This window comes from Candidatus Frankia nodulisporulans, from assembly GCF_902806475.1.
GTDB classification, from domain to species: Bacteria; Actinomycetota; Actinomycetes; order Frankiales; family Frankiaceae; genus Frankia; species Frankia umida.
In genome coordinates, this window is the sequence record NZ_CADCWS010000010.1 from 1 (window position 1) to 45,395 (window position 45,395).

Sequence of the window (45,395 nt, forward strand, 5' to 3'; positions counted from 1 at the left end):
AGAATTCCGGCCGCGGTGCCCATTTGGGAGGAGCTCGACGTGGCAGACGAATCACCACACAGCAAGAAGCTGCAGGAACTGATGTTCCGGGCCTGGGAGACATTCGGCGACGCCCGGCATCTGGACAGCGACGACCGCGTGTTCGTGCAGGCTCTGGCCCGGCAGACAGCCGACCGTATCTCGGTGCTCTACGGCGCCAGCTGGCGGGACGCCCTGGACTGGGTCGCCCAGCGTTACGTGCCGACCACGGACACGCCGGGCGGGACGGTCCCGGCGACCACTCCGGCGGCGACCACCACGAACGGCAGCGGGTCCGGGGGGCGTCGAGGTTCGGCGGCCGCCGAGGCGAACACCGGCGTCTGACCGACGCCCTCGCGGGCGGCGGAGGGGGCGGGTCGGATCGACCACGCCCCCTCCACGGCCAGGCGCCACCGTGCCTAGTGGGCGAAGTGGCGCACTCCGCTGAAGTAGAGCGTGACCCCGGCCGCCCGCGCGGCGGCGATGACCAGTTCGTCGCGTACCGATCCACCGGGTTCGACGACCGCCCGCACGCCGGCCTCGGCCAGTACCTCGAAACCGTCGGGGAACGGGAAGAATGCGTCGCTGGCCGCCACCGCGCCCTTGGCCCGGTCTCCGGCCCGGGTCACGGCCAGGCGGGCCGCGTCCACCCGGTTGACCTGCCCCATCCCCACGCCGACCGTGGCGCCGTCGCTGGCGAGCAGAATCGCGTTCGACTTCACCGAGCGGACCGCGCGCCACGCGAACCGCAGATCGGCGAGCAGCGCGTCGTCGGCGGGCGCGCCGGCCTCCAGCGTCCAACCGGACGGCTCGTCGCCCGGCTCCTCCACGGCATCCCGTGACTGCAGCAGCAGACCACCGCTGATCGGGCGCAGTTCGACGCCGCGCTGGTGCGGCGGAGCCGGACATTCCAGCACCCGGATCGACGGTTTGCGGGACAGGATCTCGACCGCGCCGGGCTCGTAGTCGGGCGCGACGACGACCTCGGTGAAGATCTCGGCGATCTGCTCGGCGAGCTCGACGGTCACCGGCCGGTTCGTGGCGATCACCCCGCCGAACGCGGACACCGGGTCGCAGGCGTGCGCCTTGCGGTGCGCCTCGGCGATCGTGGCACCCACGGCGATCCCACACGGGTTCGCGTGCTTGATCACGGCGACGGCCGGCTCGGTGAAGTCGTACACGGCCCGGCGTGCCGCGTCGGTGTCGGTGTAGTTGTTGTACGACATCTGCTTACCGTGCAGCTGGCGGGCCGCGGCCAGACCGCCGCCGACGCTGCCGGGATGCCCGGCCTCGACATACAGCGCCGCCCGCTGGTGCGGGTTCTCGCCGTAGCGGAGCACATCGCTGCGCTGCCACTGGGCCGAGAGCACATCGGGCCAGCCCGTCTCCCGCGCGACCTCGTCGGGCGCGACGACGCTGGCGAACCAGGACGACACCGCCACGTCGTAGGCGGCCGTGTGCGCGAACGCGCGGGCCGCCAGCCGACGGCGGGCCGTCAGGTCGTAGCCGCCGTCGCGGACGGCCTCGGCCAGCGCCGGGTAGTCGTCCGGGGAGACGACGACGGCGACCGACGCGTGGTTCTTCGCCGCCGCGCGGATCATCGCCGGGCCGCCGATGTCGATCTGCTCGACGGCCTCGTCCTCGGTGGCCCCGCTGGCGACCGTGGCCGCGAACGGATACAGGTTCACCACGACCAGATCGAACGGCTCGATGTCGAGTTCGGCCAGTGTCGCCGCGTGCTCGGCGTTACGCAGGTCCGCGAGCAGACCGGCGTGCACCCTGGGATGCAGCGTCTTCACCCGCCCGCCGAGCACCTCCGGAAAGCCGGTCACCGTGCTCACCGGTGTCACCGCCAGCCCGTGGCGGGCCAGCACCTGAGCGGTCGAACCGGTGGAGACCACCTCGACCCCGGCCGCCTGGAACGCCGCGGCGAGCACGTCCAACCCGGCCTTGTCGTACACGCTGACCAGCGCGCGACGCAGCGGCCGATGCCCGGTGGGAACCACCTCGGCCGACTCCGCCGCCCCCACCGCGCCGCCGTCGCCAGCCACGTTCTCACCCGATGACATCATGACTCCTCCTGAACGTGAACCCCGGCCACCGCAGCACCCGGCCGATCTCCCGAACGCACGATCGCACCGATCGTCGTGACAAACAGGCCGCGTTCGACCCCCTGAATCCGATCCCGCAGCGTCGCCTCGGTGTCCCCGGGCTCCACCGGCACGGTGCGCTGGGCGATGATCGGACCGGTGTCGACTCCTTCGTCGACCCAGTGCACCGTCACTCCGCTCACCGTCACCCCGGCCGCCAGCGCGTCCCGCACGGCGTGGGCGCCGGGGAAGGCCGGCAGCAGCGACGGATGGGTGTTGACCGTGGGAAACCGGGCGATGACCTCCCGGCTGAGAATCTTCATGTAGCCGGCGAGCACCAGCAGATCCGGGGCGAACCCGGCGATCCGCTCGGCGGTGGCCGCGTTGAACGCCGCCCGGTCGGCATGGTCCTCGAGCCGGACGGTGAACACCGGCACGCCGGACGCCTCGGCCCGTCGCTGCGCGCCGGTGTCGTGGCGGTCGGTCCCGACCGCCACGACGGACGCGTCGAACCCCGGCTCGGCGACCGCGTCGAGGATCGCCTGCAGCGTGGTTCCCGCGCCTGACGCGAGGACGACAAGGCGAGCAGCCACAACACACTCCGTAACACAGACAGGGCGGGCAGGGGCAGCGAACACACGGACGATCGCGGGACACCGCGTGGCCCGTGCTCGGCGGCCACGGCGCGGACGTACCCGGCCGCACGGCTCACCTCGCCACCACGACCGGTCTCCCCGGCCCCCACCACTACCGCCCGGGGCAAGCCGCGACCGCCCGACTGTACTGACTTCTCCCCCTCCCGCGCGCCGCATCGCATCACCTGCCCGTCAGGCGGCCGGCACCCAGCCCGAAAGCAGGCCCGGCAGCACCGCCTCGGTCGACGCCGCGGACGGCACCTCGCCGCGCACCGGGTCGCCCGGGATCGCTGCGGTCCGCAGCGGTTCGTCGCCATCGCCGAAAGCAGTTGTCTCCCGCGCCCTGGGCACGCCCTCGGCCTGAGCCTCGGCCTCGGCTTGGGCCTGGGCCTGGGCCGCCGGATCCGACCGGCCGAAATCCGGCCCGTCCAGCAGCTCGCCCGGCCGGCACTGATAGAGCTCGGCCAGCCGCCACAGCACGGCGGCTGACGGCGCCCGGCCGCCTCGACCGGGCCAGCTCTCCCAGTAGGACCACGCCTTGCCCGTCTTGACCGCGCCGGCCTCGGGCCAGCGTTCGTTCCAGTGGCGGGCAGCCTCCTCCTGCGTCCACCCGTGGGCGAGCCGGAAGGCCGCCAGCGGGCGCAGACCGTGCCGTGCCCGCAGGCGCAGCGCGATCCGGCGATAGGACCAGCCAAGCACCCGCAACTGGCGAGCCTCGGCACGAACATGGGCAATCGCGACCGGCACGACGACCTCCAAGACGCTGATCCACTGCCACCAGACGCTAGCCGAAGGCACCGACAGTTCCTGGCCGCGGCGCGGGCGTCAGTCCGGGCGGCGCGACGTCCACGGTGCCGGTCGGGAGCGGACCACCGGCGCCAGCCGACGACGCCAGAAGGACGGCTCGGCGTCGGTGGGCAGAAACGGCCGTTCGGCCCGCCGCACCGCGAGGTCGATCCCACCGAGCAGCACCAGGCCGACCGCGGCGATCTCCCCGCCCGCCAGCAGCCCGCACGCCCAGGCGGCGGCCGGCCCGTACTGCCCCGCCGCCCCGACCTGCCCGAGCGACTCCTGGCAGGCCAGCCCGCACAGCAGCCCGCAGACGAGACCGGCCAGGCCCACCGTGGCGAGCCGCTCCCGGGAACGTCGTCCGGCCGTGGCCCGGTGGGCCATGAGCGCGCACACCAACCCGGCCACCAGCGGCACCAGCACCAGCAGCGGCCAGCCCACCCGCGGCAGGGCGCTCGGCGGCAACGACGCGAGCACCGGCAGGTCCGGCGCGTTCACGACGTGTACCGCGTCCGCCCGTACCAGGCCGGAACCGACGTGGAAGCCCGGGCCGAGGGCATAGGCCAGCGCCCACAGCACGACGTTGGGAATGATCGCGATCTGCGCCACGGCGAGCCCCACCCCGCCGAGCACACCGACGTCGAGGTCCCGTTCCGTGCCGGCGACCTCGGGCAGCGTCGCGGCGATGACCAGCGCGACGCCGAAGGCCGCGGCCGCGATCAGTGCGGCGAAACCACTCACCCCGCAGCGCAACGCGATCCGCAGCCAGTCCGGTAGCCGACGCCAGGCGGTACGCAACCGGTGTCGCCCGGCCAACGCCCCGATCGTGGCCGCGGGCAGGGCGACGACGACCGTCCCCAGCGCCGCCGACCCCAGCCCCGCACGCACCGGCCCGGACCGCACCAGCAGGGCCACCAGCACGACGAACAGCGTCTGTGCGGTGACCACCTCCACGATGTCCACCACGACCCGGCGCCACAGCCTCGGCCCGGCGCCGGCCGCCGACGCGGCTCGACCGGCCGCCGACGCCCCGGCCGGACCCGGCTGGCCCGCGGTCCGCGCCATCGGCCACGGCACGAGCGAGGCGTGCCGGTGCGCGGCGCTGAGCGCCGCGATCAGTGGGAACAGCGCCAACCCCAGCGGACGCAGGGCGATCTCACCGTCCGAGAGGTGCAACGTGGTGCCGTGGGCCACCAGCCACAGGTCCGCCCCGACCCGCAGCGCCGAACCCGGGCTGGTCGACGAGCCGGTGTCGGCGCCCCACACGATCAGGACGATGACCTCGATGAAGATCAGTCCGGCCGCCGACGCGGCGATCGCCGCCGCCGCCGGCCGGCCGAGCCGTTGCCACAGTCGGTCCAGATCCGGTCGCAGCGACCCTGGCTGGTGGAAGGCGGGCACGTCAGGACGCTCGCACGCGGTCAGTCGTCAGCGGGGCCAACACGCCGTCCGTCGGTCCGACAAAATGCGCTACGCCCCTGCTGGTCCGGATCCTGCGGGCGGAGATCAGCGGTTCGGCGACGACTGCTGGCCATAATCGTCGGGCGGCGGCTGCTGACCATAGCCGGGCTGACCATAGCCGGGTGGCTGGCCGTAACCGCCACCGGTGGGCGGCTGCTGACCGTACCCGGGCGGGGGCTTCTGACCGTACCCGCCGCCCTGCTGGGGCTGTGACGGCTGCTGGCCGTAGCCACCGCCGGCCGGCGGCTGCTGGCCGTATCCCTGCGGGGGCTGGCCGTATCCCTGCGGGGGCTGGCCATAGCCGGGCTGCTGCTGGCCGTACCCGCCGGGGGTCGGCTGCTGGCCGTAGGGCTGGCCGTAGGGCGGCTGGTTGGCCGGCGGCTGCCACTGTCCCGCGCCACCGCCACCACCACCGCTACCGGGGCGCCGGGGCAGGGCAGCACCGCTGGCGAGCGCCGCCAGCACGGCGAACACCGCCTGTGCGAGTGCGGCCACGACCGCGAGGTAGAAGCCCACGCTGGGGCCGGCGTCCACCCCGGAGGGCACGTTGGGGAAGCGGATCCAGCGCAGCAGCAGGAGGAGGAAGGCCAGCGCCGAGACCCCCGGCAGCAGCCACATGCCGGACACCGGGCCGGCGTCCGGCACGCGCAGCCCCGCGAACAGCCGGGCCGCGAGGACTCCGGCGACCGCGATGACGAGCAGGACGGGGAACCACGAGTTGAAGCCGAGACCCCACCCGTTCTCGTGCGCGGTGCGGGAGGAGCCGAGAAACGAGAGCTTCACCGAATACCACGGGAGAAAGCTGACTATGAACATGACCGCGCCGGACGCGATCACCCCGATGTCGTTGGTCGCGATCTCGCGACCGCCGATTCGTGCCACGACGGAACCCCACTTCGTCAGGTCGGTCGGCATGGGGCGCAGTGCGCCCCATGCCGGTCTGGAGTCTCGCAGCAGTGCGGGGATGAGGGAAGCGATGTGCGTCCCTCATCCCCGTCAACCAGGAGACTCCGTGACCGTCCGACGACAGGTACCGCACGCGGAACCCATCAGACGGCCAGAGCTACAACGACCGCATGATGTCAGCCATCAGCCGGGCGGTCTCGGACGGGGTCTTACCCACCCGCACACCGGCCTTTTCCAGGGCTTCCTTCTTGGCCTGCGCCGTACCGGACGAACCGGACACGATGGCGCCGGCGTGACCCATGGTCTTGCCCTCGGGCGCGGTGAAACCGGCGACGTAACCGACGACCGGCTTGCTCACGTGCGCCTCGATGTGCGCCGCCGCGCGCTCCTCGGCGTCACCACCGATCTCACCGATCATGACGATGGCGTCGGTACCCGGGTCGGCCTGGAACGCGTCGAGCGCATCGATGTGGGTAGTCCCGATGACCGGGTCACCGCCGATGCCGACGCAGGTCGAGAAGCCGAACTCACGCAGCTCGTACATCATCTGGTAGGTCAGGGTGCCGCTCTTGGAGACCAGACCGATCCGCCCACCGGGGGTGATGTCGGCCGGGATGATGCCGGCGTTGGACACGCCCGGGCTCGCGATGCCCGGACAGTTCGGCCCGATGATCCGGGTCGTGCCCTTGGACTTGCTGTAGGCGAAGAACTCGGTGGTGTCGTGGACGGGCACACCCTCGGTGATGACCACCGCGAGCGGGATCGCCGCGTCGACCGCCTCGATCGCCGCGTCCTTGGTGAACCTCGGCGGAACGAAGATCACCGAGACGTTCGCACCGGTCTGCGCGATCGCGTCGGCGACGGTGCCGAAGACCGGCACGTCGTCGACCTTCTGGCCGGCCTTGCGGGCGTTGACACCCGCGACGACCTTGGCGCCGGATGCGAGCATCCGGCGGGTGTGCTTGGTTCCCTCCGAACCGGTGATGCCCTGCACCACGATCCGGCTGTTCTCGTCAAGCCAGATAGCCATCGGTTTGCAATCCCTTCGCGCAGGTCAGGCCGCGGCGAGCTGGGCGGCGAGCTTCGCCGCGCCGTCCATCGTGTCGACCGGCTTGACCACCGGAAGGTTCGCCTCCGCGAGGATGCGACGCCCCTCCTCGGCGTTGTTGCCGTCCAGGCGGACCACCAGCGGGGTGGTCACGTTCCCGACGATGTCGAGGGCCTGGATGATGCCGTTGGCGACCGCGTCGCAGGCGGTGATGCCACCGAAGATGTTGACGAAGACGCTCTTGACCGCCGGGTCGCCGAGGATGATCGACAGACCGTTCGCCATCACCTCGGCGGACGCGCCGCCGCCGATGTCGAGGAAGTTCGCCGGCCGCTTGCCGCCGAACTCCTCACCGGCGTAGGTCACCACGTCCAGCGTCGACATGACCAGACCGGCACCGTTTCCGATGATCCCGACCTCGCCCTCGAGCTTGACGTAGTTGAGGCCCTTCTCCTTGGCCTTCTGCTCGAGCGGGTCGACCGCGGAGACGTCGACGAACGCCTCGTTCTCGGGGTGGCGGAAGTCGGCGTTCTCGTCCAGGCTGACCTTGCCGTCAAGCGCGATGACCTTGCCGTCGCCGGTGAGGATCAGCGGGTTGACCTCGACGAGGGTCGCGTCCGACTTGACGAAGACGGTCCACAGCTTCGCCAGCAGCTCGGTCGCACCGTCGAGGGCGGCCTCGGGCAGCTTGGCGGCGATGGCGATCTCACGGGCCTTGGCCGCGTCGACTCCGGTCAGCGGGTCGATGAGGATGCGGGCGAGCGCCTCCGGGTTGGTGGCGGCCACCTCCTCGATCTCCATGCCGCCCTCGCGGGAGGCCATCGCGAGGAAGGTCCGGTTGGCCCGGTCCAGCAGGAAGGATGCGTAGTACTCCTCCGCGATGTTGCTGGCTTCCTCGACGAGCACCGAGTGGACCGTGTGGCCCTTGATGTCCATCCCGAGGATCGCCGTCGCCTTCGCGAAGGCGTCATCCGGTCCGTCGGCCACCTTGACACCGCCGGCCTTGCCTCGGCCGCCGGCCTTGACCTGAGCCTTCACGACCACCTTGCCACCGAGTTCGGTGGCGATCGCACGCGCCTCCTCGGGAGTGGTCGCGGTCTTCCCGGTGGGTACCGGAACGCCATGCTCGGCGAACAACTTCTTCGCCTGGTATTCGAAGAGATCCACGGTCCGTCCAGTCGGATGGGGTCGTTCTGGGTTGGGTTTTGTAGGGCTGCATGGAGCTGCACAGAACGCCTGAGAGCCTACTGACGAGCGGGTTTTCGCGCGCGGTACGCGAAGGGCCGCCACCGGCACCCCGGTGCCCCGACCCGGCCCGGCTACCTGGCCCGTCCGGGCGGTGGACGGGTGGCCGAACGCATCGGCCACCCGGGTCGCGACCCACGTCAGGCCCGGCGATACGGGACAAATGAGGTGGCAGCCCACCTCCGCTGACCCATCCGGGCGGCGCGTCGCGCCCACCACCACGCTGTCATCGAGAAGCTCTACGTGACCATCGGACGCTCCAGCGCGACCATTGGTGTTCGACATCACGGACAACGCGGCTCGCGGTATGCCACAAATCACAGCAGAACAACACCGATCGTGGTCGGCCTTCCGGACCTTTGTCTCGCGACACATCTCCATTCAGCGCAACGCGAGGACGATCAGGAGGCTGGTGGCCGTCAGCCCGATTCCGGTCCATCCCAGGCCGATGCCCACCGTGGCGAGCCGCTCGCCCCGCTGGTTGTGCCGACGGATCTGGGTCCGGGCCCGCTGGCCGAGGACGACCGCGGCGACGCTGCCCACCCCGAACAGCCAGCCCAGCCCCAGCACCACCGACAGCAGGGCCCGGCCGTTGAGTCCCTGCACGACCGGGGTGGTCGTCGGGAACCCCCGCGGCAGCGGCCCGGGCGTCCCCGCCGCGGGGCGGACCCGGCCCGCGGCCTGATCCCGACCCGCGGTCTGGCCGGACCGCCCCGCGGGGGGCAGCGCCGGCGGTGTGGGGGTCGCCGGTAGTGACGCCCGGACCGGCAGCCGGGCCGACGATCCCGATGCCGTCACCGGCCGGTTCGACGGCCCCGCGGGCACCGGCGGCGTCGACCCGGCGGACTGGGCTCCCGGGTTCGCCGGACGGGCCCAGGTGTCGATCTCCGCCGGGCGCGGCGGATGTGACCGCGGTGTCGGGTCGGCCGGGCGGATCGTCTCCTCGGCCGCATCCGCAGGCCCGGCCGGGCCGGCCCGGCGCATCGGTGGGCGCCGTTCGCGTTCCTCCAGCCAGTCGTCCTCGACCGGGGCGACATCCGGACGCGCCGGGGGCTGGGCGCGTACCGGAGCCCGCGGGTCCGGATCGTCCTCGTCATAGGTCCAGGTCGAGATCACCGAAGGCGCGTTCGAGGGTTCGGCGCCCTGACCACCCACCGGCAGACCACCAGATCCCGAACCCGGCACGCGGGGTCGGCGACGCGTACCGGCGGCGTCAGCCGGCGACGGCAACGGCCGGGGCGGTGGCCCGGCCGTCGGCGGCAGCGGCTTCAGGCGCGAGCTGTGCAGCGGCGGGGGCGACGGGATCGCCGACTGCGACGGCACCGTGGGCCGAAACGCCGAGGCGGGCGGTGGCGCGCCGAGGGGCCAGAGCCCCGTCACCGGAACCGGCCGCGGTATCCGTGGCGACCAGCCGTAGGCCGGCCGCTCCGCCGGCCCGGCATCTCCCACCGGGGTCGCCCCGGCACCCGTGGCCGGGGCCGACCCCGGACCTCCGGCCGGCCCAGCGCCGATGGCCGGACCAGCCGCGTCCGGCAGGACGGTGACACTGTCGCCGGGGACGTGGCCGGTCCCGGTCCAGGTGCGTTCGAGGAAGTCGCTGGCCACGGCGTCGGCCTCCGTGACCCCCTCCACCGAGGTGCGTCCGACCAGCGCGGCCAGCAGAGCGGACGCGGTCGGGCGGCGCGCGGGGTCCTTCGACAGTGAGCGGGCCACGACGCTGTGCAGGTAGGCCGGCAGCGCGTCGAGATCCGGGGCGTCCCGCTGGACCCGCAGCGCGAGCTGGTCGGGTGACTCGGCGTGGAAGGGATGGCGCCCCGTCGCCGCGTAGGTCACGCAGTTCGCCCAGGCGAAGATGTCCGCCGCCGAGCCGGAGGTCTCTCCCCGCATCTGTTCGGGTGACATCCACGCCAGCGTCCCGATCACATGACCGGTGCGGGTCAGCGTGCTGCTGTCGGTCAGGTGGGCGACGCCGAAGTCGATCACCTTAGGGCCGTCCCAGGCCAGCAGGATGTTCGACGGTTTCAGATCGCGATGGACGACACCCGCCGAGTGGATGGCGACCAGCGCGTCGGCGAGGCCGACGGCGAGCCCACGCACGAGGTGGTTCTCGAGCCGGCCACGGGCCCGCACGGCCTGCGCCAGGCTGATGCCCTCGACGTACTCGGTGACCATCCACGGTGCCAGCGCGTCGGTGTCGGCGTCCAGGACGGCGGCCACCGCGTTGCCCCGGACCCGAAGGGCCGCGTGCACCTCCCGTTCGAACCGGCTGCGGAACTCGACGTCCTCAGCCAGATCCTCGGACGCCACCTTGACCGCCACCGCCCGCTGATCAGGCGTGAAGCCGAGGTAGACGGTTCCCATCCCGCCCGCCCCGATCCGGTTCTGCAGCCGGTACGGCCCGATCTGGCGAGGGTCCTCCTCAAGCAGCGGTGTGAGCATCGCTCTCCTCACTGCACCGGGGTCGCGACTGTGGTGCGAATGCCCGCCCGCGCAGGGGACTGTGCGCCACAGCGTACGTGCATCGCCGGCACGGGACGTTCCGTCCAGTACGTCACATTCGTCCCCTTCCATCCGTCATCACGGATCGTTCGAGCATCACCCGCCACACCACTCGTCGACCCCTCCTCGCGGCGTGTCATGGAACACCGCGGCCGGCGCACAGGTCACCACGGCGGTCCGCACCCGCAAGATGCGGACATGGACAGCACAAGCCACGCCCGCGTGCGCGCTCCTGCCCAGTGGCGATCGGCCCTGCTCGCGGGTATCGCCCTGCGCCCCACCGGCATCGGGTCACCCAACCGCCTGGGCTGGCCGGACTACGACGGACGGCCGGCGCTTAGGTGGGGAACCGGCCCGATAGCGGGGGTCGAGGCGGTCGCGGCGGTGTGGGACTTCACCGTGCACGGCGGAAGCTTCGGCGAGGCGGACGCGGCCGGCTTCGCCGCGGCGGCGGCCCACGCGGCGACCATCCGCCGTCCGCTGGTGTCGTTCCTGCGCAGCGGTGGTACCCAGGGGGTCGCGGGGCTCGTCGGCCTGCCCCGGGTGGCGTTGGCGCTCGCCGCGCTGGACGAGGCCGGCATCGGGCATGTCGCCGTGGCGGACCAGCCCACGACCGGCGGGGTCTGGGTCACCATCGGCTCCCGCAGCGACCTGCGCTGCGCGGTCACCGGTGCCACCGTCGGTTTCTCCGGCCCGCGGGTGGTCGAGGCGATGACCGGCACCCCGCCGCCCGCCGACAGCCATACGGCCACCTCCGCGGCGGCTGCCGGCCTGGTGGACGCGGAACTCGACCCCGAGGCCGTCGCCGACTGGCTGCACCGCGCCCTGACCGCCCTGACCCCTGCGACCCCCCTCGAACCAACCCCGACCCCGACCCCGACCCACACCGATACCGGTGCCAGCGCCGCCACCCCCACCCGTGGGCGGGACGCGCACGGTGGAGGTGGCCCGAACCGGCTGGGAGCAGGTGCGTCGGGCCAGGGCCGCGGCCCGCCCGTCCGGCACCGAACTGCTGCACGCGCTGCTGCCGGTCGGCGCCGACCTCGCCGGCGCCGACCCCTGCGTCGCCGCCCGCATCGGCCGGCTTCCCACCGTCCGGGCGGACCAGCGGCCACATCCGCGGGTCGCGGCCGAGGCGGCACTCGCGGTGGTCGTGGCGTTGGGCGCGACCCGCGGCACCGCACCGGGACCAGACGGTTACCGTCTGCTGTCGCGTGCGGCCCGGTTGGCAGGCAAGCTCGGGGGCGCTCTGATCACACTGGTCGACACCCCGGGGGCGGCGTCGGGCCCCGCCGCCGAGAGCGCCGGCATCGCCGCGGCGATCGGGGACGCGATGGCGGCGGTGCTGGCCTGCCCGTCGCCGACCGTGGCGATCGTGCACGGTGAGGGTGGCTCCGGCGGGGCGCTCGCCGCGGCCGTCACCGACGTGCTCCTGATGACACCGCAGAGCTATTTCACCGCGCTTTCGCCCGAAGGTGCCGCGGTGACGCTACGACTTCCCGCCGAGCAGGCGGCGAACGCCGCCGGGCTGCGCCCCACCGATCTGCACCGGCTCGGCTTCGCCGACGACCTGCTCCCGGGCACCGATGCCGCCACGATCACGCACGCCGCGATCACGTGGTGCGCCCGGTTGGGCACACAGGATCCGGACGTGCGCCGCCGGCTCCGACGGGCCCGCTGGTCGACAGAACTACGTAACAGTCTGTAATCTCTCTGCGTTTCCCGGAACAGGTCGGACGCCCCGGACGAAGCCGGGCGCCCACCGAGCCCGCCGCGCCCGCCCGGCGGCGGGCCACCCGGGCCGCGTCGAGGACGGTGACCCCGGTACCGACGCGGCCGCGAAACAGGGAGAGTGATCAGAGATAGCCGCCACATCCCCGGTGACCGTGGCCGAATCCGACCCCGGTTGGTCGCCGGCCCCTCAACGCGACCGCTCACGGACGATCACCGCCGGCCTGCTCGCGACCCCGGCGGGCGCGCTGCGCCGACTCACCCAGCGCGACGAGGGCTACTCCCTCGGCGGGCTGGCACCGCTCCAGCGCGGCCTGCTGGTGCGCTCCCCCGACACGGCCACCACTCCGGTGCTGCTCGTCCACGGCCTGGTCGACAACCGGTCGGTGTTCGCCCGGCTGCACCGTCATCTGCGCCGCCGTGGCTTTCGCCGGGTGGTGCCGGTGCAGCTACCGCTACGCACCACCAGCGTGCAGGACGGCGCGCGGGTGCTGGCCGAGGCGGTCACCCGGATCGCCGGGCCCGATGGCCAGGTCACGATCATCGCCCACTCGCTGGGTGGGCTGATCGCGCGGTACTACGTCCAGCGGATGGGCGGCGACCGGCAGGTCGGCACGCTGATCACACTGGCCAGCCCGCACGGCGGCACCCGGCTGGCCGAACTGGTACCGCGGGCGCTGCCGTACCCGCTGCTCCGTCAGCTACGGCCGGATTCGCCGCTGATCGCGGAACTCGCCGAACCGGCGCCGGACTGCCACACCCGGATCTTCGCCGTCGCCGCCGCGCTCGACACGGTGGTCCGTCCGGGCAGCGCCGTCGTCGATCATCCCGACCTGGACGCGGTCAACCTCGTCGTGCCCGGCCTCGGACACCACTCGCTGGCCTTCAGCGGCACCGTGGCCCACCAGGTCACGGCCTGGCTCACCGGGTCCACGCCGAACCCCATCGACACGGCCTGAGCCGGCTCACGCCTGGGCCGGCCCACAGCCCGAGCCGGCCCACAGCCCGAACCTGACCCCGGGGTCGTGGCCCGCACCCCGGGGTCATGCGCTGGGCCTTTGGGTCAGAGTTTCACGACGGGTGCGTACCGCAGCAGCAGTCGCTTCGTGCCGGCCTCGGCACCGAAGTCGATCGTGGCCTCGGTCGAGTCACCCATCCCCCGCATGGTGACCACGACGCCGAGCCCGAAGCTGTCGTGCGTCACCCGGTCGCCCTCGCGCAGTTCGACCATCGGCCGCACCGCCGGCTTGGCCCGCCCAGCGAACGGCGAGTTCGGCAGCGGACGGCGATTGGCCCCGGAGCCGCCACCGCTGCTGGCACCGACAGCCGATCCGCCGACGAAGCCACCACCGAAGGTGCCCGTGGTCGAACCCGTACTCGAACCCCAGGTGCGGGCGGGCGGCGGCGGCGGAACCTCGGCCAGGCGACGCCAGTCGACGAGCGCCTCCGGCACCTCACCGAGGAAGCGGGACGGCGGGTTGTGGGCCGGCTGGCCCCAGGCGCTGCGCATCACCGAGCGGGTGAGGTAGAGCCGGGCCCGGGCCCGGGTGACCCCGACATAGGCGAGGCGACGCTCCTCCTCCATCTGGTTCGGGTCACCCAGGGTGCGCTGATGCGGGAAGACCCCGTCCTCAAGTCCGGTGAGGAAGACGACGGGAAACTCGAGCCCCTTGGCGCTGTGCAGGGTCATCAGGGTGACGACCCCGTCGGAGCCGTCGTCGGTGGGAATCTGGTCGGCGTCGGCGACCAGCGAGACCTGCTCGAGGAAGGTGGCGAGGGAGCCCTCGGGGTTGCGCTCCACGAACTCCTGTACGACGCCGACGAACTCCTGGAGGTTCTCCACCCGTCCCTGCGACTCGACGGTGTCCTCGGCGAGCAGTTCCGCGAGGTAGCCGGTGCGTTCCAGCACCGCCTCGACCACCGCCACCGGCCCGTCCGCCTCAAGCGCCCGCAGGTCGGCGAGCAGGGCGGTGAACTCACGCACCGACTTCGTCGAGCGGGCCGCCATGCTCGGGATCTCGCCCACCCGTTCCAGGGCCGCCGCGAAACCGATCCGCTCCGCCTCGGCGAAGCCCGCGAGCGCCGTCTCGGCCCGGTCCCCGATGCCACGGCGTGGCACGTTCAGGATGCGCCGCAGGTTCACCGTGTCGGTCGGGTTCGCCAGCACCCGAAGGTAGGCGAGCAGATCCCGGACCTCGCGGCGCTCGTAGAAACGCACCCCGCCAACGACCCGGTAGGGCAGCCCGACCCGGACGAAGATCTCCTCGAACACCCGGCTCTGCGCGTTCGTCCGGTAGAAGACCGCGACATCCGCCGGCCGGGCGAGCCCGGCATCGGTAAGGCGGTCGACCTCCTCGGCGACAAAAGCCGCCTCGTCATGCTCGTTGTCGGCGACGAAACCGACAATCTTCTCGCCGTCGCCCGCATCGGACCACAGCCGCTTGTCCTTGCGCTGGTTGTTACGGGCGATCACCGCATTCGCCGCGGACAGAATGGTCTGCGTCGACCGGTAGTTCTGCTCCAGCAGGATCACCGCGGCGGCCGGGAAATCCTCCTCGAACTCCACGATGTTGCGGATGTTCGCGCCCCGGAACGCGTAGATCGACTGGTCGGCGTCCCCGACCACGCACAGCTCGCCCGGCGGCACCGCACCGGAAGGCCAGGTGACCGTGTCGACGGCGGACGCGACGGCCGGGTCGTCGGCACCCGCGTCGGCCACCACGGCGCCGGTGTCCGCGGCGGCCGGGTCCGCGTCGTGAGCCGGCTGGCCGACGAGCTCGCGGATCAGCACGTACTGCGCGTGGTTGGTGTCCTGGTACTCGTCCACCAGGATGTGTCGGAAGCGGCGGCGATAGTGCTCGGCGACGTCGGGGAACGCCTGCAGCAGGTTCACCGTCATCATGATCAGGTCGTCGAAGTCGAGCGCGTTGGCCTGCACGAGACGCTGCTGATAGGCGGCGTACACCTCGGCGACGGTGCGCTCGAGGTGACTCGAGGCCCGGTCGCGGGCCCGCTCCCAGTCGACCAGCTCGTTCTTCAGGTTGCTGATCTGCGCGGCGAGGCCCCGGGCGGGATGCCGCTTGGGGTCCAGGTCGAGATCCCGGGTGACGAGGGCGATCAGGCGCTGGGCGTCGGCGGCGTCGTAGATGGAGAACGACGAGGCGAACCCGAGCCGCTTCGCCTCCGAACGCAGGATGCGCACGCAGGCCGAGTGGAACGTGCTGACCCACATCGCCCGGGCCCGCGGGCCGACGAGCGCGCCGACCCGCTCGCGCATCTCGGCGGCGGCCTTGTTCGTGAAGGTGATCGCGAGGATCTCCCCCGGCCGCACATCGCGCGCCGCCAGCAGATAGGCGATGCGATGGGCGAGTACCCGCGTCTTGCCCGACCCCGCACCCGCGACCACCAGCAGCGGCGCGCCGCTGTGCACCACCGCGGCACGCTGCTGGGGATTGAGCCCGTCGAGCAGGCCCTCCGCGTCGAGCCGGGGCGCGGCGTCAGGACCGCCGAAACCGCCGGAACCGTCTCCTGCCACGGGGGCCAGGACGGCCGGACCGAACAAGTCGTAGGGCACGCCACCGACGGCGCCGGAGGACTCACCGAACAGTGCGCTCATACAACCTCGATCATACGTTCGACATCGAACCAGTCGGCGGGCGAACCGACCCCTGTGGCCACCCTATGGGCACCGCGATCCGGCCATACCCGGTGGGCTGGCCACACCCGTGGTCCTCACCGGATCGCTGGACACCGGATCGCTCTGCGCGAGGTCGCCGGACACCAGGTCACCGGGCACCAGGGCACCCTCGGCCGGGTCCGCCGAAGACACCTGCGCCGACCCGGCCAGGGCCCGCACCCGGGCATCCACGGCCGGGTCGATGTTGCCACCGGACAGGACGGCCACCGTCGATCCCCGGGCCAGCCCGCCGTGGCGCAGCAGGGCCGCGAGCGGCGCCGCCCCCGCGGGCTCGACCACCAGGCCGGACCTGCGCAGCCACACCATCGCCGACCAGAAGGCCGCTTCGTCGACGGTGACCACGTCGTCCACCAGTGATCGGGCCAGCGCCAGGGTCAGGCGTCCCGGCTCGCGTACCGCCATGCCATCGGCGATCGTGCGCCGCCCCATGGCCGACGCCGGCGAACGCGGCAGGGTCGGTCGCCGGCAGGACCGTCCCAGCACCGGCACGTCCAGCACCGGCACGTCCGCTGGGCCGTCCACCGTGGACGTGGGCTGGCGCAGGGCCGCGGCGAAGGCGGGCGACAGCACCGACTGGACGCCGATGACCCGCACCTCGGGCCGGCGCGCCCGCAGGGCCACCGCGATCCCGCTGAGGAGCCCGCCACCGCCCACGCCGACCACGACCGTGCGCAGGTCCGGCACCTGGTCGAGCAGTTCCAGACCGATCGTGCCCTGCCCGGCGATCACCGCGGGATCGTCGAAGGGATGCACCAGCAGCCGGCCGCCCGCGGCGGCGAACTCCGCGGCGGCGGCCAGGGCGGCCTCCACCCCACCGGGTACCTGTTCGACCCGGGCGCCGAGGCCTCTCGTCCGGGCGATCTTGACCGGGTTGGCACCGGCCGGCACGAAGATCGTCGCGGGGACACCGAAGGCCGCCGCCGCGTACGCCACGCCCTGGGCGTGGTTGCCGGCGCTGGCCGCGACGACCCCGCGAGCGCGCTCGTCCGGATCGGCGCACGCCACCCGGTGGTAGGCGCCGCGCAGCTTGAACGAACCGGTGTGCTGCTCGTGCTCGCACTTGAGCCAGACCGGCATGCCGAGCCCGACGTCCAGACCACCGGCACGCACCACCCGGGTCCGCCGCACGACGCCGCTCAGGACCCGCGCCGCGGACTCGATCGCGGGCAGGGACACCCCCACGGGCGGATCACGCCGGGCGGACGCGGTGGACGTCGGGGTGGATGCCGGTTCGTCGTCGGTGGCGGGTGCGGTCATGGCGGCCTCTCCAATGGCGATGCGACCACCTCACCGTGGCCGCGGCAACAAAAAACCCCTCCGCCGCAACGACGGAAGGGCAGGGCGCGCGAGCCCGGGATGCGGGTGCGCGCCTACGTAATGGCCATCTGGTGCAGGGTCACACCTCAAGCATGCCCGCCGGGGGCCGGGACGTCAAACGCGACCCCGGCCCCGGCGGACGGCCGGCTCACTCCCACTCGATGGTCCCCGGCGGCTTCGACGTGATGTCGTAGACCACCCGGTTGACCTGGGGAACCTCGTTGACGATCCGGTTGGAGATCCGCTCGAGCAGGTTGTAGGGCAACCGGGCCCAGTCGGCGGTCATGGCGTCCTCGCTGGTCACGGCGCGCAGGACGATCGGATGGCCGTAGGTGCGCTCGTCGCCCTGCACTCCGACGGAGCGCACATCGGCGAGCAGGACCGCGAAGACCTGCCAGATCTCCCGGTCGAGCCCGGCGCGGCGGATCTCGTCGCGGACCACCGCGTCGGCGGCGCGCACGACGTCGAGGCGCTCGGGGGTGACCTCGCCGATGATGCGCACGGCGAGCCCGGGCCCGGGGAACGGCTGACGCCAGACGATCTCCTCGGGCAGGCCGAGTTCCTCACCCAGGCGGCGCACCTCGTCCTTGAACAGCGAACGCAGCGGCTCGATCAGGCCGAACTGCAGGTCGTCCGGCAGGCCGCCGACATTGTGATGGGACTTGATCTTGGCCGCGGTGGCGGAACCGGACTCGATCACGTCGGGGTACAGCGTGCCCTGCACCAGATGGTCGATCGTCGCACCCTCGGCCTCGGCGCGGGCCTCGAGTTCGCGGGCCGCCTCCTCGAAGACCCGGATGAACTCCCGCCCGATGATCTTCCGCTTCTGCTCGGGTTCGCTGACCCCGGCGAGCGCGCCGGCGAACCGGTCGGCCGCCTTCACGTGGACGAGTTCGACACCGGTGGAGGCGACGAACTCCCGCTCGACCTGCTCGGCCTCGCCCTCACGCAACAGGCCGTGGTCGACGAACACACAGGTCAGCGCGTCGCCGACCGCCCGGTGGACGAGGGCCGCGGCCACCGCCGAGTCGACACCGCCGGAGAGCCCGCAGATCAGCCGGCCACTGCCCACCTGCGCGCGCACCGCGGCGACCGCCTCGTCGACGATGTTGACCATCGTCCAGGTCGGTCGACACCCGGCGCCGGCCAGCAGGAAGTGCCGCAGCACGTCCAGGCCACGCTCGCTGTGCAGCACCTCAGGGTGGAACTGCACCCCGTACAGCCGCCGCTGGCGGTCCTCGAACGCGGCGACCGGTGTCGACGGGGTGGACGCGGTCACCAGGAAGCCCGGTGGGGCCTGGGAGACCGAGTCACCGTGGGACATCCACACCTGCTGGTCGATCGGCAGCCCGTCGAACAGGACACCGGGCTCGGACACCCGCAGGCGGGTCGCTCCGTACTCGGCCGTTCCGGTCCGGTCCACCACCCCGTCCAGTGCCTGGGCCATCACCTGGTGGCCGTAACAGATACCGAGGATCGGCAGACCGGTCTCGAACAACGCGGGATCAACCCGGGGTGCGCCGGGTGAGTACACCGAGCGCGGCCCACCAGAAAGGATGAGTGCGGACGGTCTACGCGCGAGAAGATCCTCGACCGGCAGGTCCCAGGGCACGATCTCGGAGTAGACGTGGCACTCCCGCACCCGTCGGGCGATCAGTTGCGCGTACTGCGCGCCGAAGTCAAGAACCAGGACGGTGTCGTTGCCCGTGTGCCCGCTGCCGGCCCGCACGGGTGCCGCCCCGGGGCTGGCCGACCGGCTCGCCACCGCGTGGTCATCCTGCGATCTCACACCGTGGCCGGGGTCGCCGGGTCGTATCTCGCTCACCGCGCCAGCCTACGGATCCGCGCCCACCTTCGGGCGGGGCGAGGGCGCGCGCACCGGTGGACGGACCTCCCGCGGCCGGCCCGGGACCGCTGGGGCCCCCGTCGGCGGAGCCCCGAGGCGCACCCCGTCGGCGCACCAACCCGCCCGGGGGTGCCAATACCCCAAAGGTGTAATGCTGGGTGGGCAAGCCCGAACATCGGAAGAGTCAGTGTCGTAGATGCCTGAGATGCCGGATTTCGCGCGTACCCCCGCTCTGTCCCGTACAAGCCACGGCGCCCGATGGCGTACGTTGTTGCGTCGCGTGCCGGGTTACCCGGACAGTCACGGCACGCACTCCGGTTACAACGGACACCTGGCCACGAACGGGCTTACGGTAGGCACCTTTCGGATGCCGACTTCGTACCGCTATGGTGCTTGACAAGGGACATCCGGGCCCGATACCGAGCCCTCCGGCACGATGTGTTCCGGGGGGCCGGCGGAGAGGTTGCGAAGGTACGTGCGCAGACAACCGATGGCCAGTAGCACGGGCATCGCCGCAGACTCGGAGCCGACCTCGGCCCAGGGTTTGCCCGTGGACAACGAGGACGGCGCCGCTACGCAGCGTGACGAGCACCCGTCGGCGCCCAGAGGACCGGGGGGGTCGGGCCTGAGTCGGCTTCGCCATGCGGTCGCCACCCCCACCAACTGGCGAGTCCGCACGAAACTGATCGCGATCCTGATCGTTCCGGTCGTCGCGATTCTGGTCTACTCCTCGATCGCGGCCGGCTCCGTGCTGACCAACACCCGCGACGTCAACCGGATCTCCGACCTCACCCGGATCAGCAAGTCCGCGGTCACCCTCGTCCAGACGTTGCAGCTGGAGCGGACGTACAGCACCGGCTTCGTCGCCAGCGGCCCGATCGGATCCCGCAACACGGACCCCATCCCGGCTCGCCAGTCAGCGGTCAACGATGCCTATCGGGCATACACCGCGGTGGCGGACAAGCGGCACGACTCGTTCGGCTCCTCGGTCCGTTCCGCACTCGACGACGTGCGTGACCGGATGAGCACGCTGCCCGCCAAACGGCAGGCCATCCAGCGGCTCGTCGACGCCCGCGCGGTCGGCACGGCGTTCGCTCCCATCATCGACTCGCTGCTCGAGCTGGTTCGACTCATCCCGCAGGGAAATGACGACCAGCAGCTTGACGACGCCGTCAGCGCGGCGTTCTACCAGCTCTCGGCGACCGAACTCCTGGCCGAACAACAGGCGCTCGTCCTGCGTCTGATCGAGGGCCGGGGCATACCGTTCCTCGAGTCCGACTTCCGCGAGTTCCTGTCCGCCGAGACCCAGCGCGGTCGCGACCAGTCCGTGATCGAGGACCTGCAGAACCCCGCGCTGCTCGCTCTCTACCGGCCGACGGTCGACGCGGACTTCAGCGGCGACATCAAGAACACCGACAACATCATCGAGAAGATCCTCAACGCCTCGGTCGGCCAGCGGCTCGACATCTCCACGGAAATCTGGAACCGCTCCACGCAAGAGACCATCGACATCGGGATCGATGCGACCGGCAAGATGCTCGACATCGCCGACAACCGGGTCGACTCGCTGCGCAGCGACATCCAGCGCCGGGCCCTGCTGTCCGGTCTGCTGGTCGTGCTCATCCTGGCCACCGCCCTGCTGGCCGCGCTGATCGTGGCCCGGTCGCTGGTGCGCCCGCTGCTGGCACTGCGCACCGCGGCGCTGGACGTCGCCGACCGTCGACTGCCCGAGGCCGTCCGCCGACTGCGGGACTCCACCGACCAGCACTTCGACGACGCGATCGAACCCGTCGGTATCACCACCGACGAAGAGGTCGGTGACGTCGCCCGGGCCTTCGACGAGGTCCACCGCGAGGCGGTCCGGCTGGCCTCCGAACAGGCGTCGCTGCGAAACAACGTGAACGCCATGTTCGTGAACCTGTCCCGGCGAAGCCAGGGTCTGGTGGAACGCCAGCTTCGCCTGATCGACGATCTGGAAAACCGCGAACAGGACCCCGACCAGCTGTCGAACCTGTTCAAACTCGACCACCTCGCCACCCGAATGCGGCGGAACAACGAGAGCCTGTTGGTTCTCGCCGGAACCGACACCGCACGACGCTGGACCCATCCCGTCCCCCTCAACGAGGTGGTCCTGGCGGCCATTTCCGAGGTGGAGCAGTACACCCGGGTCAAACAGACCACCGCCGCCCCGGTGTCCATCGCCGGAAACGGTGTCAGCGACGTCGTCCACCTGGTCGCGGAGCTGCTGGAGAACGCCACGTCCTATTCGCCGCCGGTGACCGATGTGCGGGTGACGAGTCATTCACTCGGCCCCGGCGCCGGCGCGATGATCGAGATCGAGGACCAGGGCATCGGCATGCCCGCCAAGGAGCTCGAGCGGGTCAACGAGCGGCTGGCGAACCCGCCGGTCGTAGACCTGTCCGTCTCCCGCACCATGGGTCTGTTCGCCGTCGGACGGCTGGCCAGCCGGCACGGCATCCGCGTGCAGCTGCGTGAGTCCTCCTCCGGCGGGATCACCGCGGTCGTGCGACTGCCCGCCCGTCTGGTCACCGGCGACAGCGCCGGCGGCGCCGGCCGCGTGCCGGCCATCAACCGGCCGACCGCCACCGCGTCCCCCGCCCTGCCCGCCGCCGACAGCGCCGCGCGCCCGGCCATCGCTGCCGAGCCGGCCGGACGTGCCGGACCCACTCCCGCGCTGCCGGCCGCGACCGGCGGTTCCGCCAACGGCTCCAGCAATGGGCACCACACCCCCGCTGGCAGCACCCCCGCCGCGCCGGGCAGCCTGTTCGAGGACTCCAGCAGCACGCAGCGGCTCCCCAGCACCGGACCCTTCCCGCTCACCGGGCCGATGGCGACACCGCTGGGCACCGACCGCACCGGTCCGGTCCCCCTGCCCACCCGGCCAGGCCTCGGGCTCGACAAGTTCGGCCCCGACGGGGAGAACCTGCCGGTCCGCGGCCGGTTCACGGACGACCCCCGCAACCGCGCCACCGGCCCGACCCGTCCCACCGGACCCGCCGGACCCGTACCGGGCGGTGGCGGTCCGACCGGACCACAGGCCACCCCGCCCGGCGACGACCGCGGGCCGAGCGGTCGCGGTGAGCCGAGCGGTCGCGGTGAGCCGAGCGGTCGCGGTGAGCCGAGCGGTCGGCGCGCACCGGACGGCCTCAACCCCGACACCGAGTCGATCGGACGCCGTGGGCTCCCCCGCCGGGAGCCTGCCACGGGTGAGCCGACCAGCCAGATCTCGTTCCCGGACAGCCGCTGGTCGACCCAGCCCAGGCCGGAGAAGCCGCAGGTCGCACCGAGCGAGCCGGCGCCCCTGCCGGTGCGGGAGCGCCCGGGGGGGATCTCGGTGACACCGGGGCCCACCGGCCCACGCTCCGCCAAGGGCCCGGCAGCGCCCGGCGGCGAGGCACCCACCGGCCCGCGCGGCCGCGACCGGATCGAGCCGCCCTCCGAATCCCGGACCGGACCCCAGACCGGACTCCAGATCGGACCCCGGTCCGAACCACCGACCGGTCCGCAGACCGGCCCACGGACCGGACCGCAGCGCGTCGTCCCCGCGGACGAGCAGCCGGCAGCGCCGGCCACCCCGACCGGACCCACGACCGGACCCACGACCGGCCCGACGAGGCCGGCCACCCCGACACAGCCGACCTCGTCGGCTCAGGCCGCTCCGGCCGGGCGGCAGGCCGCTCGGCCGGAGCCGGACACCGCGGAAGCGGAGGCGGACGCGGCCGAGACCGATGACGCCGAGACGTCGCCGATCTTCGATTCGGTGTCGGCCTGGTTCCAGCGCCGTACCCCGACGTCGACCGGGGCGCAGGGCGCCAACGGACGCGGCGCTCCCGCGGCGGCACAGGCCGCCGCCGCGGCGACACCGCCGCCGCGTCCTCGGCTCGAGGCCCAGGAGTCCGGCGCACCGGGTGCTCCTGGGGTGCGGCCAGCCGGACGTCCGGGTATCGGTGGCGCCTTCGGGCACCGCGTGCCGCTGCGCCCGGGCCACGACCCGCTGTCCGGGTCCCGGCCGACACCGGCCGGGGATCCCGTGGTGGAGTCGGCCCCGCCCGGGCCCGCCCGGGCCGCCCAGACCTCTCCGCAGCCCGCGGCGGCCTCGGCGGCCTACCAGGCGGGTGGGCCGCCGTCAGGTCCCCAGCCGTTGGGAGCCCAGCCGTTGGGAGCCCAGCCGTTGGGAGCCCAGCCGTTGGGAGCCCAGCCGACGCAGTCAGCAGGCCGGGAGGGCTGGAGCTCTCCCGGCGACGCCGGTTGGCAGGCAGCCGAGGCGTCCCGCCGACCGGTCTCCGGTGGCCTGACGAGCTCGGGCCTACCGGTGCGAGTCCCCATGACCCATCTCGTGCCCGGCAGCGCCGAACCCGCGCCAAGCCGGCGTCCCGCCGAGACCGCGTCCCGGTCCCCCGAAGCTGTCGGTGGCCGGTTGGCCAGCTTCTACCAGGGCGTACGGCAAGGACGTGATGTCGGAGTCGACACCACGAGCAATCCCCGTCGTGACGCGCAGGAGGAACGGTGACACCCGTGAGTTCTGATGCCCAGAACCTCAACTGGCTGATCAACAACTTTGTCGACCGTGTACCCGGGGTTGCCCACACCGTGGTGGTGTCCGCGGACGGCCTGCTGTTGGCCGTCTCGGATGGCTTCCCCCGGGACCGGGCCGACCAGCTCGCCGCGGTCGCCTCGGGACTGGTCAGTCTCACCCAGGGCGCCGCCCGGGTCTTCGAGGCCGGGGCGGTGACGCAGACGGTCGTGGAGATGGAACACGGGTTCCTGTTCATCATGGCGATCAGCGATGGCGCGAGCATGGCGGTACTCGCCGCACCGTCCTGCGACATCGGCCTCGTCGGCTACGAGATGGCCCTGCTGGTCAGCCGGGCCCGGGATGTCCTGACCCCGGCTCTGCGCGCCGAGCTACAGGGAACGCTTCCGCGGTGAACGAACGGTCTCACGGGGAGTCAGGGTGAGTATCGATCCCGACAATGCGCCCGGTCCGGTGGTCCGGCCCTATGCGATGACCGGTGGGCGCACACGGTCGCGCTACGAACTCGCCATCGAGGCGCTGGTGATCACGACCCCGCAGGGCGAGGAACGGATCGTCGGCCTCAACCTCGAGCAACAGTCCATCGCCGCCATGTGCCGGCAGGTGCGATCGATCGCGGAGATCGCCGCCGGCCTCCGAGTCCCGCTCGGGGTCGCCCGGGTGCTGGTCGGCGACATGGCGGACGAACGCATCGTCCGCGTCTACCAGCAGCCTGACCGCGACGAGGCACCGGATCTCGCGCTGCTCGAAAGGGTTCTCAGTGGCCTTCGAAAGCTCTGACAACAGGAGGGTGAACTCCTCCGTCGCCACGACCTCGGTGAAGATCGTGGTCGCGGGCGGCTTCGGCGCCGGGAAGACCACGTTCGTGGGCTCGGTGTCGGAGATTGTTCCGCTGCGCACCGAGGCCGTGATGACCGAGGCCGGTGCGCACGTCGACGACCTGACCCACCTGTCGGACAAGACCACGACCACGGTCGCGATGGACTTCGGCCGTGTCTCCCTCGACGAGGACCTGATCCTCTACCTGTTCGGGACGCCCGGGCAGTACCGCTTCTGGTTCATGTGGGACGACATCGTGCGCGGCGCGATCGGCGCGATCGTGCTCGCCGACACCCGCCGGCTGGCCGACTGCTTCGCCGCCGTCGACTACTTCGAGCAGCGCCAGTTGCCGTTCGTCATCGGCGTCAACTGCTTCGACGGCATTCTGCGGCACTCCATCGAGGACGTCCGCGAGGCATTGCAGATCAACCCGAACGTTCCGATCATCACCTGCGATGCCCGCAACCGGGACTCGACCAAGAGCGCGCTGATCGCGGTGGTGGAACACACGATGTCCAGGGCCGCCGCCCGGGCCTGACAGGGCCCACCCGGCCGGGGAGCCTAAGCTCGCCCGGCCGGGTCCCCGGCGAGCCCGGCCGGACTTCACACCGGTGTCGCGGGCCGGCTCCGATCAGGAGGTGCCGGCCGGCAGCTGACGCAGCTGACCGTCGGTGGGGACGCGGCTGTTGCCGCTGTTGTTCACGATCTGCAGTTTCAGGTCGTTGTCGGCCTGCGCCCACTGGCCACCGACGGCGGCGATCTGCGCGACGTTCTTGGGCACGTTCGGCTGGGACCCGAAAGCCACCGGACCGACGATCGTCTGGGCGTCCACCTCGCGGATCGCCGCGACGATGGCCTCCCGCTCCAGCGACTCGGCGCCGCCCAGTGCCTTGACCGCCACCTCGAACAGCGCGTTGACGAAGCCGAGCACCGGCGTCCAGACCCGGCCCGTGCTGCCGATGAAGTCGGTCGCCAGGTCCTTGGCGGCCCGGTTGTCCAGCGAGCTGCGGTAGGGATGGGACGGCGACCAGCCGATCTCGGTGGTGAGCCCGTCGCCGTTGGACCCGAAGGTCCGCACGTCCTCCTGGAAGTCGAGGGCCTTCGAGAAGGTCATCGCCTTGGGGGTGAAGGTACCGTTGCGGATCGTGCGCTGGAAGGCGTCGAAGTCCGCGGTCGGCATGACACCGACGACCGCCTCGACTCCCGCGGAGTCGAACGCCGACGCGTACGCCCCGAAGTCCGTCGTTCCGGTGTCGAAGCCCTCCCGGGGCGAGGTCACCCGAAAGCCGAAGTTCTGGACCGACGGAATGCCGAAGTCCTGGTTGGCGAAGGCACCACCGTCATCGTCGGCGGTGTAAACTAGGCCCACCTTGGTGATTCCCAGCTGCCGCCACATCGCCACATAGGCGGAGACGATGTCCTCCAGGCCGGTGTAAAAGTGGTACGTCCAGTGGAAGGGCATGTCGACATTGCCGCCACGGCCGTTCCACCATGACTGCCACGGCGCGACGCTGGAGATGCACGGCACCTGGTTGATCTCACACTGGTCGGCGACCGGAATGGCCGTGTCGGAGGTGCCGCCGACCAGAACCAGATCAACGTGGTCCTTGTAGATCAGGTCGGTGGTCGCGATACCCGCCCGGTGCCGGTCCGACTGGGAGTCACGGACGAGGATCTCCACCGGGTAGGTGCGGCCGCCCACCTTGATGCCGTCGGTGAGCAGCCTGCGCATCCGTGTGACGATGAAGGAGTCGACAGCGCTGTAGGCGTCCAGGGTGCCGGTGCGGGGCAGCACGTAGCCGATGCGCAGCACCTTGCGGGCCGAGCTGGCGCTCGACGATGACCCGCCGCAGGCCGCCAGCAGCCCCGCGGCCGGCGCGGCGACGGCCGCGGTCCCGGCCCAGCGCAGCAGCCGGCGTCGGTCGAGGGACGGGGCGTCGGGCACCCGCGGCGGCCCGGCGGGCATCCCGCCGTCCGCGTCCGTCCGCGTCCGCGCGGCCGAGCCGCAATCGCCATTCGTGCCACCGTCTGAGCTGAGCATGGACCGATCCTGCCCCACCCCGGTTTAAACCCGACAACCGGGTCCGGTGCCACCGCGACCGACCCGATCCCCCTAATCGGATGTAACCGACATACCGCCGGGACTGCCTACCGTCAGCAGGGGATCGAATGTGCTCAGTTCACGCCGCAGAATCGGTGCGGCGCCGAACCGCTCGCCTTGAGATCCAAGGTGCCCTGCGCCTTCCCGCGGATTCCGCCGCCGGGCTTGGCGATGTGGGTGGCGGTCAGATCCTTGAGCGGCCCGCTGGTGAACCTGACATCGCCGATCACGTTGGCGCCGTCGTTGCCCGACACCGCCGTAATCGTGTACTGGCCGGCCTGCCCGGCCCACTGGTAGCCACCGGCCGTCCGTTCGACGACGAGCGTCCCGACCACCTCGCTGGACAGCTTCAGCTCAGGAGCCATCGCCGTCACCAGCCGGCACTGCCACGCCCCGTCAATCATCGCCTTGCCGACCAGCGCGTCGGGATTGGTGGGGATGACCGGGGCGGTGCTGCTGTCCGCGGTCGCGGTCAGCGCCGCGCCGCTCTGGTCGCCGCGCAGCACGACATAGCCGCCGACGGCGAGCAGCGAGACGACCAGGGCGACGGCCAACGGCCCGATCCAGCCCTGGCGCAGCCAGGCCAGCCGGTCCTGGGGCGCCAAGTCGTCGTCGAGGTCGTCCGCGGCGGCCCGCACCTGACCGGCCGGTTCGAGCAGCGCGGACGAGGTGGCGTCCCGACCGGCCCGCCGCCTGGGTCCGGTGTGCGCACCGGTGGTCTCACCGGCCGCCCGAGCGGCGCGATGGCCGCCGGTGCCGGTCAGCGCCCGGCCCGGCCCGGTGGCCCGCCGCCTGCGTTCGCCGGTGTCGGCCCGACCACGTCCACCGGTCCGCTCGGACGCCCCCGTCCGGTCCTCCGGTCGCTCACCGGCCGGACCACCACCGGAGACGACCGGCTGCAGGCTGTTCGTGTCCGTGATCGGGTTCGGGGTGCGGCGGCGATCCGCAGGAACGCTGCGTCCGCTGGGTTTGCGCACCGACCTGGACGGCTGCCAGCCGCTGTCGTCCTCGCCGGGCGCCTCCCCCGCACCTGGCCGGCTCCGCCCGCCGCCACCCGCGCGGCGGGGGACGAGCGAGGTCATCTCGGCCGGCGTCTCGGGTCGACGGCCGGGTCGGGACGGGACTGGTGTGGCACCGGGACGTCCGGAACGTCCCGGGTCGGGCATCGCCGCGGGCCGAGCAGGGCTGCTGACCGGCGCGGACCGTCTCGCGACCGGGGCCGACCCGGTGGCGACCGGCGCCGCCGGCGGGGCGGGCGCGCCCGGCGCCGCGCCACCGGGCCGGTAGAGCGGCCGGACCGACGTCATCGTCTCCTCGACCCGCCGCGGCGACGAGCCACCACGCTCCGGTGACACCCGCGCGCCACCAGCGTCGGCTCCACCCCGGCCCGGCATCCGCCAGCCCGAGCCGGCAGCGCCAGCCGGGCTTCCCTGACCGCCGGGACCGCCCTGACCGCCGGGGTTTCCCTGACCGCCAGGACCTGCCTGGCCGCCAGCGAGGACGTGCCCACCCGGACTCACCTGGCCACCCGGACTCACCTGGCCACCCGGACTCACCTGGCCACCCGGACTCACCTGGCCGCCGGGGCTCAGGGCGGAGGCACCTGGGCCGAGCGCGCCTCCCCCGGGCCGTGCGGGCAGCCCGGGTAGCGGCCCGGACAGCGGATCCATCCGGTCCGCGGCAGGGGCGGGCACGCCGGACGGCGGCAGCGGACGCACGAAGCTGCCCGTGTCGGCGAGCGGATTACGCCAGCCGGAGTCATCGGGACCAGGCTGACGGGCCCGGCCGCGCGGCGCCATCGAGGGCTCCACCGGTGCGGCCGATGCGCCAGGCCCCAGGGGATCGGCGGCGCGCCAGGCCCCGGCGCCGCTCCCGCGGGACACCTCGGCACCCGAGTACTCGGGTGCCGAGTAGCTGTCCGGACCGAAGCCTCGGGGCGGCGTGGACGGGTAGGCCGGCGGCGGCTCGTCCAGCGCACCGCCTGCTGCCCGGGCCGCGGCATCGCCGTTGGGAAGCGGGCGCAGACGCGGGGCGCTGTGGCCGTTCCACGGATCGGCGCGGCGCCGGATGGCCGCGCCCTCGCGACCGCCACTCGGGTGCGGTGCCTGCTGGGACGCCCCTGACGCACCCGCGCGCGCCGAGGCGGGCGCCTGCACGGGTGCCGCCGTGGCCACCGGTGGCGAGGTGGAAACCTGCGGGGACGCCGGGAGCTGTCCGCCGGGTCCGCCGCGGCCGGTCGCCGGCACCGGACGGGCCGAGATCGGGAAACCGCCGGTGAACGGGTCGGAGTACGCGGAATCGGAACCGGACCTCGCGACCGTCGGCGGCGGCGCGGGCAACGAGTACCGCGACCGTTGCCCCGGCTCCGCCTCGACCGCACGGGCCGTGGCCGGACCCGACGTGTCGTCCAACCTGGTGCTCTCCGCACGGATGCTCTCCGGGCGCATGTTCCCCGGGCGGTGGTCGAAACCGTTCTCCCCGTGGCCGCTCGGCGCACCCACCCGGGTGGCCGGGTCTGGCCCGGTCGGCGAGACGGACGGCAGATAGGACACCGCCGGGACGGACCTGGGTGGGTCGGCGGTGGGCGGTGCGACCGAGATACCCGACGCGGAGGCGGCGGTCGCCCCGTCCCAGGTGCTGGTGACATCGAACGGGTCCGCGTGCCGACGCGCCCCGCCCGACACCGTCCCCGAGGGAACCGGGCCAGCGGAAACCGGGCCAGCGGAGACGGCGCCGGCGGACATCGGACCGGCGGCGGGCTCGACAGGAGGCGTCGGGGCCGATGGCCACAGCGCCGGCTCCCAGTGGGACGCCGCGGGCGCCGGTTCGGGCTCGCCGACCCGCTCGACCGCGAAGAAGTCGTCGCCACGACGGACCGGGGCGGGCCGGTTGAGGTCGGCGTCAGACGTCGTCACCGGACGATCACCTGCCACGCCGCGCCGGGCGACCCGGCGGCGGCCATGAGGCCGCGGTCACGCGCGAGAGCCGCGGTGCGTTGTGAGACGGTGCGATACATGATCATCGGGCGGCATCTCCTGCCCCCCAGGTCAGCAAGAAGATCGAAAAAAGCGTGCCGGCGCCTCGTCAGGAACCGGTTGGTGCGGCAAAAAATTGTGCCAACGATGTTGTCGAACGATTTTACACGGGAGTCCGTCATCGCTTGTCTCGGCAGGCGGCATAGATCTCCCGCACGATCCGCTGCGACGACTCGGACTGCACGCTCGCGCTGAATCGCCGGTACTCCTCCTGGGTGTACGTGGCCTCCAGCTTGTCCAGCGTGCAGGTGCAGTAGCTCTCGTTTCCGTTGCTGACGTCCAGGCAGGATCCGAGGTAGGCGTTTCGAACGTCCTTGTCGTACTGGGCGTGCCCGGATGTCGTGGCGCCCGCGGTCTGCCCGGTACCCGAGTCGCCGCCGCCCAGCGCAAGGTAACCGACCAGGGCGAGACCCAGGCAGACCAGCGCCACGGTGGCGACGATCAGCACGATGGGTCGCTGACGGGCCTGCCGCGTCAACGCGGACAGCCGGCCCCCGATCCCCGCATCCGGGCCGACGGCTCCGGGGCGCGCCGGCGGGGTTCCCCCGGGCACCCGCCCGTCCGCGCGCCCCCGCGACGGCGCCCAGCCGGATCGTCCCTCCTCCTCGTCGCGGCCAGGCGGGAGGTGCGAGTCGTCGTCGAGGTCGTCGTCGAGCTCGTCGTCCCAGTGCGCGACGCCCGCGGCCCGCAGCGGTGTCGCGCCGGTGTGCGTGGCGGCACCACCGACACGACGGATCTCACCGGTCTGCTCGCTGTCGGCGTTCCAGGGACCGGCCGGCCGGTTACCGCCCCATCCCACCGGACCGGTCGAACCGATGTCGCCCAGCGGCCCACCGGCCACCCCCAGCCCACCGGTCGGGCTCAGCCCGCCGGTCGTCCCCGAAGCGCCTGCCGTACCCGGAGTGCCCGTCGCGCCCAGACCACCGACCGCACCGGGACCCGCTGACGCCCCCGGCCCACCGGCCGCATCCGTACCCCGGCCCGAGCCCGCTGGCCCACCAGAGGCACCCAGCCCGCCCGGCGCACCCGGACCGGTGGGCATTCCCAGCCCACCGGTCGTGGCCAGGCCGCCGGCGGCCGCGAGCCCGCCCGGTGCCATCGGCCCGGCGGTCCGGGGCTGCTCGCCCATCCGGGTCTGGTCACCGGGTCGGGGCTGGCCGCCGGTCTGCGGCTGCTCCGTCGTGAGGGCGTGTTCGCCGGTCAGGGACCAACGGCCGAACTGGGTCGCGCTGCCGTAGGCCGGCAGCGCGCCCGTGGCGGTTGCCTCGACCGGGCCCGAACCGGACACACCGGCACGGGACGTATCCGTGCCGGAGGCCGCCCCCGGGGCGCCGGCTGACCCACCCGCGGTCGGAGCACCGGAGTGGGCCGACGGCGCCGAGGGCGCGCTCGTGCCCGACCAGGACGGCGCCACGGCGGGGCCGACTGGTGGTGCGGTGGATACCGACTGCCAGGTCTGGGCGGCCTCATCCCAGACGTAGGCGCCGTCGTCACTGACCCAGCGGCCATGCTCGTCGAGGCGCATCGGTCGTCCTTCGTGCCGGAGACGGACGACCCCAGGGTGCCATGCCCGCACCCCACCGGATTCGACCGGGTGTCAGGGCCGGCCGGCGGTGACCATGATCTCGGCCTTCTGGAACTCCTTGAGGGTGGCGTATCCCGTCGTGGCCATGGCTGCCCGCAGGCCTCCGGCGAGGCTGCCCGCGGTCGCGCCCACGGGGGCGCCGATGCCGTGCACGATCTCCTCCAGGGTCGCCGTACCCGCCACCGGGGACCAGTTCCCGGCGGGCAGGTCGGAGGACAACACGTTCATCGGCCAGACGCCGCCCTGGCCGGGCGCGTCCTGTGCGGTGGCGAGCACCGCGTCGACCATCACCGCGTCCGCCCCGCAGGCGACCGCCTTGGCGACGTCCCCGCCGGTGCGCAGGTCGCCGTAGCCGATCACGTGTACGTAACGGCCGCCCGACTCGTCGAGGTAGCGCATCCGCGCCCCGGCGGCGTCCGCGATCGCGGTCGCCAGGGGGACGCCCACGCCGAGTGTCTCGTGGGTCCGGTCACCGAGACCGGAGCCGACACCGACGATCACACCGGCGGCACCGGTCCGCATCAGATGCAGCGCCGTGGAGAACGACGCGCATCCGCCGACCAGCACCGGCAGGTCGAGTTCGCCGATGAACCGTTTGAGGTTGAGCGGCTCGGTCTGGCGCGACTGGTGTTCGGCGGAGACGGCGGTGCCGTGGATGACCAGCAGATCGGCCCCGGCGGCAAGCACATGCGCCGACAGCGCCCGCACCTTCTGCGGTCGCAGCGCCGCGGCGACGGTCACCCCGGCCTCCCGCAGCTCCCCCAGCCGACGGGCGATGAGGTCGGGGTCGACCGGGGTGGCGTAGAGCTCGCGCAGCCGGGCGTTGGCCACCGCGGGGCCCGCGGTGATGCCGAGGTCGGTCACCTCGGCGATCAGCGACTCCGGTGCCTCGTACCGGGTCCACAGCCCCTCGACGTGCAGGATGCCCAGCCCACCGAGCCGGCCCAGCGCGATCGCGGACGCGGGTGAGGTGATGGCGTCCGCCGGCGCGGCCACCAGCGGCAGATCGAACCGGTAGGCGTCGATCTCCCAGGCCAGCGACACGTCCCGCGGGTCACGGGTGCGCCGTGACGGGACGATGCCGACGGCGTCGAGACCGTACGCGACCCGCGCGTTCCTACCGATGCCGATCTCGACCTCTGCCACGCTTGCGGTCTCCTGACTCCAGCCGGTGGCCTGGCCCCGGCACGACGCGAAACAACACGGTGGACGAGGGCGCCCACGGCACCATCCGTCCACCCGAGATGGGAAGAAGCTCTCGTCAGCGCACGGAGTTGTAGTTCGGCGCCTCGACGGTCATCTGGACGTCGTGCGGGTGGCTCTCGACCAGGCCGGCGGAGGTGATCCGGATCAGCTGCGCGTCGTCCTGAAGGCGTTGGATCGTCGGCGAGCCGGTGTATCCCATCGCGGCGCGCAGCCCGCCGATGAGCTGGTGCGCGACGGCCGCGAGCGAGCCGCGGTAGGGCACCTGCCCCTCGACGCCCTCGGGGACGAGCTTGTCGTCGGAGAGCACGTCGTCCTGGAAGTAGCGGTCCTTGGAGTAGGACCGCGCCACGCCGCGGCTGCGCATCGCCGCCAGCGAGCCCATGCCCCGGTATGCCTTGAACTGCTTGCCGTTGATGAAGATGAGCTCGCCGGGGCTCTCGTCCACGCCGGCGAGCAGGCTGCCGAGCATGACCGTGTCGGCGCCGACCGCGATCGCCTTGGCGATGTCCCCGGAGTACTGCAGGCCACCGTCGCCGATGACGGGCACGCCGTGGCGCCGGGCGACCTGGGCAGCCTCGTAGATCGCGGTGACCTGCGGCACACCGACACCGGACACGATGCGGGTGGTGCAGATCGAGCCGGGCCCGACCCCGACCTTGATCGCGTCCGCGCCGGCGGCGATGAGCGCGGCGGCTCCGGCGCCGGTCGCCACGTTCCCACCGATGATGTCCAGCGGACGGCCGCCGGGACCGGCCCGCAGATCGGTCTTGAGCCGGCGGACCATGTCGGGCACGGCCCGCTGGTGCCCGTGCGCGGTGTCGACGATCAGGAAGTCCACACCGGCGGCGACGAGCACCTGGGCCCGCTTGTAGGCGTCCTCCCCGACGCCGACCGCGGCGCCGACGACGAGCCGGCCGTCCGCGTCCTTGGTGGCGTTCGGGTACTGCTCACGCTTGGTGAAGTCCTTGACGGTGATCAGCCCGCGCAGTCGACCCGAGTCGTCGACGATCGGCAGCTTCTCGATCTTGTGTCGGCGCAGCAGGGCGAGCGCGTCCTCGGGAGACACGCCGACCGGCGCGGTGATCAGCGGCATCCGGGTCATCACGTCCTGGACCCGGCGGGAGTAGTCACGCTCGAAGCGGATGTCACGGTTGGTGACGATGCCGACGAGCTGGCCGTCCGGCTCGGTGACCGGCACACCGGAGATGCGGTAGCGCGCCATGAGGACGTTGGCGTCCTCGAGGGTGGCCTCGGGGCCGCAGGTCACCGGTGCGGTGATCATGCCGGACTCGGACCGCTTGACCATGTCGACCTGCTGGGCCTGCTCGTCGATCGACAGGTTGCGGTGCAGCACCCCGACGCCGCCCTGGCGGGCCATGGCGATCGCCATCCGCGCCTCGGTCACCGTGTCCATCGCCGAGGAGACCAGCGGGACGGCGAGGTTGATCGAACGTGACAGCCGGGTCGACGTGTCGGCCTCGGAGGGCACCAGGTCGGACTCGGCCGGCAGCAGCAGGACGTCGTCGAAGGTCAGCCCGAGCATCGCGAGCTTCGGCGGTACCGGGGCGGCGTCGGCACCCAGCAGGTCTGCTCGGGGCTCGACGGAGCCTGCGCCCGACGTGGACGAGTGCGTGGCGACAGGGGCGTTCATGGCACCTTCCGTTCCGGAGTGACCGGTGCCGCGGCGCTGCGGAACCGCCCGACGGCCACGGCCCCGCCGGGTGCCTGGGGTCCGGCCCGATCGCCCGGTGGACGAGACGGGAGCGCGGGGTCTCGCGGACCCCGGGCCCGCGTGCGGCCATCGCTGGGAGGCATCCGGCCGTCGGGTCACGGCACATCCCCATCGTAGAGGGCGATGGCACTACTGGGCGGGCACCGCGTGACCGAGATCGCGGCCGGGCCACGGTGTCGCCTCGCTACCCGCGACGGCGGCCGTGCCCCGCGCGGACGGCCCTGGCCACCAGCGCGAAGAGCCGTGACCGCCGGTCGTGGGGACCCGCACAACCGGTGGGATGAGCGCGGCCGACGGGGTTTTCGGGACGACGACGAGCCGCCGAACCTCTCACAAGCGCCGCACAACGGTGCCGAGACTCCGAATCGGGACCACTTAGCAGTCCGGGCAAGCGTAGCGTTGTCCTCGTGAGCGACGAGCCTGTCGACCCCTTCGCGGGTGACCCCGAGGATCCGGCCGCTGAGCTCGCGCGCCTCGACTCCGCAGACGATCTCCATCTGCTCGAACCGCTTTCCCTGCACGAGCGGGAAGAGGTCCTCGCGGAGCTGGGAGACCTGGACGTCTTCCGCACGTTGCTCGAGCCACGCGGGTACCGCGGGCTCGTGGTCGACTGCGAGGGTTGCGCTGAGCCCCACTACTTCGACTGGGAGCTGCTGGCCGGCAATCTGCGCAACCTGCTCAACGAGGGCCGCACCCGGGTGCACGAGCCGGCGTTCGCGCCTGACTACTCGTGCTACGTGAGCTGGGAGTACGCCCGCGGCTTCGCCGATGGCGTCTACGAGGCGTCCGCCGCCTCGGAGGCCGACTCCCGCTGAGTTCCACCGCGCGGTCGCGATCGCGCGGTGTCCGCCATCCCATGGTGTGGCCGGTCGTCCCGGGGATGTGGTGGCTGTTCCTCGCTGTGGGGTGCTTCCTCCTGCCCCGGGTGTGCCCGGGCGGGGGCCCACGTTCGGACGTCCGCGGTAGACTTTCGAGCCAGCGCGACATCCGCCGTGCCCGGACCGTCCGCCGTGCCCGGACCATCCGATCTGACCGACCGTGCGCTGACGGCTCGGTTCCGTGACGCGCGCCGGGCATACCGGACGAGGACCCGAGCCGGGCGGACGGCGAACCGTGGCACAGCTCGCGCGAGGTCGTGTGACCAGCCGAGGTCGTGGGTAGGCGAAGGTCCTGGGTAGGCAGAACACCATCCGACCCGCTCCGCCCCTCGGCGTTGGCCGCGGCATGCCCCGACGGTGCGGCGCGCGGTCAGGCACGCCGCGACAGGTAGCGGACCGACGGTGGCCGATGCCGGGTCCAGGGTGAATTTTCAAGATCCCCGGGAGGGTGACCGGTACTACGGTGACGCCGCGGCGCTCGCCGCTCAGGTCGAAAGGGGGGCTCAGGCCGATGACCGATGTTCGACGACTTCCCGGCCCCGGCGCGGAGAAGTGGGAGTGGCAGCTTCACGGCGCCTGCCGGGGCGAGAGTACGGAGTTGTTCTTCCATCCCGAAGGCGAACGCGGGCCAGCCCGGGCGGCACGGGAGGCGGCGGCCAAGGCGATCTGCGCCCGCTGTCCGGTCGTGCGTGCGTGCGGCGAGTACGCGCTGACCGCACGCGAGCCGTACGGCGTCTGGGGCGGGCTCAGCGAGTCCGAACGCGAGGCGATCCTCACCGGCCGCTCGCGGCGCGGGGTGACCCGCCGCGTACCGGCACGGCCTGGGCTCGCGCCGGCCTGCTGAACGGCGCACGGATGAGCGGTGGGGGGCGGACCGGGAGCCGATATGGCCGACATCCCCACCCGCCACCGCTGATCACCCGGGACGGGTGAGGCCCTGACTGGTTGTCACCCGACGAGGGTGGAAGCGGCGGCCAGTGCCCACCGAAACGGCGATGCGGCCCGCCTGAACCCCCTGCCGGGGGCCCAGGTCGGGCCGCATCGTTGTGCGTGGCCGGTCAGAAACCGGGGCCGTGCTGGTGGCTGTGACCGTGGCCGTGGCCATGGCTGTGCCCGTGGTCGCCCGCGGACCTGGCCGGCTTCTCGACGACGAGGCTCTCGGTGGTGATGAGCAGCGCCGCGATCGACGCGGCGTTCGCCACCGCCGAGCGGGTGACCTTGACCGGGTCGATGATGCCGGCCGCGATCAGGTCGGTGTACTCGCCGGTCGCGGCGTTGTAGCCGTGGCCGGGCTTGAGCTCCCTGACCTTGTTGACGATGACCGCTCCCTCCTGGCCCGCGTTGCGCGCGATCCAGGACAGCGGAGCGTCGAGCGAGGTACGCACGACGTTCACACCGGCGAGTTCGTCACCGGTGCGACCGAGGCCCCCGTCGAGCACCGAGGCGACGTGCACGAGGGCGGCGCCGCCACCGGCGACGATGCCCTCCTCGATGGCCGCGCGGGTCGCCGAGACGGCGTCCTCGAGACGGTGCTTCTTCTCCTTGAGCTCCACCTCGGTGGCGGCGCCGACGCGGATGACCGCGACCCCGCCCGCGAGCTTGGCCAGCCGCTCCTGGAGCTTCTCGCGGTCCCAGTCGGACTCGCTGGCCTCGATCTCGCCCTTGAGGTTGCGCACGCGCTCGGCGACCGCGTCCGCGTCGCCGGCGCCGTCGACGAGGATGGTGTTGCTCGCGTCGACGACCACGCGCCGGACCTGGCCGAGATCGGCGAGGGTCGCCGCGTCCAGGGACAGACCGACCTCGGTGGCGATGACCTGCCCACCGGTGAGCACCGCGATGTCCTGCAGCAGCGCCTTGCGGCGGTCACCGAAGCCGGGCGCCTTCACCGCGACGACCTGGAAGGTCTTGCGGATCGTGTTCACCACCAGGGTGGACAGCGCCTCGCCCTCGATGTCCTCGGCGATGATCAGCAGCGGCTTGCGCTCCTGCACGACCTGCTCGAGCAGGGGCAGGATCTCGTTCAGCGCCGCGATCTTGCCCGGGTAGAGCAGGACGTAGGCGTCCTCGAGCACCGCTTCCTGGGAGTCGGTGTCGGTGACGAAGTACGGCGAGATGTAGCCCTTGTCGAACTGCATCCCCTCGGTGAGCTCAAGGTCGAGCCCGAGGGTCTGGCTCTCCTCGACCGTGATGACGCCGTCCTTGCCGATCTTGTCGATCGCCTCGGCGATCAGCTCGCCGACCCGGACGTCCTGTGCGGAGATCGCCGCCACCTGGGCGATGGTCTCCTTCGCGCTGACCTCGATGGCCTGCTCGAGCAGCGCCGCCGAGACGGCCTCGACCGCGGCCTCGATGCCAGCCTTGAGCGACAGCGGTGCGGCGCCCGCGGTGACCTGCTTGAGGCCGAACCGGACCATTCCCTGGGCCAGCACGGTCGCCGTGGTGGTGCCGTCACCGGCGACGTCGTTGGTCTTGGTGGCGACCTCCTTGGCGAGCTGAGCGCCAAGGTTGCGGTACGGGTCGTCCAGCTCGACCTCGCGCGCGATCGTCACCCCGTCATTGGTGATCGTCGGCGCGCCGTAGTTCTTGTCGATGACGACGTTGCGCCCGCGTGGGCCGATCGTCACCTTCACCGCGTTGGCGAGCGCGTTGACGCCGTCCTCGAGTGCGTGACGGGCATCCTCGTTGAACGTCAGAATTTTCGGCATACCTGAGGTGTCCTCCCGACATCGATTGCCGGTAGCACAACGAGAAGCGCGCCCCGCCGGTGCACCCGGCGGACACCGGGCGGCCACCAGCGGGGCGCGCCCCCCGTCGCGTCGCTACCGACGCACGGCCTACTTCTCGATGATCGCGAGGACGTCGCGCGCGGAGAGCACCAGGTACTCCTCGCCCGAGTACTTGACCTCGGTACCGCCGTACTTGCTGTAGAGCACCACGTCGCCGACCTTCACGTCGAGCGGGACGCGCTTGCCGTCCTCGAACCGACCCGGTCCGACCGCGAGAACAGTCCCCTCCTGGGGCTTCTCCTTGGCCGTGTCCGGAATCACGATGCCCGATGCGGTGGTCTGCTCGGCATCCGACGGCTGCACGACAATGCGGTCTTCAAGAGGCTTGATAGCAACCTTGGTGGCGGTCGTCACGATCGACCTCCCCCTTCCTACGCTGGATGAGAGAGCGACCCTGGCGGCCTGCCGTCGCGGGTGAACAGGCGCCTGTCGTCGCTGGCACTCTCACGTGCCGAGTGCCAACCTAGCACCCGCACCACGCACGTCAACCAAGAAGGGCGGATCTGTCAAGACTCAAAGGCCGACGCTGTGCCCGGGACGTACTCCGTGGACGTGGACCGACGCGCCCGTTCCGCCCGCGATCGTGGGGATCCGGGCGTCCGAGCACACCGCGGATCCGGTCGCGTGCCCCGACCCCCACCACCGACCGCCCCCGTGAGCTGCGCGACGATCGGTGTGGACCGATACATCGCCAGCATCCGACGGGAGTCCGACGATGATCTGGATGTGGGAGGCCAAGGCCGCCCCCGGCCAGCTCACCCGACTACGGGACTGGGCGGTCGACGCCCTCGGCGACCGCGACGGTGAGGTGTATCTCAGCCACCAGCGGGCGGGCGACCTGGTCGTCGTGATCATCCGCACCACCGCGCCACCGATGCCCACCGTGCCGCCCGGCCTCACCACGGGCGCCCCGCACGTATGGCCGTTCGAGCAGGTGCACCCGCCGGCCGCCCCTTCGGACCGCGGCCACGCCCGGTGACGCCCCGCTCGGAGATCACCGGCGCGCGGGGTGCGCCCGGGTCACCGTGGTGATGTTCGCGTCCGATGCGCCGCCCGCGACAACCCAGGTAGGCGGATCCTGATCCGGAACCGGCCGCGGGGCGCCGGCGACCTCTCGTGGACGCCTGGTCAGCCGGTGGCGGCTGGACCGCCGGTGCCCTCCCGGGCGTCGATCTGCTGGCGGGCGATCTCGCAGGCGGCGGCGCCATGGGTTGGGTCCACATCGACGAGTCGGGCCACGATGCGGCGCAGCAGCCGGACGAACTCCTCGCGCTCCGCGGGTTCCAGCGCGGCGAGAACATGCTGGTCAACCAGCAGCCGCTGCTGCTGGGCGGCCGAGTGGACGAGGGTGCCGCGTTCGGTCGCGACGAGGATGCGAGCGCGACGATCGCCCGGATCCGGCTGACGGAGCACAAGCCCGTCCCGCTCGAGTTCGTCGACCAGACGCACCATGACCGTGCGGTCGATGCCGAACCTGCGCGCGACCTCTATCTGGTTGCGACCCTCACCCTCGACGGCGGCGCCCAGCACCTGAAGCGCGCGCAGACCACCGGGCAGCTGCGTGCAGGCCGAGGCGGCCGCCTCGAGGTAGCCGTACTGCGCCTGACCCATCAGCCAGCCGAGATCGTGCCCCAGATCCTCGGGCAGACCCTCGGCCTCGGCGCCGTGCACCGCGGCAGACGCCCCGGCGTCGCTCATCGTGCCAGGGTACCCGCGTTCGCCAGCCCGATCACCCCGTGAGATAAGTGCACTTGCAGACGATCCCATCCAAAGATAGTCTCGGTATCGATCTTCGCGCCATGCGAAGATCTTCTATCGAGATCTTTCCCGCGCGTGGTTGACGGCCTGACCTGGCTGGTCCGGCCTGAGCAGCCGCGACGCGAACGTGACTCGGCAACCGTGACTCAAAGGACGGCTCATGGCCCACCTACTGCACGTCGACGCCAGCTTCGCCCGTGAGGGTTCGACCTCCCGGGCGCTGGGCGCTGTCTTCGCCGAGGCCTGGCAGGCCGCCCATCCCGGCGGCATCCTCAGCTACCGGGATCTCGCCCTCACGCCCCCGCCCCATCTGGACTGGGAGACCGTCTCCGCCGGCTTCCTGCCCTCCGACCAGCACTCGCCCGCGCAGACCGAGGCCGTCAAGCGGCGCGAGGAGCTGGTCGCCGAGCTCGAGGCGGCCGACGAGTACCTGTTCACGCTGCCGATGTACAACTTCTCGGTGCCCTCGACGTTCAAGGCGTGGGTCGATCAGATCATCATCGTGGGCCGCACGCTGCGCCAGCCTCCGGAGCCCTCGGCGCTGACCGGTTCCCGCGTCACCGTGCTCGCCACCCAGGGCGGTTCCTACGCGGCGGGCACACCCAAGGAGGGCTGGGACCACCAGCTCCCCTACGTGGCACACATCCTGGAGTCACTCGGCGCGACCGATGTCGAGCTGATCCGGGTGGAGATGACGCTCGCTCCGGTCAACCCGGCGCTCGCGGAGTTCATCGACCTGAACAGCCGCAGCCGCGGCGCCGGCGAGGCGGCTCTGCGCGCCCGCGCGGCAGCCTGACCGGGTCACCGGCGGCGGCTGCTGGTCAGGGTTGCAGCAGGGCGCTGCCGGGGAGGGCACGCTCCCGGTCGTCGAGCAGAATGCCGTAGCCCACCGTGTCTATCGGCCGGGCCCGCATGACGAAGGCATCGCCGCCGGAGGGCTGGTAGTAGCCGCGCCGCTGACCGATGTCGACGAAGCCGAGCCGGTGGTAGAGGGCCCGGGCGGCGTGGTTGTCGGTGCGGACCTCCAACCCGCAGGAGCGCGCCCCCAACTGGCGCGCCCGGCGCAGCAGGCTGATCATCAGACGGGCGCCGACGCCCCTGCCACTCAGGTGCGGGACGACTCCCACCGTCTGGATGTAGGCCCCGTCGTCGGAGATCGCCAGACCCGCGTAACCGACGATCGACGTCAGGTCGTGCGTGGCGACACCACGCGGGCGCGACAGCGCGGTCAGGTAGTAGCGCTGATCGCCCTGGGCGAGCTCGGACCAGAACAGCTCGGCGCTCCACGCGTCGGCCACGAAGACCGTGCGCTCGAGGTTCGCGATGGTCTCGACATGCCACCAGCGCGTGGGCACCATGACAAGATCCACGATGGCCTGCGCGCCGGCCGGGGCCTCGATGACCAGCGAGTCCCTGACCGGCGGCTCGGTGGCCGGGAGTTCGGTGCCCGGGAGCGGGGAGGTCCGGGGTCTGGTGACGGAGGATCCAGGAGCCGGCGGCTCGGTCGTGGCGGGCCGGGCCGGGCGGCCCGGCTGGGTCATGAGCTGACCGGCTTCGGGGCGTGCGGCTCGGAGGCGTCCGGTCGCCGCAGATAGAGCGGGACCAGGGGCGACGGGACACGCCCCGCCAGCAGATCGGCGCCGGCGAGGCCGACCAGCAGCTCCGGACGCGGGTAGCCCGCCTCCGGCACGGTGGTGTCACCGCCCGCGGCGGGTAGGGGAAGCTCCGCGAAGTCGGCGAACAGGTCCGCGTACAGGGCCCGACCTGGGCCGACGACCGCCGTGACGCCGTGAGCACGCAACAGCTCGGCGACCTGCGCCGGCCGACCGACCGCGGGGTCGCCCACCCGCACGCCATCGTCGTACCGGGCCCAGTACACCTCCCGCCGACGGGCATCGGTGACCACAGCGGTCGCCCCGATCGTCGCGGCACCGATGCCGTCCAGCGAGCAGACGCCGTGCACGGGGATCTCCAGCGCGTCGGCGAACGCGGCGGCCGTGACCATCCCGACCCGCAGGCTGGTGAACGGCCCCGGCCCGGCTCCGACGACGATCGCCGCGAGGTCGGACGGGTGCACATCCGCTTCGTCGAGCACCGAGCGCATCGACGGCGCCAGCAGCTCGCCGTGGCGGCGGGCATCGACGGTGACGACGCTGCCGCGCGGCCAGACCTGCACCCCGGCGTCGCCGACGGCCTCATCCAGCCAGCTCGGTCCGCCGGGATTCGCGGCGGTCTCGGCCGCCGTCAGTTCAGCGAGGGCCACAGCACAGGCAGCCGTGGACGTATCAAGGGCCAGCACCAGCACCGCTCCAGCCTACGGAGGCGCCTGACCCACCGAGGCCGCGCCCCATGCCCGTCAGCTCGACAGGCCACGCAGACGTGCGGTCCAGGACGGGCCGGATGCCAGCAGCCGCACGGTTCGGACCTCGCCGGACTCGTCGGCGGTGGGCCGGGTCAGCACCACCTCCAGATGGTCCTGGGCGAGACCTTCGACCAGGCCCGCGCCCCATTCGACGACGGTCACCGACCGGTCGGCGTCGGCGTCGAGGTCCAGGTCGTCCGCCTCGGCCGCCGCGCCGAGCCGGTAGGCGTCCACATGGACGAGCGGGATGCGGCCGTCGGCGTAGATCCGCGACAGCACGTAGGTCGGCGAGGTGACCGTCTCCCGGACGCCGAGACCGGCCGCGATGCCCTGGGCGAGCACGGTCTTGCCAGCGCCGAGCGGCCCTGAGAGCACGATCAGATCACCGGGACGCAGCACGTCGGCCAGCCGCGCGCCGAGCGCACGCATCCGCTCGGCCGTCGGGATCCGCACCGTCGGGATCTGCGCCGTCGGGATCTGCACCACCGGGGCCGGAACGCCGTCGTCGGCACCGCGTGTCGGGTTCACGCTCATGGCTCCATTCTCACCACTGGCGCGCGCCTTCCCCGTCCACCGGCCGCGACAGCGGCCACCGCGGGTCGTCGAACGGGCTCAGGCGGCGCCGAGTGGTCGGGCGGTCCGGCGGTGCGCGGCGGCGGGCTGGGCGACGGCGGGGCCGGTGACGGCACGCTCGACCAGGCGACGGATCGCCGCGTTCACCGCCGCGGGACGTTCCAGCATGATGGCGTGCCCGGCGTTCTCCTCGACGAGCAGCTCCGCCTCGGGCAGGGCCGCCGCGATCGTGCGGCTGTGACCGACCGGGGTGACCAGGTCCGCGGCGCCGACGACGATCAGCGTGGGGGTGGTCGCGAACCGGTCGACGGCGGCGAGACGGTCGTTGTCGAGCAGGGTCGGCAGGAAGGCCGCGATGACCTCCACCGGGGTCCGGGAGACCATCTCCTCGAGGAAGGTGATGACCGCGGGCGACAGGTCGGTGCCGCCGAAGGCGATCCGGCGAGTCACCTCCCAGGACAGGTCGCTGCCGCTGCCGCGCAGGTGCTCGAGCACCCCGGACGCCCGCCGCATGCCGACGGCGACACCCGGCACCACCCGCCGCACGACCCCGGTCAGCAGCGCCGCCGGGCCCAGGGTGGCCCGGGCGAGCTCCGAGGCGCTGGTGGACAGCAGGGCGACGCCGATGATGCGGTCGCCGAACAGTTCCGGATGCTCCTCGGCGAGCCCCAGCACCGCCATGCCACCCATCGAGTGGCCGATCAGCACGATCGGCCCGGTGGGGACCCGCTCGCGGATGACCCGGTACAGGTCATCCGCGAGCACGTCGATGGTGCAGTTGCCCACGACGGACGGACCGGAACGCCCGTGGGCGCGCTGGTCGAAGAACACCATCCGCCCGAGATCGGTCAGATCGCGCTGCTGCAGGATCCAGCTGTCGGAACACACGCAGAACCCGTGCACGAACACCAGGGTGAGCGGTGCGTCCGCCGGGCCGGTCTCCTCGACGTGCAGCGGCACCCCGTCGCCGGCGAGGACGGTGGTGACCCGGCCGTCGATCCGCGCGGCCTCGAACGACCTGGTGACCTCCGTACGCAGGCGACGACGGTGGATGGCCCGGCGCTCGGCGACGAGACCGGCGACAGCGGCCACCCCGACCACCCCGAGTGAGCCGGTGACCGCCCGTGCTGCTCGGGACCCCGCCACCGCGCCGACCGACCTGACCATCCCCGCCTCCGTCCACCGCACAACCCGGCTCCTCCGGACTGCCCTGAACCGATGATGCCTCGCACATCCGACACAGGCAGGTTCGAGGGGACTCGTCCACGACCATGGTCCGGCGTGCACGGGTCGGACGCGGGGCCGCTCAGGGGCCGGTCAGCCCGCGTTCCGTAGCCGGTTGGCGACGGAGCGGATCATCGGGGTGGATCAGGCGAAGCCCGGCATCGGGAAGCCGGCGGTCAGCTCGTTGACCTGGGCCCGAATCCGCTCGATCGTCGCGGTGTCGTTGGCCGAGGCCGCCTTGACGGCGTCGTCGATCCAACCGGCGATCAGCGGCATGTGCGCGGTGGTCAGGCCCCGGGTGGTCACCGCGGCGGTGCCGAGACGGATGCCGGACGGGTCGAACGGCTTGCGCTTGTCGAACGGCACGGCGTTGTAGTTCAGCTCGATGCCGGCGGCGTCCAGCGCCTTGGCCGCCGGCTTGCCGCCGATGTCCTTGCTGGTCAGGTCGATGAGGATCAGGTGGTTGTCGGTACCGCCGGTGACCAGGTCGAAGCCACGCTCGACCAGGGCCTCGGCCAGGGCGCGGGCGTTGGCGACGATGGCCTGGGCGTACTCGCGGAACGACGGGGTCGCCGCCTCCCGCAGCGCGACGGCGATCGCCGCGGTGGTGTGGTTGTGCGGGCCACCCTGCAGACCGGGAAAGACCGCCTTGTCCAGCGCCGTGGCATGCTCCGCGTCCGACATCAGCATCGCGCCACGCGGGCCGCGCAGCGTCTTGTGCGTGGTGGTGGAGATCACCGGGGCGTACCCGACCGGGGAGGGATGCGCACCCCCGGCGATGAGCCCGGCGATGTGCGCGATGTCGGCGACGAGCACGGCGCCGACCTCCCGCGCGATCTCGGCGAAACCCGGGAAGTCGATCGTGCGCGGGATCGCCGTGCCGCCGCAGAAGATGACCTTCGGACGCTCGGCCAGCGCGAGGTCACGCACCTCGTCCAGGTCGATCCGGCCGGTGTCGGCCCGCAGCCCGTAACGAACGCTGCGGAACCACTTGCCGGTCGCCGACACGCTCCACCCGTGGGTGAGGTGCCCGCCCATCGGCAGCGACAGACCCATGATCGTGTCGCCGGGCTGGGCGAAGGCCAGGTAGACGGCCAGGTTCGCCGGCGACCCGGAGTACGGCTGGACATTGGCGTGCTCGACCCCGAACAGCGCCTTCGCCCGGTCGACGGCGAGGGTCTCGATCGGGTCGATGACCTGCTGGCCCTCGTAGTAGCGCTTCCCGACGTACCCCTCGGAGTACTTGTTGGTCAGCACCGAACCGGATGCCTCGAGCACCGCGGTGGACACGTAGTTCTCCGAGGCGATCAACCTGATGGACCCGTGCTGGCGGGCGGCCTCGGCCTCGATCAGACCCGCGATCTCCGGATCGGCGACGGTCAGTTCGGGAAGGGGTGGGTTGTGCACAGTAACCTCCGGCATGTCTCGTTCGGCCGGAGGCACCCAGACGCGCGGCACCGACCCGCTCATCGCTCCCCGGTGGTCAGTTCCACCTCTGT

The 45,395-nt window shown here is 72.3% G+C and carries 35 protein-coding genes and 1 pseudogene; 12 read left to right on the top strand and 24 right to left on the bottom strand.

Features of this window, described 5'->3' with window-relative positions; all coding sequences use genetic code 11:
- The first annotated feature begins 39 nt into the window (after nt 1-39).
- Entirely contained in the window at nt 40-363 is a 324-nt protein-coding gene (locus G6R24_RS02265; protein ID WP_163547506.1) for a hypothetical protein, read from the top strand.
- A gap of 74 nt (nt 364-437) precedes the next feature.
- On the opposite strand, the gene purH is transcribed toward G6R24_RS02265, so the two are convergent.
- From purH to G6R24_RS02305, 8 genes are all read right to left on the bottom strand, one after another.
- Nucleotides 438-2,090, bottom strand: a complete 1,653-nt coding sequence (gene purH / locus G6R24_RS02270; RefSeq protein ID WP_163547507.1) for a bifunctional phosphoribosylaminoimidazolecarboxamide formyltransferase/IMP cyclohydrolase — start codon at nt 2,088-2,090, stop codon at nt 438-440.
- Nucleotides 2,087-2,701 (bottom strand): phosphoribosylglycinamide formyltransferase, encoded by a 615-nt coding sequence (gene purN, locus G6R24_RS02275; protein WP_163547508.1) that lies wholly within the window; start codon nt 2,699-2,701, stop codon nt 2,087-2,089. Before purN ends, purH begins: the two co-directional genes overlap by 4 nt.
- A gap of 234 nt (nt 2,702-2,935) precedes the next feature.
- Nucleotides 2,936-3,541, bottom strand: a complete 606-nt coding sequence (locus G6R24_RS02280) for a helix-turn-helix domain-containing protein (RefSeq protein WP_420811353.1) — start codon at nt 3,539-3,541, stop codon at nt 2,936-2,938.
- A 27-nt stretch (nt 3,542-3,568) separates the two neighbouring features.
- A complete protein-coding gene (locus G6R24_RS02285) occupies nt 3,569-4,933 on the bottom strand; it encodes a cell division protein PerM (RefSeq protein ID WP_163547509.1) in 1,365 nt (454 codons plus the stop codon).
- Between the two features lie 105 nt (nt 4,934-5,038).
- Nucleotides 5,039-5,875, bottom strand: coding sequence for a DUF2076 domain-containing protein (locus tag G6R24_RS02290; RefSeq protein ID WP_163547510.1), 837 nt, complete (start codon nt 5,873-5,875; stop codon nt 5,039-5,041).
- Between the two features lie 181 nt (nt 5,876-6,056).
- Nucleotides 6,057-6,929, bottom strand: coding sequence for a succinate--CoA ligase subunit alpha (sucD, locus tag G6R24_RS02295; RefSeq protein WP_163547511.1), 873 nt, complete (start codon nt 6,927-6,929; stop codon nt 6,057-6,059).
- Nucleotides 6,930-6,953: 24 nt separating this feature from the next.
- The gene (gene sucC / locus G6R24_RS02300) at nt 6,954-8,114 is read right to left on the bottom strand and encodes an ADP-forming succinate--CoA ligase subunit beta (protein ID WP_163547512.1); all 1,161 of its coding nucleotides are present in this window, start codon (nt 8,112-8,114) and stop codon (nt 6,954-6,956) included.
- Between the two features lie 459 nt (nt 8,115-8,573).
- A complete protein-coding gene (locus tag G6R24_RS02305; RefSeq protein WP_163547513.1) occupies nt 8,574-10,631 on the bottom strand; it encodes a protein kinase domain-containing protein in 2,058 nt (685 codons plus the stop codon).
- A gap of 258 nt (nt 10,632-10,889) precedes the next feature.
- Here G6R24_RS02305 and G6R24_RS21795 point away from each other — a divergent pair.
- From G6R24_RS21795 to G6R24_RS02315, 3 genes and pseudogenes are all read left to right on the top strand, one after another.
- Nucleotides 10,890-11,474, top strand: a pseudogene (locus tag G6R24_RS21795) (carboxyl transferase domain-containing protein); the annotation flags it as partial.
- Nucleotides 11,475-11,628: 154 nt separating this feature from the next.
- On the top strand, nt 11,629-12,399 hold the full coding sequence (locus tag G6R24_RS21800; protein WP_225438038.1) for a carboxyl transferase domain-containing protein: 771 nt from the start codon (nt 11,629-11,631) through the stop codon (nt 12,397-12,399).
- Between the two features lie 172 nt (nt 12,400-12,571).
- Nucleotides 12,572-13,381, top strand: coding sequence for an esterase/lipase family protein (locus G6R24_RS02315; protein WP_338084402.1), 810 nt, complete (start codon nt 12,572-12,574; stop codon nt 13,379-13,381).
- A gap of 104 nt (nt 13,382-13,485) precedes the next feature.
- On the opposite strand, the gene pcrA is transcribed toward G6R24_RS02315, so the two are convergent.
- The 3 genes from pcrA to guaA all read right to left on the bottom strand — a co-directional run bounded on the left by pcrA (nt 13,486) and on the right by guaA (nt 19,201).
- Nucleotides 13,486-16,038 (bottom strand): DNA helicase PcrA, encoded by a 2,553-nt coding sequence (pcrA, locus tag G6R24_RS02320; RefSeq protein WP_163547514.1) that lies wholly within the window; start codon nt 16,036-16,038, stop codon nt 13,486-13,488.
- Nucleotides 16,039-16,101: 63 nt separating this feature from the next.
- Entirely contained in the window at nt 16,102-17,376 is a 1,275-nt protein-coding gene (locus G6R24_RS02325) for a threonine ammonia-lyase (RefSeq protein ID WP_163547515.1), read from the bottom strand.
- Between the two features lie 208 nt (nt 17,377-17,584).
- A complete protein-coding gene (gene guaA / locus G6R24_RS02330) occupies nt 17,585-19,201 on the bottom strand; it encodes a glutamine-hydrolyzing GMP synthase (protein WP_476695824.1) in 1,617 nt (538 codons plus the stop codon).
- 571 nt (nt 19,202-19,772) lie between these two features.
- Here guaA and G6R24_RS02335 point away from each other — a divergent pair.
- Genes G6R24_RS02335 through G6R24_RS02350 form a run of 4 tightly spaced genes read left to right on the top strand, consistent with a single transcriptional unit; the run spans nt 19,773 to nt 25,194 of the window.
- Nucleotides 19,773-23,813: a sensor histidine kinase gene (locus G6R24_RS02335; RefSeq protein WP_163547516.1), complete on the top strand. Its 4,041-nt coding sequence runs from the start codon at nt 19,773-19,775 to the stop codon at nt 23,811-23,813.
- Entirely contained in the window at nt 23,810-24,232 is a 423-nt protein-coding gene (locus G6R24_RS02340; RefSeq protein ID WP_163547517.1) for a roadblock/LC7 domain-containing protein, read from the top strand. The genes G6R24_RS02335 and G6R24_RS02340 overlap by 4 nt, the downstream gene beginning before the upstream one ends.
- 25 nt (nt 24,233-24,257) lie before the next feature.
- Entirely contained in the window at nt 24,258-24,617 is a 360-nt protein-coding gene (locus tag G6R24_RS02345) for a DUF742 domain-containing protein (protein WP_163547518.1), read from the top strand.
- Nucleotides 24,598-25,194 carry a GTP-binding protein gene (locus G6R24_RS02350; RefSeq protein ID WP_163547519.1) on the top strand — a complete coding sequence of 199 codons (597 nt, stop codon included), beginning with the start codon at nt 24,598-24,600 and terminating at the stop codon, nt 25,192-25,194. The genes G6R24_RS02345 and G6R24_RS02350 overlap by 20 nt, the downstream gene beginning before the upstream one ends.
- Nucleotides 25,195-25,287: 93 nt before the next feature.
- Here G6R24_RS02350 and G6R24_RS02355 read toward each other — a convergent pair whose 3' ends face one another.
- The 5 genes from G6R24_RS02355 to guaB form a co-directional block, all read right to left on the bottom strand.
- Nucleotides 25,288-26,622, bottom strand: coding sequence for an ABC transporter substrate-binding protein (locus tag G6R24_RS02355; protein WP_225438036.1), 1,335 nt, complete (start codon nt 26,620-26,622; stop codon nt 25,288-25,290).
- 209 nt (nt 26,623-26,831) lie between these two features.
- Entirely contained in the window at nt 26,832-29,672 is a 2,841-nt protein-coding gene (locus G6R24_RS02360; protein WP_163547521.1) for a hypothetical protein, read from the bottom strand.
- A 238-nt stretch (nt 29,673-29,910) separates the two neighbouring features.
- On the bottom strand, nt 29,911-31,317 hold the full coding sequence (locus G6R24_RS02370; RefSeq protein WP_163547523.1) for a hypothetical protein: 1,407 nt from the start codon (nt 31,315-31,317) through the stop codon (nt 29,911-29,913).
- A gap of 72 nt (nt 31,318-31,389) precedes the next feature.
- Nucleotides 31,390-32,523: a GuaB3 family IMP dehydrogenase-related protein gene (locus G6R24_RS02375; protein WP_163547524.1), complete on the bottom strand. Its 1,134-nt coding sequence runs from the start codon at nt 32,521-32,523 to the stop codon at nt 31,390-31,392.
- A 115-nt stretch (nt 32,524-32,638) separates the two neighbouring features.
- Entirely contained in the window at nt 32,639-34,234 is a 1,596-nt protein-coding gene (gene guaB, locus G6R24_RS02380; RefSeq protein ID WP_163547525.1) for an IMP dehydrogenase, read from the bottom strand.
- Nucleotides 34,235-34,722: 488 nt separating this feature from the next.
- Between guaB and G6R24_RS02385 the strand changes: the two genes are divergently transcribed.
- Nucleotides 34,723-35,130 (top strand): DUF5319 domain-containing protein, encoded by a 408-nt coding sequence (locus G6R24_RS02385; protein ID WP_163547526.1) that lies wholly within the window; start codon nt 34,723-34,725, stop codon nt 35,128-35,130.
- 574 nt (nt 35,131-35,704) lie between these two features.
- A complete protein-coding gene (locus tag G6R24_RS02390) occupies nt 35,705-36,037 on the top strand; it encodes a WhiB family transcriptional regulator (protein WP_163547527.1) in 333 nt (110 codons plus the stop codon).
- Between the two features lie 214 nt (nt 36,038-36,251).
- On the opposite strand, the gene groL is transcribed toward G6R24_RS02390, so the two are convergent.
- On the bottom strand, nt 36,252-37,898 hold the full coding sequence (gene groL / locus G6R24_RS02395) for a chaperonin GroEL (protein WP_163547528.1): 1,647 nt from the start codon (nt 37,896-37,898) through the stop codon (nt 36,252-36,254).
- Between the two features lie 129 nt (nt 37,899-38,027).
- A complete protein-coding gene (gene groES, locus G6R24_RS02400) occupies nt 38,028-38,333 on the bottom strand; it encodes a co-chaperone GroES (protein ID WP_009740479.1) in 306 nt (101 codons plus the stop codon).
- A 361-nt stretch (nt 38,334-38,694) separates the two neighbouring features.
- Here groES and G6R24_RS02405 point away from each other — a divergent pair, with 361 nt between their 5' ends.
- Complete coding sequence (locus tag G6R24_RS02405) at nt 38,695-38,958, top strand: hypothetical protein (RefSeq protein ID WP_163547529.1); 264 nt, start codon at nt 38,695-38,697, stop codon at nt 38,956-38,958.
- A 149-nt stretch (nt 38,959-39,107) separates the two neighbouring features.
- Here the strand turns inward: G6R24_RS02405 and G6R24_RS02410 are convergent, their stop codons facing one another.
- Nucleotides 39,108-39,677, bottom strand: coding sequence for a MarR family winged helix-turn-helix transcriptional regulator (locus G6R24_RS02410; RefSeq protein ID WP_163547530.1), 570 nt, complete (start codon nt 39,675-39,677; stop codon nt 39,108-39,110).
- 220 nt (nt 39,678-39,897) lie between these two features.
- Here G6R24_RS02410 and G6R24_RS02415 point away from each other — a divergent pair, with 220 nt between their 5' ends.
- Nucleotides 39,898-40,533: an FMN-dependent NADH-azoreductase gene (locus tag G6R24_RS02415; RefSeq protein WP_163547531.1), complete on the top strand. Its 636-nt coding sequence runs from the start codon at nt 39,898-39,900 to the stop codon at nt 40,531-40,533.
- A 25-nt stretch (nt 40,534-40,558) separates the two neighbouring features.
- Here G6R24_RS02415 and rimI read toward each other — a convergent pair whose 3' ends face one another.
- From rimI to G6R24_RS02440, 5 genes are all read right to left on the bottom strand, one after another.
- A complete protein-coding gene (gene rimI, locus G6R24_RS02420; RefSeq protein WP_163547538.1) occupies nt 40,559-41,095 on the bottom strand; it encodes a ribosomal protein S18-alanine N-acetyltransferase in 537 nt (178 codons plus the stop codon).
- A gap of 179 nt (nt 41,096-41,274) precedes the next feature.
- A complete protein-coding gene (tsaB, locus tag G6R24_RS02425; protein ID WP_163547532.1) occupies nt 41,275-42,042 on the bottom strand; it encodes a tRNA (adenosine(37)-N6)-threonylcarbamoyltransferase complex dimerization subunit type 1 TsaB in 768 nt (255 codons plus the stop codon).
- A gap of 51 nt (nt 42,043-42,093) precedes the next feature.
- On the bottom strand, nt 42,094-42,633 hold the full coding sequence (tsaE, locus tag G6R24_RS02430; protein ID WP_163547533.1) for a tRNA (adenosine(37)-N6)-threonylcarbamoyltransferase complex ATPase subunit type 1 TsaE: 540 nt from the start codon (nt 42,631-42,633) through the stop codon (nt 42,094-42,096).
- Nucleotides 42,634-42,711: 78 nt separating this feature from the next.
- A complete protein-coding gene (locus G6R24_RS02435; RefSeq protein ID WP_163547534.1) occupies nt 42,712-43,839 on the bottom strand; it encodes an alpha/beta fold hydrolase in 1,128 nt (375 codons plus the stop codon).
- A 201-nt stretch (nt 43,840-44,040) separates the two neighbouring features.
- Nucleotides 44,041-45,318 (bottom strand): serine hydroxymethyltransferase, encoded by a 1,278-nt coding sequence (locus tag G6R24_RS02440; protein WP_217451647.1) that lies wholly within the window; start codon nt 45,316-45,318, stop codon nt 44,041-44,043.
- Nucleotides 45,319-45,395 lie beyond the last annotated feature (77 nt).

Bases quoted from the DNA above. Each gene is read 5' to 3' on its own strand.
- purH (WP_163547507.1), bottom strand. From the start codon at position 2,090: ATGATGTCATCGGGTGAGAACGTGGCTGGCGACGGCGGCGCGGTGGGG.
- sucD (WP_163547511.1), bottom strand. From the start codon at position 6,929: ATGGCTATCTGGCTTGACGAGAACAGCCGGATCGTGGTGCAGGGCATC.
- G6R24_RS02305 (WP_163547513.1), bottom strand. From the start codon at position 10,631: ATGCTCACACCGCTGCTTGAGGAGGACCCTCGCCAGATCGGGCCGTAC.
- pcrA (WP_163547514.1), bottom strand. From the start codon at position 16,038: ATGAGCGCACTGTTCGGTGAGTCCTCCGGCGCCGTCGGTGGCGTGCCC.
- G6R24_RS02325 (WP_163547515.1), bottom strand. From the start codon at position 17,376: ATGACCGCACCCGCCACCGACGACGAACCGGCATCCACCCCGACGTCC.
- G6R24_RS02335 (WP_163547516.1), top strand. From the start codon at position 19,773: ATGGCCAGTAGCACGGGCATCGCCGCAGACTCGGAGCCGACCTCGGCC.
- G6R24_RS02355 (WP_225438036.1), bottom strand. From the start codon at position 26,622: ATGCCCGCCGGGCCGCCGCGGGTGCCCGACGCCCCGTCCCTCGACCGA.
- G6R24_RS02370 (WP_163547523.1), bottom strand. From the start codon at position 31,317: ATGCGCCTCGACGAGCATGGCCGCTGGGTCAGTGACGACGGCGCCTAC.
- guaB (WP_163547525.1), bottom strand. From the start codon at position 34,234: ATGAACGCCCCTGTCGCCACGCACTCGTCCACGTCGGGCGCAGGCTCC.
- G6R24_RS02390 (WP_163547527.1), top strand. From the start codon at position 35,705: ATGACCGATGTTCGACGACTTCCCGGCCCCGGCGCGGAGAAGTGGGAG.
- groL (WP_163547528.1), bottom strand. From the start codon at position 37,898: ATGCCGAAAATTCTGACGTTCAACGAGGATGCCCGTCACGCACTCGAG.
- G6R24_RS02405 (WP_163547529.1), top strand. From the start codon at position 38,695: ATGATCTGGATGTGGGAGGCCAAGGCCGCCCCCGGCCAGCTCACCCGA.
- G6R24_RS02410 (WP_163547530.1), bottom strand. From the start codon at position 39,677: ATGAGCGACGCCGGGGCGTCTGCCGCGGTGCACGGCGCCGAGGCCGAG.
- G6R24_RS02415 (WP_163547531.1), top strand. From the start codon at position 39,898: ATGGCCCACCTACTGCACGTCGACGCCAGCTTCGCCCGTGAGGGTTCG.
- rimI (WP_163547538.1), bottom strand. From the start codon at position 41,095: ATGGTGCCCACGCGCTGGTGGCATGTCGAGACCATCGCGAACCTCGAG.
- tsaE (WP_163547533.1), bottom strand. From the start codon at position 42,633: ATGAGCGTGAACCCGACACGCGGTGCCGACGACGGCGTTCCGGCCCCG.
- G6R24_RS02435 (WP_163547534.1), bottom strand. From the start codon at position 43,839: ATGGTCAGGTCGGTCGGCGCGGTGGCGGGGTCCCGAGCAGCACGGGCG.
- G6R24_RS02440 (WP_217451647.1), bottom strand. From the start codon at position 45,318: ATGCCGGAGGTTACTGTGCACAACCCACCCCTTCCCGAACTGACCGTC.